Source organism: Polaromonas sp. P1_F6, from assembly GCF_056405695.1.
Genome location: NZ_JBFUBQ010000010.1, coordinates 1 through 56462, shown reverse-complemented (window position 1 = coordinate 56462; position 56462 = coordinate 1). Strand labels below are relative to the sequence as shown.

The following is a 56462-nucleotide window of genomic DNA, read 5'->3' as shown; positions in this document are numbered from 1 at the left end:
AAATGGCCCATGCGCTGCGCGAGCATGCACGTTCCCGCATCGCCAAGAGCGCGGGAACCGGGCAGCTGCTCTCGCTGGGTGCGCAATTGCTCGGCCTGGGCCAGCTCGGCGACGTGGCTGCCAACATCGGCACCCAGCTGCTGACGCTGCGCTTCAGCCGCGAAGACGAGACGGACGCCGACCTCGTGGGTCTGGAGCTGGCCGCGCGCGGCGGCTATAACCCGCAGGCATCCGTCAGCCTCTGGGAAAAAATGGCGCAGGCTGGTGGCGGTGCCGGCGGTCCGAGCTTTCTTTCTACCCATCCCTCCGGTCCTGAGCGCATCCAGCAACTGCAGGCCAATGTGCCCAAGGTGCAGGGTCTTTATCAACGCGCGCGCGGCTGATCTGGCCCCTGGTGACCGGTTTGACGCAGCGCGCCGCATTCTTCACGCGCGCCTGGTGGCGGGGCTTCCGGCCGGGACGCACCCGCATCAACTCTCGCGAGCGACTGCGCATTGTCGTTGGGTCGCTGCTGGGTATTTTCGTGACGGGGCTGCTGTGCCACCTGGCTGACCGGATGATGCCGGGCCTGCCCTGGCTGGTGGCGCCGCTGGGCGCCAGCGCCGTGCTGGTGTATGCCGTGCCGGCCAGTCCTATGGCGCAGCCCTGGAATGTGGTGGGCGGTAATACCCTGTCGGCGCTTGCCGGCATTGCGGGCGTGCATGGCATGCATCTGCTGGGCTCGCCGGCGCTTGCGGCCGCAGTGGGCGTGGCCACGGCCATCGCGCTCATGCTGGCGTTGCGCTGCCTGCACCCGCCGGGCGGCGCCACTGCCTTGATGGTGGTGCTGGGCGGAGTTTCCGACCCGCTGTTTGCCTTCTATCCCGTGATGCTCAACTCCGTGCTGCTGGTGGCGGTCGGCGTCGCCTACAACAACGCCACGCGCAGGGCCTATCCCCACACCCAATTGGCCCCGCCGGGCCCCGCGCCGTCCGTAGAAGACCAGTTGCTTGATGCGGATCTGGACGCCGTACTGGCGCGCTACAACCAGGTGCTGGACGTCAGCCGCGACGACCTCAAGACCTTGCTGGCCGAAACCCGGCTGCGCGCGTACGACCGCAAACTGGCGGAAGTCCGCTGCGCCGACGTCATGTCGCGCGATCTCGTCACGGTGGAATTCGGCACTCCGCTGGAAGAGGCCTGGGCCCTGCTGAGGGAGCGCCGCATCAAGGCCTTGCCGGTGGTGGACCGCAGCTTCCGCATCGCGGGCATCATCACGCAGGCCGACTTCATGCGGGCGGCTGAACTCGATTTGTACGAAGGCTTTGACGCCAAGTTGAGGCAGCTGGTGCGCACCACGCGCAGCGTTTACTCCGACAAACCCGAAGTCGTGGGCCAGATCATGACCCGCAACGTGCGCGTAGCGGGCATGCACCGGCGGCTGGTGGAGCTGGTGCCGCTGTTCGGCAGCACCGGTCACCACCACATTCCCATCATCGGGGAGGGAGAGCGGCTGGTGGGAATTATTACCCAGTCTGATGTGATCGCTGCGCTGGGGCGGGCTGCCGATCCATCGGCTTGATGCGCGCGGCGGCCCCAATGATTGAATGCTAATGTATTTAGTTTCCGCGTAGATTCAGGGGTTTTTGCGATAAAGCAGGCTATAAGAATTAATTATTCATCGGTACAGATGATTCGCTTCTGACATCCCGCCGCAAGCGGTGCACCCCAAGGCGAAACCTCGTACTTGTCCTACGCTGCGTTTTGGCACCTGCGCCGTAAGATAAGCCGCATGTGCTTTCTTCTTCATCAAGTGCAACATGCGTGCCCGCGCGGCTTGCATGCCAAGGCGACTTCGGGGCTGGTCACCAGCTTCTCCCGCGGCACCGCATCAAATAGCGCATGGCTGGCGCCAGCTTTCCGGATGCCATGACGCAACCCAACCCGGCCCTGCTCGCATTTCTGGAGGAGCAGCGCGCCGATTACACCCGCTCGTTGCCGCGTCGTCTTGAGCAGGTGGAGGCCTTATGGCAACAAATTCTCAACGGCGACGATCTGGCGCAGGCTCTGCCAACCCTGGAACGCCATGCGCACAGCCTGGCCGGATCTGCGGCAACCTTCGGATGGGCCGACCTCGGTCTTGCGGCCCAGGCGCTGGAACTGGCCATAGAACCTCATGTCGGTGCCGGCCGGCCGCTTTCGCCGCAGGTGCAGGCCGAAGTCGGACGGGCAGTTAAGGCACTGCAGCAGCGCTTTCCCGGTACTGCGTGAACGCCTACGATCAGATCGCACAAAATGTCCATGTTTTCCTCCAACGCTTTTCTGGTCAAGATCAAAATCGCATTGGCTGCAGGCCTTGTGCTGATGATGGTTGTGGGTGCGGCCTCGTACATCGGCATCGACCGCCTGATTGAAACGGCGCAATCCCGGGTGCGCACGGAAGACACGCTGGTGATGCTCGAGCGTGCGGACTCCGGCCTCCGCACGGCCGAGTCCACATTGCGACAGTATCTTCTGAGCGGCAGCCCCCAGGAGCTGGAGGAGTTCCAGCGGGCTCGGGTCGAGTTGCGCGCGATCAGGGCACGCATGCGCAGCGCCAACGTGCTGCAGGAGGCCGTAGAGTTTGACGAACTGATCAACCAGCGCGCCCAGATCGCGAACCAGTCCATCGCGGCGCGCAAGGCGTCCGGCCCCGAAGCCGCTGCGACCGTTCTCGGCAGTGATGCCAGCCGGCAATTGAGGCTGCGCACCGACGGGTTGCTGGAAAACGCGCGTAATCGCGAGGTCCATAAGTGGCGTGACGCGCAGGCCGCGGCGGAGCATAGCGCCCAGTGGGCTCAGGGCTTCATCATCGCGGGAAACCTGCTGTTTGCCTGCATGCTGGCCTGGATGGTCTATGTGGTCAAGCACTATGAGCACGTGCGAAAACGCGGCGAGGAGCAATTGCGAGACACAGAAGTGATGAGCCGCAGCATTACCGAGGGTATGGTCGAAACGGTGATCACCACCACGTCCGACGATATCGTTCTGGAGGCCAACGCGGCGGCTTTGCAACTCTTTGGGTACGAGAAAAGCGATCTGATCGGCCGTGACGTGTCGGAATTGGTGCCGCCGCGGTTTCGCCAGCAATACAAGGATTTCACTTCCATGATGCGGGAGCAGCCGGAAACGTTCCGGATATCCGGGCAGGAAGTGCGCGCCATGCGCAAAGATGGCAGCGAGTTCATGGTCAGTGTGTCTTTTAGTGATGTGCAGGTCGGCGGCCGCCGCCTTTTCACCGCGTTGATGCATGACATTACCGAGAGCAAGCGCATCAGCAAGGCCTTGCGGGCGAGCGAGTCCCAGCTGCGCCAGGTCACCGATACGGTGCCGGCCCTGATTGCTTACCTCGATACGGAGCAGCGCTTTCGCTTTCACAACCGCGCTTACGAAGCTGCTTTCGGCCTGAGCTTCGAGCAGATCGACGGGCACCCCCTGGCTGAAGTGCTGGGTCCGCAGATTTACGAAACCGTCCGGGAGAAAGTGGAAGAAGTGCTGAGCGGCAAGCCGGTCCGCTACGAACGCACCCAGGTGACGCCGCAAGGCGAGCGCAGGCACTTCGCGATGCAGTATTTCCCCCGCTACGGCGAAGGCGCCGCCAAAGACAAGGTCATCGGGTTCTTCTCAATGGGCACGGACATCACCGAGCTCAGGCGTATCGACCGCATGAAGACCGAATTCGTATCCACCGTCAGCCACGAGCTGCGCACGCCGCTGACGTCCATACGCGGCTCTCTGGGGCTGATTTCCGGCGGCGTGGCCGGTGAGCTGCCTGCGGCGGTGAAGAACCTGGTGGGCATTGCCCAAAGCAACTGCGAGCGCCTGATCCGGCTGATCAACGACATCCTGGACAGTGAAAAAATCGAGTCCGGCAAATTGCGCCTGGACCTGCAGGTGGTGGACCTTCGGCAACTGGTGCAGCAGGCGCTGGTCGCCAACGAGGGCTTTGCYGGCCAGCACCGGGTGGACCTCGTGTTGCGGGCGCCTGACGTCGCCCTGCAGGTGCGGATCGACGCCGATCGCATGACCCAGGTTTTGACCAATCTTCTGTCCAACGCGGTCAAGTTTTCGCCGCCGGGCAGCCCGGTGGAGGTCAGGCTGTCAAGGTCGGCGCAGCGCGTTCGCGTCGAGGTGGTTGATGTCGGCCCCGGCATTCCCGAGGAGTTCCACGGTCGCATTTTCCAGAAATTCTCGCAGGCAGACTCTTCCGACACCCGGCAAAAAGGCGGAACCGGCCTCGGCCTGAATATTTCTCGCGCGCTGGTGGAAAAGATGGACGGCACGATCGGCTTCAGCAGCGCGGAAGGCGTGGGAACCACCTTCTTTTTTGAGGTGCCGGAATGGACCAACCCGGTGCCACTGCTGCAACCCGTGCGGATACAGCCGGCTGTTTCAACCCGGCCTCGCATCCTGATCTGCGAAGGCGATCCCGACGTGGCCAGGCTGATCAGCATGATGCTAAGCAAGGCCGGGTTCGACTCCGATATGACACACAGCGCGGAGCAGGCGCTGGCTTGCCTGGCAGCCAACAGCTACGACGCGGTGACGGTAGACCTGAAACTGCCGGGGCAGAACGGCGTGGCCTTTATCGGCCAGCTGCGGGAGGATGAAAGAACCCGCCACCTGCCTGTTGTGGTGATCTCGGCCATGGCCGAGCAGGGGCAGTTGCAGTTCAACCGCAAGCCGCACACGGTGTCGGACTGGCTCAAGAAACCCATTGACGAGCGGTTGCTTATTCACAGCTTGCGACGGGCCGTTGTCAGCGTGGATGAAGGCAAACCGCGCGTTCTGCATGTCGAAGACGACCAGGATATCCAGCAAATCACGGCCGCCATTGCACAGGATTTTGCGACCTTCGAATTTGCCACAACGCTGGACGAGGCTCGCGCCCTACTGCGCCAGCATTCATTCGACCTGATCCTGCTGGACCTGTCGCTCGGCAGCCATTCGGGCTGGGACCTGTTCGAGGATATCGACGCCCTGGATCCGCGTCCGCCGGTGATCGTGTTCTCGGCCGGCGACGTAAACCCGGCAGATGGCAAGCAGGCCGATGCGGTGCTGGTCAAGGCCCATACTTCCAATACCGAACTGCTCAATACAATCCAGCGTGTGCTCCAGATTCCCGCCGACTACCGCCCCACCCAATCCCAACCCCTGATCTGATCATGACCAAACCACTGACCCGTATCCTGTATGTCGAAGACGAACCCGACATTCGTATGGTTGCGCAGATGGCGCTGGAAGCCGTAGGCGGCTTCACCGTTATCGCCTGCGCTTCGGGCCAGGAGGCGCTGGATGCCGCACCGGGCGCCGGCGCCGACCTGCTGCTGCTGGACGTGATGATGCCCGGCATGGACGGGCCCAGCACGCTCAAAGGTCTTCGGGCATTGCCGGCCACGGCCGACACGCCGGTGATTTTCATGACCGCGAAGGTGCAGGCTGCAGAGGTCGCGGTGTACAAGGGCCTGGGCGCCATGGAGGTGATCCCCAAGCCGTTTGACCCGATGGAGCTGTCTAGCCAGATCCAGCGCATCTGGGCAGCACAGTAGAGCCCCCACGGTGGAGTAGAGCCCCCACAGTCGTTCACTGCGTGTAACTCCTTGCCCCCCCGAGGGGGCCGCCCGCCTGCGGTCTGGCAAAGCCGAGAAATTGGCACACCCCTATCGGGCTCACTGCGTGTAGCCCTTTTCCCCTTGCAGGGGACTGCGCCTGCGGCCCGGCAAAGCCGGATCCGCGGCCCCGGCTGGGTTGAAAATTCAGGGACTAACCAGCGGGGTATTCACCAGCAGGGGCCGCGGGACTGGCTTTGCCAGACCGCAGGCGCCGCCCCCTGGAAGGGGGGACAGGCTACACGCAGTGAGCCTGGGCGGGGGTCAAAGTCCAAACTCATAGTCCACGCTCATGGGCGCGTGGTCGGAAAACCGCTGTTCCTTGTAGATATGTTCGCTGCGGGCCAGCGCGGCAAATGACGGCGTGGCCAGGTGGTAGTCCAGCCGCCATCCCACATTCTTGGCATAGGCCTGGCCGCGGTTGCTCCACCAGGTGTAGGCCGCGTCCGTGGCTGTGGGTTGCAGCTTTCGGTAGACATCGACCATACCGCCGCCCTTGACCGAGGGGCCTGTGCGCTCTGTCAGCTCCTGTGCGGCTTCGTTGGCCAGCTCGGCATCGCGCAGCAGCTCGGTCATCCAGGCGCGCTCTTCGGGCAGGAAGCCGCTGTTCTTTTTGTTGCCCTTGAAGTTTTTCAGGTCGATTTCCTGGTGCGCGATATTGATGTCGCCGCACAGCACGAAGTCGCGCGTTTCCTTCAGGGCCAGCAGGCGCGGATAAAACTCGGCCAGGAAGCGGAACTTGGCGGCCTGGCGTTCCTCGCCCGAAGAGCCGCTCGGGAAATAGCAGCTGATGATGGACAGCTTGGGGCTTTGTTTGCGCCCGGGTCTGTCAAAGCGCAGTTCCACATAACGCCCTTCGGCGTCGAATTCGGTGGAGCCGTAGCCCACGATGACATCGCTGGGTTCGTGCCGCGTGTACACGCCGACGCCGGAGTAGCCCTTTTTCTCGGCGAAGTGAAAATGGCCTTTCATGCCGGCGATTTCCTCGAACCGGCCGCTCATGTCGGCGGCCTGGGCCTTGAGCTCCTGCACACAAATACAATCCGGCATGGATTGTGCAACCCAGTCCAGCAACCCCTTGCTGGCTGCGGAGCGGATACCGTTGAGGTTGAGGCTGGTTAATTTAAACATGGGACTTTCAAATGAGCACGGCAGGGAAACGGGACAACAAGGGCAAAGCGCATTCTGCGGACGATGCGCTGGCACTGGAATTCGTGCAGTTTGCCGTCGAATCAGGCGTACTGCGCTTCGGGCAATTCAAGACCAAGGCCGGGCGCATGAGCCCCTATTTTTTCAATGCCGGCCTGTTTGACGACGGAGCCAAGCTGGGCCGGCTGGCGCAATTCTATGCGCGCCACCTGCTGGCCGAAGAAGAGCGCAGCGGTCTTGAATTCGACATGATTTTCGGGCCCGCCTACAAGGGCATTCCGCTGGCTGCCGCGGTGGCCGTCGAGCTGGCGCGGCTGGGGCGCAATTTTCCGTTTGCCTACAACCGCAAGGAGGCCAAGGATCACGGCGAAGGCGGCACGCTGGTCGGCGCCCCGGTCAAGGGCCGCGTACTGATCATTGACGACGTCATGTCCGCCGGCACCGCTGCCCGCGAATCCATTGCCATCATCCGGGCAGCCGGGGCCATTCCCCACGCCGTGGCGCTGGCGCTGGACCGGCAGGAGAAGGCCACCGAAAACGGTGTGGATGTGAACCACAGTGCTGTGCAATATGTTACGAATCAGTTGGGGTTGCAGGTTTGTGCGATTGCGCGCCTGACCGACTTGCTGCAGTATCTCTCCAGGCAGGGCGGCACGTCGGCTACAAGCGCTCCTGAAACGTTATCTTTGCAAGCGCACTACCAGTCGGTGCTGGCCTATCGCGAACGATACGGCGTCAATTAAGGATTCGAATTGCTCCTGCGAACCCCGCTCACGGTCACCTGTATTTCACTCATGTGCCTGGCCGGCCCTGTTGCAGCGCAGAACATCTACACCTGTGTAGACGGCAAAGGCCGCAAGATCACGGCAGACCGCCCGATCATTGAATGCATAGACCGCACACAGCAGGAGCTGAGCCCGTCCGGCGCGGTCAAGCGCCAGGTGGGCCCGTCGCTGACCGTGCAGGAGCGCGCCGCCCTTGAGGAAAAAGAGAAGGTCGCCGCCGAAGTGCGCGCACGCGAAGCCGAGGAAAAACGGCGTGACCGCGCCCTGTTGCTGCGCTATCCGCGCCGGGAAGTGCACGACCAGGAACGCGTCACCGCGCTAGCCCAGATCGACGAGGTCATCAAGGCTGCGAGCAAAAGAACGGTGGAACTGGCCGCGCAGCGCAAGAGCATCAACAGCGAGCTCGAGTTCTACGCGAAAGACCCCGCCAAGGCGCCCCTCGCGCTGAAACGCAAGATCGAGGAAAACGACAGCAGCGCCCTGGTACAGAAGAAGTTCATCCAGGACCAGGAGCAGGAAAAAAAACGCGTCAACCAGCGGTTTGACGAAGAGCTGGCCAAGCTCAAGCAGCTGTGGACCATTGCCGGCGTGCCTGCCATTGCGGCCAGTGGTGTTGCTGGCGCCGCAAAAAATTAGCGGCTCGCCCCTGGGCCGCTGCTAACGCCGTCAGAACGGTCAGCCCAGTTTCTTTTTGAGCAACTCGTTCACCTGGGCCGGATTGGCCTTGCCTTTGGTGGCTTTCATGGCCTGGCCGACCAGTGCGTTGAAGGCTTTGGTATTGCCGGATCGAACTTCCTCGACGTTTTTGGCGTTGGCGGCAAGAACATCGTCGATGATTTTCTCGAGCTCGCCGGTGTCGCTCATCTGTTTGAGGCCCTTGGCCTCAATGATGACATCTACGTCCTGACCCTCGCCGGTCCACAACGCATCAAACACCTGCCTGGCGGCATTGTTGGAAATCGTGCCATCCGCAATCCGGCCAATCAGGGCGGCAAGTTGCGCTGCGCTGACGGTGGAAGTTTCAATCGATTTCTCTTCACTGTTCAGCCGCCGCGACAACTCGCCCATGACCCAGTTGCTGGCCAGCTTGGGCTGTTTGCTGAGTGTCGCCACCGCTTCGAAATAAGCTGCTGTTGCCTTGCTTTGCGTGAGCTGGCCGGCGTCGTATTCGGGCAGGGCGTAATCAGCCACAAAACGCGCGGCCATCACACGCGGCAGCTCTGACATGTCGGCGCGGGTCTTTTCCACCCAGTCTCGGCCGATCACCAGCGGCGGCAAATCCGGGTCGGGAAAGTAGCGGTAGTCCGCGGCATCTTCCTTGGTCCGCATCGAACGCGTCTCGCCCGTGTCCGGATCAAACAGCACCGTGGCCTGCTGGATCGCATGGCCGTCTTCGATCTGCTCGATTTGCCATCGCACTTCGAAGTCGATGGCCTGCTGCATGAACTTGAAGCTGTTCAGGTTCTTGATCTCACGGCGGGTGCCCAACTCGGTACCGGGCTTGCGCACCGACACGTTGGCATCGCAGCGGAAGCTGCCTTCCTGCATGTTGCCGTCACAAATGCCGATCCAGGTGACGATCTTGTGCAGCTCTTTGGCGTACGCCACCGCTTCGGCGGACGAACGCATGTCGGGCTCGGTCACGATTTCGAGAAGCGGCGTGCCAGCGCGGTTCAAATCGATGCCGCTCATGCCAATGAAATCTTCGTGCAGCGACTTGCCGGCGTCTTCTTCGAGGTGGGCGCGCACCAGGCGCACCGAGCGTTTCTCGCCGTCCAGGAAAAACTCGACGCTGCCGCCTTGCACCACCGGAATCTCGAACTGGCTGATCTGGTAGCCCTTGGGCAGGTCGGGGTAGAAGTAATTCTTGCGCGCGAACACGCTCTGCTCGGCGATATGCGCGTTCACGGCCAGGCCGAACTCGATGGCGCGTTGCACGGCGCCCTTGTTCATCACCGGCAACGCGCCGGGCAGCGCGAAGTCCACGGCGGAGGCCTGCGTGTTCGGCTCTGCGCCGAACGCGGTGGAAGCGCGGCTGAAGATTTTCGATTGCGTCGTGAGCTGCGTGTGGGTTTCAAAGCCGATGATGACTTCGTAGCCTTGCACCAGCGGCCCGGTGGGGCGACCGGCCTGCATTTCGGCGAAGGGGTTGACGGTGGGTTGGGTCTGGCTCATGTCAAATCACTTGGAGGCTTGGGGGCTGGCGCAGGTGCCAGTCGGTGGCCAGCTGGAACTGGTGCGCGGCGCCCAGCAGCTGCGCTTCCTTGAAATAGTTGCCGATCAGCTGCAGGCCGACGGGCATGCCGCCCGCGCCAAAGCCCGCCGGCACACTCATGCCGGGCAGGCCGGCGAGGCTCGATGAGAGCGTGTAGATATCGGCCAGGTAGCTGGCCACCGGGTCGTCCGACTTTTCACCGATCTTCCAGGCCACGGTGGGTGAAACGGGGCCCGCAATGATGTCGCACTGCGTGAAGGCGGTCTGGAAATCCTGCGCGATCAGGCGGCGGATTTTCTGCGCCTTGAGGTAGTAGGCGTCGTAGTAGCCGTGCGACAGCACGTAGGTGCCGATCATGATGCGGCGCGTGGCCTCGTCGCCAAAACCTTCCGAACGCGACTTCTTGTACATGTCGTTGAGGTCGGTGTAGTTGGCGGCGCGATGGCCGTAGCGCACGCCGTCAAAGCGGCTCAGGTTGCTGCTGGCTTCGGCCGGCGCGATCACGTAGTACACGGGGATGGAGAGCTCGGTCAGCGGCAGGCTCACGTCCACCAATGTGGCGCCCAGCTTTTCGTATTCGGCCAGCGCGGCGCGCACGGCGGCCAGCACGTCAGGTGCGCAACCCGCACCGAAGAATTGCGTGGGCAGCCCGATTCTCAAGCCATTTAACGGCTTTGCACCCGCAGATTGTGCGTCGGCAGCTATCAAATCAGTAGCATAGTCAGTGACAGGCAAGTCCAGCGACGTGGAGTCGCGGTCGGGGTCGGGCCCGGCCATGGCTGACAGCAGCAGGGCGCAGTCGAGCGCACTGCGCGCCATCGGGCCGGCCTGATCCAGGCTGGAGGCAAAGGCCACCATGCCGTAGCGTGAGCAGCGGCCGTAGGTGGGCTTGATGCCGGTGATGCCGGTGAGCGACGCAGGCTGGCGGATCGAGCCGCCGGTGTCGGTGCCTGTCGCGGCGGGCACCAGACGGGCCGCCACGGCGGCCGCCGAGCCGCCCGAGGAGCCGCCCGGAATGCGTTGCAGGTCCCAGGGGTTCTTCACCGGCTTGTAGGCGCTGTTGTCGTTGCCCGAGCCCATGGCGAACTCGTCGCAGTTGAGCTTGCCCAGTGTGACCATGCCGGCTGCGCCGAGCTTGCCCACCACGGTCGCATCAAAGGGGCTGCGGTAGTTTTCCAGGATTTTTGAGCCGGCTGTCGTGGGGAAGTCGCGCGTGACGAAAACGTCCTTGTGCGCCAGCGGTACGCCCAGCAGGGGTGTGCGTTCACCGGCGGCCCGTCGCGCGTCGGCGGCTTTGGCTTGCGCCAGCGACACGTCGGCATTGGTGGACAGGAAGGCGCCCAGCTTTTCCTGCTGGATCCGGGCCAGGAAATGTTGCGTGACCTCAACACTGGAGACTTCGCGGGCGGCCAATCTGGCGGCCAGCTGGGCAACACCCAGGTCGTGGAGGTCAGAAGAAGCGGAAGAAGATTTCATGGCGCCGCTCATTCGATCACCTTGGGCACGAGGAACAGGCCGCGTTCTACGGCGGGCGCACTCACCTGGCTGGCCTCGCGCTGGTTGGGCTCGCTGGCGACGTCTTCGCGCAGGCGCAGGGCCACTTCACCGATCACCGCGGCCGGATGGGCCAAAGGTTCCACCCCGTCGGTATTGACGGCTTCCATCTGCTCGACCAGGGCAAAAAAGCCGTTGAGCTGGGCCAGGGTGTGCTCGGTTTCGTCGGGGCGCAATTCCAGCCGCGCCAGATTGGCGACGCGGGCGATGTCTTGGGGTGTCAATGCCATGGGGTAGGGATGAAGGAAATACGGGAAAAATAAACCAGAAAACAGGGGCTGAAACGAGGTGTAAAGCTGAAAAAACAGGCAGGCTAAAGCTATTGATCTATAGGGGATGCGTTATTATCCCGCCTTTGGTGTGAAATCAGGGTTGGATGCGGGCTTTAGGCGTTTTTTAGGTGCCAGAAGCAGATTTCAGAGCGCCTCTGGCTCAACTTCCCCATAATTGCTTGATCAATAAAAAGGCGATGGAGCAACGAAGTTTGCTCATGCTCAACCGGACTCCTGCATATGTTTGAATCATTCCGTCGGTACTTCTCCACCGACCTGGCCATTGACCTTGGCACCGCCAACACCCTGATTTTTGTACGCGACCGCGGTATTGTGCTGGATGAGCCCTCTGTGGTTGCCATCCGCCACGAAGGCGGCCCCCAGGGCAAAAAAACCATCCAGGCCGTCGGCCACGAAGCCAAGGCCATGCTGGGCAAGGTCCCCGGCAACATTGAGGCCATCCGCCCGATGAAAGACGGCGTGATCGCCGACTTCACCGTGACCGAGCAGATGCTCAAGCAGTTCATCAAGATGGTGCACCCGCGCAGCCTGTTCAAGCCCAGCCCGCGCATCATCATCTGTGTGCCTTGCGGCTCCACCCAGGTTGAGCGCCGCGCCATCCGCGAAAGCGCGCTCGGCGCCGGTGCCAGCGATGTGTACCTGATTGAAGAACCGATGGCTGCCGCGATTGGCGCGGGCCTGCCCGTGTCGGAAGCCAGCGGCTCCATGGTGGTCGACATCGGCGGCGGCACGACCGAAGTCGGCGTGATTTCGCTGGGCGGCATGGTCTACAAGGGCAGCGTGCGTGTCGGCGGCGACCGCTTCGACGAAGCCATCATCAATTACATCCGCCGCAACTACGGCATGCTGATCGGCGAGCCCACCGCCGAGGCCATCAAGAAGAGCATCGGCTCGGCCTTCCCGGGCTCCGAAGTCAAGGAAATGGAAGTCAAGGGCCGCAACCTGTCCGAAGGCGTGCCGCGCAGCTTTACGATCTCCAGCAACGAAATCCTCGAAGCCCTGACCGACCCGCTCAACAACATCGTCAGCGCCGTGAAGAACGCGCTGGAGCAAACGCCGCCCGAGCTGGGCGCCGACATCGCCGAGCGCGGCATGATGCTGACCGGCGGTGGCGCCTTGCTGCGCGACCTGGACCGCCTGCTGGCCGAAGAAACCGGCCTGCCGGTGCTGGTGGCCGAAGACCCGCTGACCTGCGTGGTGCGCGGCTGTGGCATTGCGCTGGAGCGCATGGACCGCCTGGGTTCCATCTTCACCTCGGAATAAGCGTCTTCACTTCATGCTGCACGCCGGGCATGAAGCGGGGCCAGCCTGACAGCGAACCATGCCTTTAGGAACCCTCGACAGATCCCCGCCGCCCTTTTTCAAACAGGGGCCTTCGGCGCTGTCCAAGCTGGTGTTTTTCAGCGCGCTGTCGCTGTTCCTGATGGTGGCCGACACGCGTTTTCGCATTACCCAACCGGTGCGCGCCGCGCTGGCTACGGCCTTGTATCCGGTGCAATGGCTGGCGCTGCAACCGGTGCGCGCTGTCAAAAGCAGCGGTGAATATTTCACCACCCTCAATCAGGCCAAAACCAGCAGCGAAGAAGCCGGCCGCAAGCTCGCGCTCCAGTCGCTGCGCGCCGGCCAGGTCGAGCAGCTCACGCAGGAGAACAACCGCCTGCGCAAGCTCATGGGCCTGCGTGAACAGCTCGGCACGCCGGTGATGGCTGCCGAGGTGCTGTATGACGCAGCGGACCCTTACACCCGCAAGGTGATCATCGACAAAGGCATGGCGCAGGGCGTTGACCTGGGCTCGCCGGTGCTGGACGAGTCTGGCGTGCTGGGTCAAGTCACCCGCGTGCATCCGCTGGTCAGCGAAGTGACCTTGCTGGTCGACCGCGACCTGGCGATTCCGGTGCTCAATGTGCGCACCGGCGCGCGCAGCGTGGCCTATGGCGACCCGACCGTTTCGGGCAGCGGCCTGGAGCTGCGCTTCATGGGCAGCAACTCCGATGTGCAGCAAGGCGACCTGCTGACCACCAGCGGCGTCGACGGCGTCTACCCGGCCGGCCTGCCGGTGGCCAAAATCAGCCGCATCGAGCGGCGCGCGGAATCGGCGTTCGCAAAAATTTTCTGCACACCGCAGGCGCTCGTGACGGGTGCGCGGCACGTTATCGTGGTCAAGCCCGGCACCGGCCAGATCCCGCCACGGCCCGACGACACGCCCGAACCTGCACCCAAAAAGAAGGGGGCTTCGAAATGATCATGCGATCGGGCCAGCAGCTGCTGCTGCCGGCCAATCCCGTCTTCATCTGGTGCAGCCTGATCGCGGCGCTGCTGCTGGACATGCTGCCCCTGGGCCGCGTGCCGTGGATGCCCGATTTCCTGGCCCTGGTGCTGGTGTTCTGGAACGTGCACCAGCCGCTGCGTGTCGGCATCGGCGTGGCTTTCATGTTCGGTCTGGGCATGGACGTGCACCAGTCCTCACTGCTGGGCCAGCATGCGCTGTCCTATACGGCGCTGAGCTTTTTTGCCACGATGATCCATCGCCGCCTGCTCTGGTTCACGGTACCGTCGCAGGCCTTGCAGGTACTGCCGCTGTTTGCGGTGGCGCATGGTGTGGAGCTGGTGATCCGCATGATCGGCGGCGGCATTTTCCCGGGCTGGATCATGCTGCTGGCGCCGCTGATTGAGGCCGTTTTGTGGCCGGTGGTAAGCGTGCTGCTGCTGGTGCCGCAGCGCCGTGCACCCGATCCCGACCAGAACCGGCCACTCTAGATATGGCCCCCACGCTAGATATGGCCCCCACGGTCGCTCACTTCGTGTGTTCCCGAGGCCTTGCAGGCCGCGGCTCGCGAGACGCTTCGCCTCTATCGCCCGTCCAAGCCTGCGCAGGCAGGCTTGGAGCCGCGGGCTCCAGCCCCTCGGGGGCCGCCCCGCCTGCGGCCTGGCAAAGCCAGTTCCGCGGCTCGGATTGGCCTTTTTCGGCTCGCTTCGCATCGCCTCTTTGTTGTGGGCACTTTCTGGCGGTTGCAGGGTCAGAGTGTCATGACTGAACTTCGCAACGTTGAAGCGGATTTGTCGCGCTTTCGTGCGCGGGTGCTGGTGGCCAGCTTTGCGGTGCTGTGTGCTTTTTCTCTGCTGGCGGCGCGGCTGGTGTATTTGCAGGTGTACCGCCATGCCGACCTGAACGAGCAGGCCGAAAGCAACCGGACGGCCATCGTGCCCATCGTGCCCAACCGGGGGTTGATCCTGGACCGCAATGGCGTTGTGCTGGCCACCAACTATTCGGCCTACACGCTGGAGATCACGCCTTCCAAGGTCGACAACCTGGAAGAAACCATTGCCGCGCTGGAAAAGGTGGTCGACATCCAGGTGCGCGACAAGCGGCGTTTCAAGCGGTTGCGCGAAGAATCCAAAAGTTTTGAATCGCTGCCCATACGCACGCGCCTGACCGACGAGGAAGTCGCCCGGTTTGCGGCGCAGCGTTTCCGTTTTCCGGGTGTTGACATCAAGGCCAGGCTGTTTCGCAGCTACCCCTATGGCGAGCTGGGCAGCCACGTGGTGGGCTACATCGGCCGCATCAACCAGGCGGAAAAAGAAATCATTGAAGGCAGCGAAGACGAAGGCAACTACCGCGGCACCGACTACATCGGCAAGCTCGGCGTCGAGCAGAGTTTTGAGCAGCAGCTGCACGGCACCACCGGCGTCGAGCAGGTCGAGACCTCGGCGGGCGGCCGCGCCATGCGCAAACTCGCCAGCAACCCGGCCACGCCCGGCAACACCGTCATGCTGTCGCTGGACATCCGCCTGCAGAAGCTGGTGGAAGACATGTTCGGCGACCGGCGCGGCGCGCTGGTGGCCATGGACCCGAAGACCGGCGACGTGCTGGCGTTTGTCAGCAAGCCGACGTTCGATCCCAACCTGTTCGTGGACGGCATCGACACGGAGAGCTGGCAATACCTGCGGGATTCGCTGGACAAGCCCCTGCTCAACCGCGCGCTGCGCGGCACCTACCCGCCGGGCTCCACCTACAAGCCCTTCATGGCCATGGCGGCGCTGGAAACCGGAAAGCGCTCCGCCAGCTTCATCGTCAACGACAACGCCTCCTGGAGTTTCGGCGGCCACGTCTTCCGCAGCCACGGCGACATTGCGCTGGGGGCGGTGGACATGTACCGCGCCATCGTGAAGTCGAGCAACGTGTACTTCTATTCGCTGGCCAACGAACTCGGCGTGGACGCCATGCACGACTTCATGCAGCCGCTGGGCTTTGGGCAGATCACCGGCATCGATATCAGCGGTGAAGTCACGGGCGTGCTGCCCAGCCAGGCCTGGAAACGCAAAGCCTATAAAAGGCCGGAGCACCAGAAGTGGTACCCCGGCGAAACCATCTCACTGGGTATCGGGCAGGGCTACAACACCTTCACCATGCTGCAGCTGGCGCAGGCCACGGCCGTGCTGGCCAACAACGGCGTCAAGCACCGGCCGCGGCTGGTGATCGGCACGCAGGACCCGGTGACGCGCGTGATGCACCCGCTGCCGGCCGATGCGCCGGAAAACCTGGGCTACAAGGCTGAAAACATCGCGATCGTGCGCAAGGCCCTGGTTGGCGTCACCCAGGAAGGCACCTCGGCACGCGTGTTTGCCGGCGCGGGTTATCTGAGCGGCGGCAAAACCGGCACGGCGCAGGCGGTCACCATCGGCCAGAAAGACAAGTACAACAGCAGCAAGATGGAAGAGTACCAGCGCGACCACGCTGTTTACATGGCGTTTGCGCCGGCGGAAGACCCCAAGATCGCGCTGGCAGTGATCGTGGAAAACGCCGGCTGGGGCGCCGGGGTGGCGGCGCCGATTGCACGGCGTGTTTTTGACTATGTGCTGCTGGGCCAGTACCCGAGCGAGGAAGACATGGTGGCGGTGCAGAAGGGGCTGGCGGCAGCGCCCATCGGCAAGCCGCGCCAGGCCGCCGACGTGGCCGGCCAGCTGTCGGCCGGCGCAGCAGGCGCTTCCCCCGGCCCCACGAACGCCGCGGCTGCCGCTGCCGCCAAAGCCAGGACGGCGGCGATTGCGGAGGCGCTCAGCAAGCTGCCGCCGCCCATGGCGGCAGCGGGCATCAACCCCGATTAAGCCGGCCGTCGCTATCGATTTGATAGCTGCTTGCGCATGCCCCTATTGGGCCGGGCGCCAATTTGGTCATTAAACGGTGATGGCCGGATTTCAAGCCAAATTTGCCGGAAACCCATACAGCACATGCGCAAGCAGCTATTAAATCAATAGCAAACGGCCTGCGCACAGTCAGCGCGCAAATGCGTCAAAACCGGTTTTCAGGATCAGCGAGCTGACCACGGCGATAAACACCCCGCGCACAAACCCGGCCCCATGTTTGAGGGCCAGGCGGGTGCCCAGCAGGCTGCCCGCCACGTTGGCCACGGCCATCGTGAGGGCGAAATGCCACCAGACATGGCCCTTCCAGGCAAAGAGCGCCAGCGCTGCGAGGTTGGTGGCGGTGTTGAGCAGCTTGGCCGAAGCCGACGCGTTCAAAAAGTCATAACCCAGCCAGCGCACAAATAAAAATACAAAAAAGCTGCCGGTGCCCGGACCGAAGAAGCCGTCGTAAAACCCCAGCACCAGCCCGATGCAGCAGGCCGCCGCGGTTTCGGCATGCCCGGTAAAGCGGGGCGTATGGTGGCGGCCCAGCTCCTTCCTGGCCAGCGTATAGAGCAACACCGCCAGCAGCACAAAGGGCAGGGTCTTGCGCAAAAAGCCCGGCGAGATGACGGTGACCAGCCAGGCGCCCGCCAGCGAGCCGGTGAACCCGGCGGCCGCCGCCGGCAACAGTGCCGCCCAGCGAAGCTCCACCCGACGGGCATATTGGGCCGTGGCAACCGCGGTGCCCCAGACCGAGGCCCCCTTGTTCACCCCAAACAGGGTGGCAGGATGGGTGGTGGGGAAAACCGCAAACAGGGCCGGCACCAGGATCAGCCCGCCGCCCCCGACGATAGAGTCCACAAAACCGGCGAGCAGGGAGGCCAACGAGACGATGAATAATTCCATGGCCCGGATTGTCCCATCGCATTGAACAGACTCATTGCTATCAAATAGATAGCTGCTTGCGCCCGACAGTCAATGGCTGCGAGGGTTTTTGAGGGTTGGGCCCCGTCAGGGCGGAGGCATAAAAAAAGCGCTGGGGTTGCCAGCGCTTTTTGCAAATCTGCATCTCTTGTGGAATGCCGCTTTGCTTGTGTACTTCTTAATGACTCTCTCGTGTCTCCTCGGCTCCTCGCGTTGCGAGCAGCAAGGCTCGTCAGCAAGTCATCCAATATAGCGGGCGCACTGTCCCAGTGCATTGGGGGTTTCCCGGCCCCGGGCTTTGGGCGGCCGCTGGTTCTGTGGATGTTTTTGGGGCACCACGCCAATCGTTTGCGCACTTTTGCAGTACATATTTTCCGTTGCAGTCCCATCACACGAGCTACTGCGGTATTGGCACGACTTATGCCTGTTGTTACCAATTGTTGGTTGATTGAACAGGCGGGCACCGTATGCATATGAACAGATTTCTGGCCTTGGGTATGTCTTTATGCTTGGGCCTGGCATGCCAGCAAGCCCTGGCACAGACCACGGCTCCCCCGGCGGTGGCGCCGCCAGCAGTCACTGCCAGCGCTCCGGAAGTCGCACCGTCCCCCGCACCGGCCGCTGTTCCTGCTCCTCCCGCCGCACCGGTGGCTGCGGCCTCTGCGCCGCCTGCAGCGGCCGCCCCGGCGCCGCTGACCCAACCGGGACTGGTCGGCGTGGAGACCCTCAATGGTGCCGACACCGCCTGGATGATGACCTCCACCGCACTGGTATTGCTCATGACCCTGCCCGGCATCGCCCTTTTCTACGGCGGCATGGTGCGCAGGAAAAGCGTGCTCAATGTCATGGCCTGCGTTGTCGCCATCTGTGCCGTTGTCAGCCTGCTCTGGTTTGCGGTGGGCTACTCCATCGCCTTCACGCCCGGCAAAGGTGCGCTTGGGCACTATCTGGGTGGTCCCGAGCGGCTCTGGTTCACCGGGCTGGACTACGTGAAGGACGCGCAGAAGGTGGCCGTGAGCCATATTGCGCCCAACATTCCCGAGTCGGTCTACGCCATGTTCCAGCTGACCTTCGCCATCATCACGGCCGCGCTGGTGGTCGGCTCGTTTGTGGAACGCATGCGGTTCTCCGCGATGCTGGTGTTCATGTCGCTGTGGACCGTCGTCGTCTACGCACCCATTGCCCACTGGGTCTGGGAGCCCAATGGCTGGCTGGCGCGCATGGGCGCGCTGGACTTTGCCGGCGGCTCGGTCGTGCACATCAATGCCGGCATTGCCGGGCTGGTCTGTGCCTACGCGCTCGGGCCGCGCCACGGCTATGGCCGTGAACCGTTTACGCCTTTCAACCTGGGTCTGACCATGGCCGGTGCCGGCATGCTGTGGGTCGGCTGGTTTGGCTTTAACGCCGGCTCCGCCGTGGCCTCCGACGGCCGGGCCGGCCTCGCGATGGCCGTCACGCACATCGCGGCGGCCGCGGGCGCTCTCTCGTGGATGGCGGCCGAATGGATTGTTCGCGGGCGTCCTTCCCTGCTGGGACTGTGCTCGGGCCTGGTCGCCGGGCTGGTCGCCATCACGCCGGCGGCGGGCTTTGTCTCGCCGCGCGCGGCCCTGGTGTTTGGCCTGGTGGCCGGCGTGGCCTGCTACTGGGGCGCCACGGGCCTCAAGCGCCTGCTCAACGCCGACGATTCGCTGGACGTGTTCGGCGTGCACGGCGTGGGCGGCATTGTGGGTTCGCTGCTGACCGGCATTTTTGCCAGCAAGGCCATCTCCGGTGTCGAGGGCAGCCTGATGACCCAGGCGATAGGCGCAGGCGCCGTCATGCTCTACAGCCTGTTCATGACGGCGCTGGCCTTGTGGGTCACCTCGCTGATCGTCAGCCTGCGCGTCAGCGAAGCCGCCGAGAGCGACGGCCTGGACATCACCCAGCACGCCGAGCGGTTGGGCACGTAACTGACAAACAACGGACTCCACTTTCAAGGATTGCGCACCATGCCCTCCAGTGAAAAAATTGCCGTTGCGGCCCACCTGCATGTGCTGTTGCGCCGCAAAACCGGCCGCGTGACCGACACCGAGTGGATGGCCGGTAACCAGGAATACGCCGCCGAAATAGCGCGTTTTGCGCGGGAAAAAGCCGCCGAGGATGGCCACGTGGACCTGGCGGTGTGGGCCGACCGGCTGGAAGAAATCATGGCCACCCCCGAGCCCAAGGCACGCGTGCCGCTGGTGCAGTTGGTGTCCGAGGTGGTGAAGGAGCGCAGCCAGCCGGTGCTTGCCCCGGCGCCAGTGCCCGACCGCCAGAGCGCCCGGTCCATCGATACCGAGGAAGAGGTCTATCCTGAATCAGGTTTTATCGAGTCGACATTCGGTGCCATCTTCGGCGAGGGCGAGTCGCCGCGGGAGCGCCGCCAGCGCGACCCGAACGCGCCGCGCTATGTGAAGGGCCTGCGATAACTTGTAGACCCCTGTCTCGGCTCACTGCGTGTAGCCGGAACCCCCCTTCAGGGTGGCAACACCTGCAGCCCGGCAAAGCCGGTTCTGCGGTGTTCTTGCCCCGAACGCGCCGCGCTTCGTGAAGAGCTTGCGATAGGCCGGCGCAGGGCCGGCGGCCGGTTTATTTCGCCGGTTGTGGTTGCGCTTCCCGCGCACGGTTCAGGCTGTGCGCCAGCATGTTGCGGGTGCGAATGCGGATGTTGGCGCTGGCATCTTCAGCAAACGCGGCCACATACGGGTGGCCTGCGTTGTCCGCCAGGATGCTGCGCCGCACCTGATCCAGGCCGGCATCGCAGGCCGCCAGTGCGGCATCGGCGAGCACAAACACGGATTGCTCCGGGTTGTCTTTCAGCGGCTGCAAGGCGCTTTGGGCGCAACGCTGGTAGTCGTTGATGGCCGCGGCCACCGGAGCGCGGGCAATCGACAGCGGGTCCTGGCTGGCGCGCGGCGCCGGGCTACAGGCAGACAGCACGCCCAGCAGGAGGGCGATCGAAAGGGTGGTCAGGTGTTTCATGATGTCAATGCGACACCGGCTGTTTCCGGCGTGGTCCGCATTGTGTCATCGGTGTGCGAACGCAGGATGCTCCCCCGGGGCATAAAGACTGCCGGAAAACGGACCGGGGGTAAATTGCGCTAGCCAGCGCAGGACGCACGCAGTAGCATGCGTGAGCTTTATATATAAGGAGGGACTTATGCGGTGGAATTGCATGTCAGGGGCCTTGGTGTTGGGGTTCGGCGCGTTTTGTATGGGCACTGCCAATGCCCAGGCGCAGGCGCAGGCCCAGCAACTAATACTGGGCATCAGCGAAGGAAGCTCGGGCGGGCTGGACCACGCCCAGGTGATTGCCAAATACCAGGGGCTGGCCGAGGTGATCGGCAAGGCCATGAAGGCCAAGGTCAGCGTGGTGTTTGCGCGCGAGTTCAAGCAGCTGGAAGAAGGCATGCAGACCGGCCGCTTCGACCTGGTGATGGCGCGCCCGAGCGACTACCCGGCGCGCGGCATGCGCGACTACGGCTACAGCTATATCGCCAGCACCAAGCCCGACGGGCAGTGCTTCATCATTGCGCCCAAGGGCTCGGCCCTCAAGACCATCGACGACGTCAAGGGCAAGCGGATTGCCTTGCCCGAGCAGATTGCCTATATGTCCCGCTTCTGTGCCGCAGAGCTCAGGGACAAAGGCATCCTGGTGGACAAGGAAAACGTGCAGTTCGTGCGCGAACAGGCGGCTGTCGGCTTTTACCTCGACAACAAATTCGCCGATGTGGGTGGTGTCGCCTCTTACTCAGGCATTGCCAAGAAATGGGAAAAAGAGGGCGGCCGTATTTTGCACAAGAGCGTGGCGCAGCCCTACTTCCCGCTGGTAGCCCATAAACGCGTCAAGCCCGAACAGCTCAAGGCGATCCAGGAGGAATTGCTGGCGCTGCCCGCCAGCGATGCCGGCAAGGACGTGCTCAAGCGTATCGGCATCGAGCAGTTCGACATCACGTCGGAAGCCCGCATGCGCGAGCTGCTGAAGTGGCTCAATATTTGAACCAGGCCTTTGCCGGCTGTTGCCGGCCCCAGGCTGTGCCGCAGCGTAACTGACTGACCACAAGCGCACCAGCGTCAGCAGTGGCACACCCCCGGTGTGCCGAATCGCCGTCTGCCGGGCGACCCATTTTTCTCCATCTCCTGCGGGGAAGGTCATCCTTCACCCAGTGTTTCCTCCTGCGGATTGCCTTGCGGGCCGGTGGGTCCGCCGCGCAAACATGCCTTGGCACGCCCTAGGGTTTTCACTAGAAAAAAAAGGCTTAATCACGTTGTAATAGTTATTATTCATAACCATAATTGGCTTCCGGAAACACACTTCACATGACCCCAAAATACCTTCATCTCGAAATGCACGGCAATGTCGCCGTGGTCCGCCTGGCGCGTCCTGCCAAACGCAACGCCCTGGGTGATGCCCTGATCCTGGCACTGCGGAACCTGTTCGAAAGCCTTCCTCCCGAAACAAAAGCCGCCGTGCTTTGCGGCGAGGGTGACCACTTCTGCGCGGGCCTTGACCTGAGCGAACTCAAGGAGCGTGACGCCAGCCAGGGCCTGCACCATTCGCGCATGTGGCACGCAGCGCTGGAGCGGGTGCAGTACGGCCCGGTGCCCGTGATCGCGGCCCTGCACGGTGCCGTGGTCGGTGGTGGCCTGGAGCTGGCAAGTGCCTGCCATATCCGGGTTGCCGACGAAAGCGCCTTCTACGCGCTGCCCGAAGGCTCGCGCGGCATCTTTGTCGGTGGTGGCGGTGCGGTGCGCATCCCGCGGCTGATCGGCGCCGCACGGATGACCGACATGATGCTGACCGGCCGTGTCTACAACGCGGTGGACGGTGAGCGCATAGGCATCGCGCAATACCTGGTTCCCGAGGGCCAGGCTTTCACCAAAGCCCTTGAACTGGCCACTCGCGTGGCAGAAAACGCACCGCTGACCAACTACGCCCTCATGCATGCGTTGCCGCGCATTGCCGAGCAACCGGCAGACCAGGGGTTCTTCACCGAGGCCCTGATGGCCGCAGTGGCGCAAAGCGCACCCGAAGCCAAGAGCCGCGTGAAAGACTTCCTGGACGGCAAGGCCCGCAAGGTCCAGAAGGGCTGACCAGGCCGGGCGGGCAGGCAAGAGAGACATCCAGAAAAGAGACAGCAGACAGAAGACAGAACAGAAGAGACAACCATGAGCGCCCCGAAATTTCGTCCCATGGCCTTTGGCGTGACCCGTGTGGTCCTGCGCGACGGCGTACCCGGCGTGCGCTATCTGCGCGCAGACCAGGACCTGCAAGCCTTCCCGACCCGTATCACCGACCGCCTGCAGCATTGGGCGCTGACGGTCCCAGGCCGCAGCTTCATGGCGCGGCGCGAAAAACTGGAAGGCGGTAAAACCGGCGACTGGCGGCACATAACTTATGCCGAAGCTTGGGTCTCGGCCCGCAACATCGCGCAGGGGCTGATTGACCGGGGCCTGAGTGCCGAACGCCCGGTGGTCATCCTGTCGGAAAACGATCTGGAGCATGCGCTGCTGGCGCTGGGTTGCATGCTGGCCGGCGTGCCTTTTGTGCCGACGTCTCCGCCCTACAGTCTGGTCAGCCAGGACTACGACAAGCTGCGCCACGTGCTCAAGACTGTGACGCCGGGCCTGGTGTTTGCCGCCGACGGCGCGCGCTACGCCAGGGCCATCAACGCAGCCATCGGCGACGACGTCGAGGTGGTGTTGGCCACCGGGCAGGTCGAAGGGCGCGCCACCACGGCGTTTGCCGAACTGGCTGCAACGCCGGCCACGGATGCCGTAGGCCGCGCCATGCAGGCCACGGGGCCGGACACGATCGTGAAATTCCTGTTCACCAGCGGCTCCACCAAGATGCCCAAGGCGGTGATCAATACCCAGCGCATGTGGTGTGCCAACCAGCAGCAAATGGCGCAATCCATGCCGGTGCTGCAGGACGAGCCACCGGTGCTGGTCGACTGGCTCCCCTGGAACCACACCTTCGGCGGCAACCACAACTTCGGCATGGTGGTGTTCCATGGCGGAACGCTCTACATCGACGACGGCAAGCCGACCCCGGCGCTGATGCACGAAACCCTGCGCAACCTGCGCGAGATTGCCCCCACGGTGTACTTCAACGTGCCCACCGGCTTTGAGGCCATCGCCAGCGCCATGAAAACGGACGCAGAGCTGCGGCGCAACCTGCTGTCGCGCGTGAAGATGTTTTTTTATGCCGGCGCTGCGCTGGCCCAACCCGTGTGGGACAGCCTGTACGAGTCCGAAGAAAAAGAAGTGGGCGAGCGCATTGTCATGGCGACCGGCCTGGGCATGACCGAGTCCGCGCCGTTTGCCATCTTCGTGACCAACCCCAACGTGAAAGCCGGCGACCTCGGCGTACCCGCGCCCGGCATCGAGCTCAAGCTGGTGGACACCGACGGCAAAACCGAGGTGCGCTACAAGGGCCCCAACATCACGCCCGGCTACTGGCGCGCACCGCAGGAGACGGCAGCAGCCTTTGACGAAGAAGGCTTCTTTTGTACCGGCGACGCCGTCAAATGGATTGATGAGGGCAACATTCACCTCGGGCTCAAGTTCGACGGGCGCATCGCCGAGGACTTCAAACTGGCCACGGGCACCTTTGTCAGCGTGGGCCCGCTGCGTGCAAAGATCGTCGCTGCGGGAGCGCCTTACGTGCAGGACGTGGTACTCACGGGCATCAACCTCAAGGAAGTGGGCGCGCTGGTGTTTCCGACACCCGCCGTGCGCGCACTGGCCGGACTACCGCCCGATGCGCCGCTGCGCCAGGCCGTCGAAAGCCCGCAGGTAGTGGCGCACTTTCAGGAGATGATGAACAAGCTCGCAGAGGGCGCGACCGGCAGCGCCAGCTGCATCCGGCGCCTGCACCTGATGCATGAGCCGCCCTCATTCGACAAGGGTGAAGTCACCGACAAAGGCTCCATCAACCAGCGCGCCGTGCTGACGCACCGTGAAGCTTTGGTGGTGGCCCTGCACGATGACACGGCGCACCCCATTGTCAAACCCGCACCATAAAACCCGACGCACAAACACCATGCAACCCAAAGGATTTTTCTCCGCTTTCCAAGACGTCTGGATGCTCGACGGCATCCGCACGCCCATGGTCGACTACTGCGGCGCCATTGGCCATATATCGCCCACCGACCTCGGCATCAAGGCGGCACGCGCCGTGCTCCAGCGCTCGGGTGTCAGTGGCGGCGATGTCGATTCGGTGCTTGCCGGCAACATGGCTCCCGGTGATTTTGAGCAGTTCATGCTGCCACGTCATATCGGCCTTTACGCCGGCGTTCCCGTGGAGGTGCCGGCCATCATGGTGCAGCGCATCTGCGGTACCGGCTTTGAATTGTTCCGCCAGGCCGGCGAGCAGATCCAGAGCGGTGCCGCCAGCGTGGCGCTGGTCGTCGGCGCCGAGAGCATGACGCGCAACCCGATCGCCGCCTTCGAACACCGCACCGGTTTCAAGCTGGGCGCGCCCGTCGGCTTCAAGGACTTCATGTGGGAGGCCCTGAAGGACTCCGCCGCCGGCATCGACATGATCCAGACCGCGGAAAACCTCGCGAAGAAATACGGCATCACGCGGGAAGCCGTCGATGAATTTGCCTCCAGCTCGTTTGCCAAAGCCGTGGCGGCCCGCGAGGCAGGTTTTCACGCCGGTGAAATTGTGCCGGTGGTCACGGAAGAATTTGAACTCGCCGGCTACGCCAAGCGCGGCATACGCCTGCAGGGCAAAGTCACGGAAGTCGCACAGGACACCCACGCACGCTTGTCTCCTGTCGAGGTGCTGGCCAAACTCCGGGTGGTTCACGCCGGCGGGGTGCAGACCGGCGGCAACAGTGCAGCGCTGGTGGATGCGGCAGCTGCTGCCGTGGTGGCTTCGGGCGAGTACGTGAAGGCGCATGGAAAAAAACCGCTGGCACGTGTCGTGGCTGCCGCGGTGGTGGGGGTGCCACCCGAAATCATGGGCATAGGCCCCGCGCCGGCGATTCGCCTGCTGCTGGAGCGCTGCGGCCTGAAGCTGGACCAGATCGGCCGCTTCGAGATCAACGAAGCCCAGGGCGCGCAAACGCTGGCAGTGGCGCGTGAACTGAACCTCGATCTGCGCAAGCTCAATGTCAATGGCGGCGCCATCGCGATGGGTCACCCGCTGGCGGTCACCGGTGTCCGCCTGACGGTCACCGTCGCGCGTGAAATGCAGCGCGCGGGCCTGCGTTACGGCATTGCATCCGCATGCGTGGGCGGCGGGCAGGGCATTGCCCTGTTGCTTGAAAACCCCGAAGGGGCCGAAATTTCTTGAGCAAATAGTCGCTGCAGCGCACAACGGACGAGCGCAAGCAGCTATAAAAACAATAGCAACCGATCTGGAGAGAAGGCATGAAGATTGAAGGACTTGCGGCACTGGTGACGGGAGGCGGCTCCGGGCTGGGCGAAGCCACTGCCCGTGAGCTGGCACGCCTGGGCGCCAAGGTTGCCGTGCTGGACGTGAATCTCGCCGGTGCGGAAAAAGTCGCGGCCGACATTTGCGCTATGCACGGAAGCGGTGCCGCAGTGGCGTGCCAGTGCGACATCACCGACAGCGCCAGCCTGGCGGCCGCGCTGGAAAAAGCCGCAGCTGCGCATGGCCCGGCCCGCATCCTGATGAACGTTGCCGGCATCGGCTCGGCCAAACGCGTGGTGGCCAAAGACGGCAGCCCTGCGCCGCTCGAAGAGTTTGCCAAAGTCGTCACCATCAACCTGGTGGGCACCTACAACGCCAGCCGCCTGTTTGCGGCCGCCTGTGCCAAACTGCCCGCGCTGGAAGACGGCCAGCGCGGCGTCATGATGTTCACGGCCTCGGTGGCAGCCTTTGACGGCCAGGTGGGCCAGCAGGCTTACAGCGCCTCCAAGGGCGGCCTGGTCGGCATGACACTGCCGATGGCGCGCGACCTGGCGCAGCACGGTATCCGCGTCTGCACAGTGGCGCCGGGCCTGTTCGCGACGCCGCTGATGCAGCAATTGCCCGAAGCGGTGCAGGCTTCGCTGGCCGCCAGTATTCCTTTTCCGCAGCGCCTGGGCAAGCCCGAGGAGTTTGCCCAGCTGGCCGCGCACATCGTGGCCAACGACCATCTCAACGGCGAAGTCATCCGGCTGGATGGCGCATTGCGCATGGCGCCAAGGTGAACAGCATGAGCAAGACCGTTGTTTACGAAGTTTCCGTTGCGTTTGGCGACTGCGATCCAGCGGGGATCGTGTTTTTCCCCAATTTCTCGCGGTGGATGGACGCCTCGTCGCTGAACTTTTTTGTCAAGTGCGGCGTGCCAACATGGCGTGAGCTTGTGAAGACCACCGGCATCATCGGCACGCCGCTGCTCGAGATCAATACCCGGTTCAGCCAGCCTGCCGTCTATGGTGAGACGCTGCAGATTCACACCAGCATTGAGGAATGGCGCGACAAGGTCTTCATCCAGAAGCATGTGATCAAACGCGGTGACGACCTGATCTGCGAAGGCCGTGAAACCCGGGCCTTCTGCATCCGCCGTCCGGAGAATCCTGAGCGCATCAAGGCCATTGCCGTGCCGCAAGACATTCGGGCCCTGTGCAGCTGACGCTTCGCGTTCCGCTTTTGTTTCCGTCTTTCAGTTTTTGATTTCGGTTTTGTTTTTCGACCCGTTGGACATCATTAAAAAAGGAGACATTTCATGCAAACACGCCGTCATTTTGTGCAGGCCGCCGCAACGCTCACCGCAGCCGCCGGCTTCGCCCCGTTCTCTGCCCATGCGAGTCCGCTGGAGCAGGTCAAGATCATTTACGGATTCCCCGCCGGCAGTGCGGGCGACATCTGCGCGCGCCGCGTCGGCGACAAGATGGGCGGCACCGCCTATTCCAAAAACAACGCCATCGTGGACACCAAGGCCGGCGCCGGTGGCCGCATCGCGCTGGAGACGCTGAAGATGGCACCCACGGACGGCTCCGTCATTGCCATGACGCCGTTTTCCTGCATGTCGCTGTATCCGCACATCTACAAAAAACTGGCCTATGACCCGTTCGCCGATTTTGTATCCGTGGGCACCGCGTCCATGATTCACCATGGGCTGGCTGTGGGGCCGCTGGTGCCCGCTTCCGTGAAGACCGTTCAGGACTTCCTGCTATGGGCCAGGGCCAATCCGAAGGATGCGAGTTATGGCTCGCCCGCTGCGGGATCAACACCCCACTTTCTGGGCGCCTTGCTGGGCCTGAACAACCAGGTGGAACTCAAACATGTGCCTTACCGCGGTTCCGTGCCCGGCGTGACCGATGTGGTGGGCGGCCAGCTGGCCGCCATGTTCACGCCGCACGGCGACTTCATCCCCAATCACAAGGCCGGCAAGCTGCGCATCCTGGCAACGTCCGGAAAGCAGCGCTCGCCCTTTGTGCCGGAAGTACCGACCTTCGCCGAGCAGGGCTTTGCCGACCTGACCGTGGAGGAGTGGTTCGGCTTTTGTGCCCCCGCCAAAACGCCGGCCAGTGTGGTCGCCGCCGCCAACGCCGCCATCAACGCCGCCATCAAGGACAAATCCGTCATCGACTCGCTGACGGTGGTGGGCCTGATTCCCTACGGCGGCACGGCAGAGGACATGGCGACCAGCCAGAAGCGCGAACTCGACCGCTGGGGGCCGCTGATCAAGAAAATCGGCTTTACCGCCGAGTCCTGATCAGAACGCGGTGCCGACGACTGATGCCGGGCGCCCTGAGGCCCCGTCATGGATCGGCACCGCTTGGCATAATCGGGGCTGGACTGGCCGCATGCCGTGCGGCGGTCCGTATTGCCCGATGACGAAAGCTTCCTGACCACCTATGCCAGCGTCCCTCAAACCAGCGCCCGCTGTCGAAGAAGTCGATACCTCCTACCTTGAAACCCTGATTGGCTACAACGCCACGCGTGCGTCGCTCAAGGTCATTGAACTGTTCATGAAACGCATGGCGGTGTATGACCTGCGTCACGTGGACTTTTCCATCCTGTCGCTGATCACGCACAACCCGGGCATCACCTCGCGCCAGCTGTGCAGTGCGCTGAGCATCTTGCCGCCCAACCTGGTCGGGAAAATCGGCACGCTGGAAAAGCGAGAGCTCGTTCACCGCAAGCCGCACCCGCAGGACGGCCGCGCTGTGGGCCTGTACCTCACCGAGGCAGGCGAGGCGCTGATGCGGGAGGCCGAGCGCACCGCCACCAGCCTCGAATCAGATGCCACCGAACGGCTGAGCGCGGCGGAAAAAAAGACGCTGGTGCGTCTTCTGCAAAAAATCTATCTTTGATCTGTTTCGAAGGGGCGGTGCTGCCTGAGGCTTGCGGGCAGCTTCGACACGGCGCTGCCTTCAAATGCCGGCCTGAATCCACCCGGCGGCCTTTTCCGCAATCATGAGCGTGGGCGAATTGGTGTTGCCGCTGGTGATCAGTGGCATCACGCCGGCGTCCACCACGCGCAGGCCGCGAATGCCGCGGACCCGAAGGTGCGAATCCACCACCGCCATGGGGTCGTCTTCCTTGCCCATTTTGGTCGTGCCCACCGGGTGGAAGATGGTGGTGGCAATGTCGCCCGCCAGCCGTGTGAGTTCTTCGTCCGTCTGGAACTGCACGCCGGGCTTGAATTCCTCGGGCTTGTATTTGGCCAGCGCGCCCTGGCTGACGATCTTTCGGGTCACGCGCAGGGAGTCGGCTGCTACCTGCCGGTCTTCGGCCGTGCTCAGATAGTTGGGCGAAATCGCCGGTGCATCCTCAAAGCGGTTGCTCTTGATGTGCACGGTGCCGCGGCTGGTCGGGTTGAGGTTGCATACGCTGGCGGTGAAAGCGTTGAAGCTGTGCAGCGGCTCGCCGAAAGCGTCCAGCGACAGCGGCTGCACGTGGTATTCGATGTTGGGGTAGGGCTGGTCGGGTGATGAGCGCGTGAAGGCGCCCAGCTGCGACGGTGCCATGCTCATCGGGCCGGTCTGCCGCAATGCGTACTCCAGGCCGATGCGGGCCTTGCCCCACAGCGTGTTGGCCATGGTGTTGAGCGACAGCCCCCAGCGCTGGTCACCGTGCACCTTGTAGACCGAACGGATCTGCAAATGGTCCTGCAGGTTGGCGCCCACGCCGGGCAGGTCTTGCAGCACAGGGATGCCGTGCTGTTGCAGCAGGGTGGCCGGGCCAATGCCTGAAAGCTGCAGGATTTGCGGCGAGCCGATGCTGCCTGCACACAGAATGACTTCGCCCATGTGCCCCGAGTCGCGTGTCGAGTGCGCCGTCACCCGCTCGTCGCCGGCCCACACTTCCACGCCGGTGCAGCGCTGGCTGCCGTCGGCCTGCGGCTCAATCACCAGCTTGCACACCTGGGCGTTGTTCCACAATTCGAAATTGGGCCGGGCATAGCAGGCCGGCCGCAAAAAGGCCTTGGCGGTATTCCAGCGCCAGCCTTTTTTCTGGTTGACCTCGAAGTAACCCACGCCTTCGTTGTCGCCGCGGTTGAAGTCGGAAGTTGCCGGGATGCCGGCTTGCTGCGCAGCTTCGGCGAACGCATCGAGGATGTCCCAGCGCAGGCGCTGTTTCTCGACACGCCATTCGCCGCCTGAATTGTGGTGGCGCAGCAGCTTCTGGTAGGGCTGGCTCTTGTCCTGCATCAGCTCGGGTGCCACGCCGCGCGCGCCGTGCATCGCGTCAGCGCCCTTGTGGTGGTCTTCGTGCAGTTTGAAATGCGGCAGCGCGTTGTCCCATCGCCAGGCCATGTCGCCCGTCAGCTGGGCCCACTGGTCGTAGTCGCGTGCCTGGCCGCGCATGTAGATCATGCCGTTGATGCTGGAGCAGCCGCCCAGCGTCTTGCCGCGTGGATAGCGCAGCGCCCGTCCGTTGAGGCCGGCGTCCGGCTCGGTGTTGTAGAGCCAGTCGGTGCGCGGGTTGCCGATGCAGTGCAGGTAGCCTACCGGGATGTGGATCCAGTGGTAGTCGTCCTTGCGGCCGGCCTCAATGAGCAGCACGCGTTTGGATGCGTCGGCGCTCAGGCGGTTGGCCATCAGGCAACCTGCCGTGCCTGCGCCGACGATGATGTAGTCAAAAACCTGGCTGTCGTCTTGCATGGATGTTTTGTCTCTTGGCTTTCAGCCGTGTGTTTTGATGGGACGGGTGGCCGTGTTGTTTTGGCCGTGCTCCTGCGCCGCAGGTTCACATCCTGCCATTCCAGCCTAACGCGAGGCTGACCGCGCGGCAGTGGCTCGATTGTGGCAAAAATGGCGCTATCCCTGCGGCGGGGATTACCCGCTGGCCTTTCCTTCCGGCACAGGGTCCCGGCGGGTTGTAGGACCAAGGCGATAGCGCGTTTTTGGGCTGTGTATTTGTGTTTCCTGCAGTTACCATGACTGTTTTGCAAATCGGGCGCCGCCCGTCATTGCAGACTGCCGGCAAGCGCCGGGCACCACCGGACGCCTTTACCGAATGCACATGGAAGAATCCACGCCCCGCATCGAACAGCAGGACACGCCGCAAGGCCGGCTGTTTGTCGTTCGCGGTGCCTGGACGGCGGCCGGCCTCACGGCCCAGGAGGTCTGGCAAGGTTTGACTGCGCAACTGCAAGCCCTGCAGGGCGGCGCAGTCCAATCCGCCGGCTGGAATCTGGAGCCGCTCGAAAAACTCGACCACCTGGGTGCGCAGGTGCTGTGGAACCATTGGGGGCGCGACTGGCCTGCGCAACTGCAAGTGCATGCGAGCCAGCGCGCGGTGCTGGAAACCGTCGCCAAGTTCAGTGCGGATCCGCCCAAACCCCGCAAGTCTGACTGGACCGGGCCCTTCATCCTGCTCGGCACAAGGGTGCTGCGCCTGGTCGACCACCTCAAAGGCCTGGTGCGCCTGATCGGCCAGCTGCTGCTCGACATCATCCGGCTTTTCAGGCACCCGCAGGAAGGCCCGTGGCGCGACCTGTCGGGCCACCTGTTTCATATTGGCGCCACCGCCTTGCCCATCACGGCGCTGGTGGGATTTTTGATTGGGGTGGTGCTGGCCTACCTGATTTCGCAGCAGCTGCGCCAGTTCGGCGCCGACGCCTTCATCGTGAACATCCTGGGCATCTCGCTGATCCGCGAACTCGGGCCGGTGCTGGCCGCCATCCTGATCGCCGGGCGCAGCGGTTCGGCCATCACTGCGCAGATCGGTGTCATGCGGGTCACCGAAGAGCTCGACGCCATGCGCGTCATGGGCATCGCGCGGGGCTTTCGCCTGGTCATGCCGCGCGCGCTGGCGCTCGCCGTGGTGATGCCGCTCATCAGCGTCTGGACCACCATCGCGGCGTTACTGGGTGGCATGCTGGCCGCCGACATTTCCATGGACGTCACGCCGTCCTATTTCATCAACTCGCTGCCGGCCGCGGTCGACGTGGCCAACCTCACGCTGGCCACGGCCAAATCCGTCGTGTTCGGGGTATTGATCGCGCTGGTCGGCTGTCACTACGGCCTGCGTGTCAAACCCAACACCGAAAGCCTGGGGCAGGGCACGACCGCTTCAGTGGTCACGTCCATCACGGTAGTTATTCTGGTGGATGCATTGTTTGCCGTTCTGTTTAAAAGCGTTGGAATATGACCCCCACGCTTGTCACTTCGTGTACTGCGCTGCCCCCCGAGGGGGCCGCTGCTCCTGCGGCCCGGCAAAGCCGGTTCCGCGGCCCCTGCTGGAAAGAGAGTGTGCCTGCGCGGTCGCTTGTTGCGTCGTTCTTCCGGAAGAGGAAAGAAGCGGGAAATCAGCCATGACCGAAGCCATCGTCGACATCAAAAAACTCTGGACCGTATTCCAGAACGGCGACAAGAAGGCCGTGGTGCACAAGGACCTGGACCTGACGGTGGAGCGGGGCGAGGTGTTGTCGCTGGTGGGCGGCTCGGGTACCGGTAAAACGGTGCTGCTGCGCCAGATACTGGGGCTGGAAAAACCCACCCAGGGCGAGATCACCGTGCTCGGCCGGCCGGCAGCCGAACTGGGCAAACGGGGCGCGGCCAGCCGCGTCGGCATGCTGTTCCAGCAGGGTGCGCTGTTTTCGGCCTTCACCGTGCTCGAGAACATCGCCTTCCCGTTGCGTGAGCTCAAGACCTTGCCGCGCGCACTGGTCTATGAGGCGGCCATGGTCAAGCTGCAAATGGTGGGCCTGAGTCCCGACGCAGCCGACAAGATGCCGAGCGACCTCTCGGGCGGCATGGTCAAGCGTGTGGCATTGGCGCGCGCCCTCATCATGGACCCGCCGCTGCTGCTGCTTGACGAGCCCACGGCGGGCCTGGACCCGGAAAGCTCCGACAGTTTCGTCTCGCTGCTGCGCTCGCTGCACCGCGACATGGAGCTCACGGTGGTGATGGTGACGCACGACCTGGACACGCTCTTTGAGCTCAGCACGCGCATCGCCGTGCTGGCCGAACAAAAAGTCATCGTTAACGATGTGCCCAAGGAAGTGGTGGCGTTTCCGCACCCCTTCATTCACGAATTTTTCCTTGGCGAAAGGGGTCAGCGCGCGATGGAATTGCTGCGCGAATACCCCTTTACTGTTTAGAAAGGCTTCGATATGGAAAACAAAGCCCATGCCATGGCCGCCGGCGCATTTGTACTGGTGGTGACCGCCCTGCTGGCCCTGCTGGCGATCTGGCTGACGCGCGACAACACCCAGCGCGACCTTTACGACATGAGCACCAGCGAAACTGTTTCGGGCCTGCAGCCGCAGGCCACGGTGCGGTTTCGCGGCGTGCCGGTCGGCAAGGTCGAGGTCATCGGATTTGACACCAAGGTCAAGGGCAATGTGCTGATCCGTGTCTCGATCGACCGCACCGCGCCGGTCACCAAATCCACTTTTGCCACAGTGGCATCGCAAGGTGTCACGGGGCTGGGTTTCATCCAGCTCGACGATGACGGAAAGTCCGCCGAGCGGCTGGTGGTGAACGACGACGACCCGCCGCGCATTCCGCTCAAACCAGGTGGGCTGGACAAGCTGCTCAAGCAAAGCGAGGTGATCTTCAACCAGGTCGAAGAAGCCAGCACGCGTTTGAACAAACTGCTGTCCGACGAGAACCAGGCGGCAGTGACTTCCGCCATCACGCAACTCGGCGAAGCGGCCAGCGGCATCAACCGTGTGGCCAAAGGCCTTGAGCCTACGGTGGCGAGCCTGCCGGGCCTGTCGCGCGATGCCACGGCTACGCTGAAATCCGTCAGGACGGCTGCCGACGACGTCAGCGCTACCGCCACGCGCCTGAGTGAAAAGGGCGGGCCGCTCGACAAACTGTCCGAGGGCGGCGCCGCGCTGGCCTCGGGGGTGGAGACCTTCAGCGCCGGCACCTTGCCCAAGCTGGGCGAAGTGGCTGACGAAACCGCCCGCGCGATGCGCCAGTTGCGCCGCACCGTCAGCGCGGTGGATGACAACCCGCAGTCACTGATTTTCGGCAACGGTCCACCGGTGCCCGGTCCGGGCGAGCCCGGTTTTTCTGCCAACGGAGAGAAAAAATGACATTCGATTTTCTCGCAATCTGCCCATCCGCTATGAATTTAATAGCTGCTCGCGCTTATCTGGAAAGGGCTGTCGGCATTTTTTCATTGATATTCATGGCGCTGGCGGTCGGCGGCTGCTCGGGCCTGCCCGACAAGCCCACGCGCGCCACCATGTATGACTTCGGCCCCGGCCTCCTGGCTGTTCAGCCCAGCACGCGGCAGGCGCCGTTGCCGCCGCTGGCGCTTGACGACATCTCCACCTCTGGCGGCGCGCTCGACAATATGGCGGTGCTGTACCGCCTGGCGTATACCGACGCGCAGCAGCTGCGGCCGTACTCGCAGGCGCGCTGGAGCATGCCGCCTGCGCAGCTGGTGCGCCAGCGCCTGCGCGAACAGCTTGGCCAGCGCCGCGCCGTGTTCAGCGCCGGTTCCAGTGTGGCCCTCAACCGCAGCCAGAACGCGGTATTGCCGCTGCTGCTGCGCCTGGACCTGGAAGAATTCAGCCACTTCTTCAGCGCGCCCAACACGAGCGTCGGCCTGATCCGCCTGCGCGCCACGCTGGTCGAGGTGACGCCCGCGGGCGAAAAGCTGGTCGGCCAGCGCAATGTCATCGTGCAGCGTCCTGCGCCCAGCAACGACGCTCCCGGCGGCGTCCGTGCCCTCACGGCAGCCACCGACGCCGCCATCGAGGAACTGGACCAATGGCTGCAGCAAACCCCCGCGCGCTGAAACGCCTTGTGCCATGAAAACGCTGGAAGAACAACTGGATGCCGCCGGGCTGCATGTGTTCGGCTGCTGCGAGCAGCTGAGCGCTTACGGCCCCGACCTGCTGCAGAATTCGCAACTGCTACAGGACTTCACGCCTGCTGAAGCCGACATCCTGGGAGCGTCCATGTTGCTGGTTCGCGCCGACCCGGGGCAGGTGATGATCCGCGAAGGCGAAGCCGGCGACTGGATGATGCTGATCCTCAAGGGTACGGTCGATGTCACCAAACGACTGGAATCAGCCGCCGAAGCGGCGCAGGCCGAATCCGGCGCGGAACCGATCGTCTCGCGCGTGGCCGTGGTGCGCAGCGGCGCGGCAATAGGCGACATGTCCATGCTCGACAGCGAGCCGCGCTATGCCACCTGCACCGCCATCGAACCCGTCGAGGCCGGCGTCTGGGGGCGCCATGAAATTGCCTTGCTGATTCGCGACCACCCCGGCGTGGGCGCCAAGCTGCTGGTCAAGATCACGCAGATGATGGCGCAGCGCCTGCGCAACACCAGCAACCAGCTAGTAAAGTTGCTTCGCAAGAAGTAGACCCCCCGTCCAGGCTCACTGCGTGTAGCCTGTTCCCCCCCGAGGGGCGGCGCCTGGGGCCGGCGAAGCCGGAAAATCGGCACACCCCTATCGAGCTCACTCCGTGTAACCCTTTTCCCCTTGCAGGGGACGGCGCCTGCGGCCCGGCAAAGCCGGTTCCGCGGCTGCCCGCTGGTAAATACCCCGTTGGTTACGCCACTGAATTCTTCGAGCCAGCATGAGCCCCGGAACCGGCTTTGCCGGGCCGTAGGGCGGGCGGCCCCCTCGGGGGGCAGCGCATTACACGAAGTGAAAAGCGTGGGGGCTTCACATTGACTTCACACACGCGGCCCGCAGCTCATCCTGCCCTCACACAGGATTTGCACACTTCCCTTCGTTGTTCAAACGAAAGGAAGTCATGAAACAAAAATTCTTCGCGCTGGCCCTGGTGGTGGTTTTGCTGGTCCTCGCGCTGTTCCAGATCAGCGGCGTGGTGCACGACCGCCAGACCTACCGGCAGATTGCCATCCAGAGCGTGGCGCAGAGCCTGGCCGGCCCGCAGACGCTGACCGGCCCGCTGATCCACCGGGCCTGCACCGAGGAGTGGGACGTCAAGTATGAGGACAAGAAAGTGCAAACCGAGCGGCGCGAGTTCACCCTGGTGGCCGCGCCGGCTTCGTTGATCGTCAAGGGCGGCAGCAAACTCGAGGCGCGCGCCCGCGGCCTGCATGCGACGCAGGCCTTTAATCTCAAGGCCGACATCGTGGCCGAATGGACCGACACCGCAGCGCTGAAGCCCTTGGCCGAACATGCCGGCTCACGCATGAACTGCGGCCAGCCGCTCTTGATGATGGCGGTGTCCGATTCGCGCGGCATACGCCATGCCAGCGTCAAGATCGGCGAGCAGGTGCTGGCGCTCAAGCCCGGCACCTTCTACGGCAGCTACCCGCGCGGCGTGCATGCGCCGCTGTCCATGGCCATGATGGGCATGGCGCCGCTGCAGGCGCAGCTGGCACTGGAACTGGTCGGCACCGAAAGCATTTCAGTCGTGCCGCTGGGCGGCGACACCCGGGTACAGCTCACGTCCAACTGGCCGCACCCGAGTTTTGGCGGGCAGTTTCTCCCGGTGGACCGCAAAGTGACGGACCAGGGTTTTGAAGCCAGCTGGCGTGTCAGCTCGCTGGCCAGCACGGCGCAGCAGGAGGTGACGCAACAGGACCCCGGCAAGCGCAGGGGCGTCTGCCCGAACTATGCCGATGGATCGGCCAACGCCTCTTGCGTCGAAGCCTTCAGCGTGACCTTTGTCGACCCCTCCAACACCTATGCGCTCAGCGACCGGGCTACCAAATACGGTCTGCTGTTCATCGGCCTGACTTTTTTGGCCGTGGGGCTGTTTGAGTTCATGAAGTCACTGCGCGTGCACCCGATCCAGTACCTGCTGGTGGGTGCGGCCATGAGCATGTTTTTCCTGTTGCTTGTGAGCCTTTCGGAGCACATGCCCTTTGAAACTGCTTATGCGATTGCCGCTGCCGCCTGTGTGCTGCTGCTGACCTATTACGCCAGCCATATGCTGGGACGCTGGTCGCGCGGCCTGCCTTTTGGCCTGGGCATCGCCACGCTGTACGGCATGCTGTTTGTGCTGCTGCGGATGGAGCAAACAGCCTTGCTGCTGGGTGCAGTGGCCTTGTTCGCCGTGCTCGCGGCCATCATGATGCTGACGCGGCAGGTGGATTGGTACGCACGGTTCAAACAGGCTGAACCGGTCAAACCTGAACCGGCAAAGGTGGCCGCGTGATGCGCGCGCCGCGGTTAGAAATGCAGCTCGACCCGCAGCCCGGGCTGCGTGTTGCGCACCACCATGCGCCCGCCGTGCAGCAGCATGATCTGCCGCACGATGGCCAGCCCCAGGCCCGAGCCTTTGGTGTGTCCGTCGGGCCGCACGGTCGAGAAAAAGCGCTCGCCCAGGCGGGGCAGGGCGTAGTCCGCCACGCCGGGTCCGGTGTCTTGCACGACGATGAAGTCTGGCCCCGCTTCCAGGGTGATCGCAGAGCCCTCGGGTGCGAACGAGCGCGCGTTTTCCAGCAGGTTGCTCAGCGCCAGGCCCAGGAGGCCGGGCTCCGCATGCACGCCGGCATGTTCCGGACGGATTACGACTTTGATCGCATGCTGGGTCCGGCCGGCGCCGGTCTCCAGCTCAAAAGACTGGAGGAAGCCGGCCCACGCAAGGCGCTCGCGCTCTACCTGTGCATGGCGCTGCTCCAGCTTCGTCAGCTCGAGCATGCGGTCCACCAGCGCCTGCATGCGGCCGGACTGGGCCAGTACCTGCCCCGAAAACTCGCGGCGCGCGTGTTCGGGAAGCTCGTCCTGCAAGAGCTCGCCTGCGCTGCGGATCGCGGCGAGCGGGCTCTTGAGCTCATGGGTCAGGGCGCGCACGTAATCTTCTATGTACTCGTGGCCCTCCAGCTTCAGGCGCATGGCATCGACTGCCATGGCCAGATCGCCAAGCTCGCCCGGTATCTGCGGAACCGCGGGTTTCTCGCCCTGGCCGACGGCGTTGGCATAGCGGCGCAGCTTGCGAATGCTCCACACCACCCACAGCGTCACGGCCACACCGATGGCCAGCGACAACACCAGCAACAGCAGGCCGCTTAGGAAAATCTTCCGTTCAGCCCGGTCGATGAAGGCCTGGATGGTGGACATCGGTTTGGCGACGGTCAGTACGCCGATGATTTTGCCGTCCTGCTGCACCGGCGCGGCAACGTACATCACGGAGCTTCGATCGTCCTGCTGCACTTCACGGGTGGCGCGCGCACCGTACTCGCCGCGCAGCGTGCGGGCCACATCGCGCCAGCGCGAATAGTCCTGGCCGGTTGCCGCGTTCTCCGAGTCAAACACCACCTTGCCGGCGGCGTCGGTCACGTACACCCGGAAGTCCAGCGACTGCTTGGACAGGCCCCAGATCTGCGCGTCAATCGGCCGCTGCGCATAGTTGCGCACGTGGCCGGCGAAGCGTCCGTTGGCGATGGCGCCGGCCGAGAGGTCGTCGCTGGCCAGTTCGGCCAGGATGTTGGCTGTGTCCACCATCATGTCTTCCATAACCTCGCGCACGCTGGGCTTGACTTCGGCCATGAAGACGCGCAGCACAAAAAAAGCCGCAAGGCCCGTGACCAGAAAAAAACCGAACAGCAGCCGTATGCCCAGGCGCATGTCAGCTGCCTTTGGTGCGGTTGATATCCAGGGAGTAACCCATGCCGCGGTGTGTGACGATGTAGTCATGCTCCGGCGCTGCTTCCTGCAGCTTGGCGCGCAGGGTTTTGATGTGAGTGTCTACGGTGCGGTCTGTGCTGTCCGAATCCGTGCCCCAAACCGCAGTGAGCAACTCATCACGCGAACGGATGCGTTCGCGATGACGCAGCAGCTCGGCCAACAGGCCGAATTCGCGGCGCGTCAGGTTGAGTGGGAGGCCGTGCAGGTTTGCGCGTTGGCCCGCGGTGTCAATCACGAAAGGACTGGCGCCAGCCGGCGCCGCTGCGGGGGCAGGCATGCGCGCGCGCCTGAGCAGGCTGCGCACGCGCGCCAGCAACTCGCGCGGACTGAAGGGTTTGCTCACATAGTCGTCGGCGCCCAGTTCCAACCCGAGCACACGGTCGATCTCCTCGCCCTGCGCGCTCAGCATCAGCACCGGCAGGCTGCCAGCAGCGCGCAGTTCGCGGCACAGATCGAAACCGCTGCCGTCGGGCAAGCCGACATCCAGGATCACGGCGTCGGGCAGTTGGAGCGCAAGCTGGCGGCGCGCATCGCCCAGCAGCAGGCTGTGTGTCACGCTGAGGCCGTCGCGCTCCAGCGTGTAGATGATGGACCGGGCAATCGCCGGGTCGTCTTCCACCAGCAGGATGCGCGCACTGGTCATTGGCCCCACCGGGCTTTGCTGTACGTTTCAGCAGGGGCCGCGGAACCGGCTTTGCCGGGCCGCAGGCGCAGCGCCCCCTCGGGGGGCAGAGAGCTACACGCAGTGAGCGAACGTGGGGGCTCCATTAGCTTCGCAGAATGGGGAACAACTTGCCGAGGCCGCCGGCCATCACCTCAACGGCCAATGCAGCGAGGATCAGACCCATCAGCCGCGTCATCACGTTGATACCGGTCTTGCCCAGCACGCGGGCAATCGGCTCGGCCAGCGAAAAGCTGATGGCAGTCACCAGCGCAATCACCACACCGTAGCCGACCAGCGCGGCAACCTGCAGGGCCGTCTGTGCCTTTTCGGCGTAAATCACTACCGTCGACATGGTGGCCGGGCCGGTCAACAGCGGAATGGTGAGCGGCACCACCGCGATGCTGGCGCCGCGCGCGGCCTTCTCTGCACCGTCTTCCATTTCATTGGTCAGGGGTTTGGCTTCGGCCGGTTGCGCATTCAGCATGTTCATCGAGCTGATCAGCAGCAGCATGCCGCCGCCGACCTGGAAGCTCGCCAGCGAGATACTGAAGAAGTCGAGGATCTGCAGGCCCAACAGCGCGCTGATGGCGATAACGACAAAAGCCGAAAAGGCTGCCACCAGGATGGTGCGGCGGCGCTGCTCGTCGGAGAAGCCCTGCGTGTAGTGGATAAAAAACGGCACGATGGCCAGCGGGTTGACGATGGCCAGCAGCGTGACAAGCGGTTTGAAATCCATCGTTTTTCCTTAGAGGCAATTCAAGTGGCAAGCCCAAAAGCGGTCTGCCCAACAAATTCCAGCAGGAGCTGCGGAACCGGCTTCACCGGGCCGCAGGCGCAGCGCCCCCTCGGGGGGCAGAGAGCTACACGCAGTGAGCGAACGTGGGGGCACTACCTCCCTCCGGCGACATCAAGCAGTGCACCTGTTGTATAGCTCGCATTGTCGCCGAGCAGCCAGACGATCGACTCCGCCACTTCGCCGGCGGTACCCGGCCGCTGCATCGGCACCAGCGGCGCCAGTTCACGGGCCCGGTCGGGCAAGCCGCCCGAAGCGTGAATGTCGGTGTCGATGATGCCCGGGCGCACGCCGTTCACACGAATGCCTTCGGTGGCCACTTCCTTGGCCAGCCCGACCGTGAAGGTGTCGATGGCGCCCTTGGCGGCTGCGTAGTCCACGTACTGGCCAGGCCCGCCCAGCCGCGCTGCGGCGCTCGAGACGTTGACGATGGCGCCGCCCGTACCGCCGTAGCGCGTGCTCATGCGTTTGACGGCTTCGCGTGCGCAGAGGAACGAGCCGAACACATTGATCTCGAACATGCGCCGCACCCTGTCCAGCGTCATGGCGTCAACGCGGCTGGTGCGGTCGACCACGCCGGCATTGTTGACGAGGCCGTCCAGCCGGCCGAGCTTGGCATCCACTTTTTCAAACATGGCAAGCACCTGCGCCTCGTCGGCCACGTCGGCCTGAACCGTGATGGCCTGGCCGCCGCCCTGGCGGATTTGCCGCACCACTTCGTCGGCTGCCAGCGAGTTGCTGGTGTAGTTGACGGCCACCACCCAACCCTGGCGCGCCGCGAGCAGGGCGCTTGCGGCGCCTATGCCGCGCGAGCCGCCTGTGATCAAAACAACTTTTGACAAACCGGACCTCCTGCAGAAAATGGCAATCCCGGGTAAAAACGGGGATTGCATCGGGTCAATGTACTTGAACAGGCCCCAAAAACCGGAGACGATCATGAGCACCGTTGTGGATTATTACTTTACGCCGCAAAGCCCATGGACTTATCTGGGCCACGAACGCTTTGCGCAGATCGCCCGTGCGGCGGGCGCTACCGTGAATGTGTTGCCTATCGATCTGGGCGGCAAGGTGTTTCCCATCTCGGGCGGGCTGCCGCTGGCCCAGCGCGCGCCACAGCGCCAGGCTTACCGCCTGCTGGAATTGCAGCGCTATTCAGACTACCTGCATGCGCCGCTGAACCTCAAGCCCAAGTATTTCCCGGTGTCCGGCGATGAGGCCTCGCGCCTCATCATCGCGGTGAACCTGCACGACGGCACCGAAGCCGCGATGAAAATCGGCGGCGCCATCTTCAGCGCCGTGTGGGTGCGCGAGCGCCATATTGCCGACGAAAAAGTGTTGGCCGAGCTGCTGGCCGAATGTGGGCTGGACGCGGCGCGGCTGGAACAATCCTTCAGCCAGGCCGTGCAGGAGCGCTATGAAGCCAATACCCAGCAGGCGATCGACGCCGGCGTGTTCGGCGCGCCCAGTTATGTCATCGACGGCGAACTGTTCTGGGGCCAGGACCGGCTCGATTTCGTGGAGCGCAAGCTTAAGGCCGGGGCATAAACCGCTGGCCGTTTCCCCTCCAGTTCGCCCTTCATTCATACCGATCAACCAATTCAAAGGAGCATCCATCTCATGGGCCAATTCACCAATCTCACCGCCGCCGACGGCTTCGTCGTGCCGGCTTATGTGGCGCAACCGGAAGGCAAGCCGCGCGGCGGCATCGTCGTCGTCCAGGAAATTTTCGGCGTCAACTCGCACATCCGCGGTGTGGCGGACCGCTTTGCGGCGGAAGGCTACCTGGCAGTGGCACCCGCCACGTTCGAGCGCGTCAAGCCCGGCGTCGACATGGGTTACAGCGAGGCGGACATGAAGATCGGCTTCGAGCTGAAAACCGCTGTCAGCGCGCTGCCGGGCGCCGGTGTGCTGCAAGACATCCAGGCGGCGATTGACCACGCGGCCAAGGCCGGTGGCGGCAAGGTCGGCATCATCGGGTTTTGCTGGGGCGGCCTCTTGACCTGGCGTGCGGCCAGCCTGCTCAAGGGCTTATCGGCGGCCGTTCCCTACTACGGCGGCGGCATCACGGCCGAGGAAGAAATCGAGCGCCAGCCCCAGTGCCCGGTCATGGCCCATTTCGGCGACCAGGACCACTGGATTCCGATGGAAGGCGTTGAAGCCTTCCGCAAGGCGCACCCGGAAGTCGAGGTGCATGTGTACCAGGCCAACCACGGTTTCAACTGCGACCAGCGCGGCTCCTACAACGAAGCGGCGGCGAAGCTGGCACGCGAACGTTCGCTGGCGTTCCTTGCCGCCAAACTGGCCTGACCGTGCGCCCTGCCCCCGGATTCAAGCCTTTTTGGGTTGTAGCCCTTTGCGGATGTGCGCAAGCAGCTATCGTTTTGATAGCGTTTTCGACGGTTGCCCGAGCGGCCGACTACGCCGGCCCGTTGTTTGACACGCACCTGCATTACAACGAAGAGGCTTGGAACGGAAACAGCGGTCCACACGCGCCAGCTGATGTTCTTGCGCGCATGAAGCGCAATGGCGTCAAAGCCATCGTCGCCAACTCCCGGCCCAACGACGGCACGAAGTCGCTGGCTGCCATGCCGGAAACGCGCAAGGCCGGCGTTACCGTGGTCCCGTTTATCCGCCTGTACCGTAACCGCGCCGACTATGACAACTGGTTTCGCGACGAGTCCATTTACGAAATGGTGCAGGCCGAGTTTGCCCGCGGCGTCACGGGTGACCAGGCCGGCCCGTACAAGGGCATCGGCGAATTTCATTTGTACGACAGCGCCAATGCCAACGGCCCGGTGGCCAAAAAGCTCATGCAGTTCGCTGCGAAGAACAAGCTGGCAGTGCTCTCACACGTAGACGACACGGCGATCGACTTGTTGATGGCCCACGCACCAGATGCGCGGCTCATCTGGGCGCACACCGGCATAGGCGGCGCACCTGTGGCACGCGTTGATGCGCTGCTGGGCAAATACCCGCAGTTGATGGGTGAGCTGTCCTATCGCCCCGGCCTGACCTGCGAAGGCGGAAAGCTGTGTGCGGAGTGGCGCAAGCTGCTGCTCAAGTACCCAGGCCGCTTCATGATCGGTYCCGACACCTGGGTCAACCAGCGCTGGCTGTATTACGACGAGCTCATGAAGGGTTACCGCAGCTGGTTGGGTGATTTGCCAGCCGACGTGGCCCGCAAGATCGCTTGGGGCAATGCGGCCGGTATCTACGGTCTGTAGAAAAACCACCCCCGTCCAGGCTCACTGCGTGTAGCCTGTTCCCCCCTCGAGGGGGCGGCGCCTGCGGTCTGGCAAAGCCAGTCCCGCGGCACCTCGCTTGCAGATCGGGGAGGAGCGTGCGGCAAAATACGCCAGATGTACCAGCTTCATTTCTCTCCCAGCTCTGCCGCCATGGCGCCTCACATCCTGCTCCAGGAACTGGGCGTGCCGTTTGAAAAAGTCCTCGTCGACACCAGCACCGGCGCGCACCGGTCGGAGGCTTACCGCAAGCTCAACCCCAACGGCCTGATCCCGACGCTGGTCGACGGTGACCTGGTGTTGTATGAAACCGCCGCGATCTGCCTGCACCTGTGCGATGCGCATCCCGAGGCCGGTCTGGCCCCATCCGTCGGCACCACCGAACGCGCGCATTTCTACAAATGGTTGATCTGGCTGACCAACACCATGCAGTCGGCGCTGATCATTTATTTCTACACCGACCGCTGGATGAACCCCGGCAACGACGCCGGCGTAGCCGAGTTGAAGTCGCATGCCGAAGCCAAAGTCGGCCTGATGCTGGACCAGCTGGACGCGGAGCTGGCAAGGCTGGAGAAAATCCATGACCAACCCTGGCTGTTGGGTGCGACGTATTCGGCGGTAGATATTTATGCGCTGACGCTGTGCCGCTGGACTCGCAACTTTGCGTCGTCGCCGGCACGCAACCGGCCCCACCTCGGCCCTTACCTGCAGCGTGCGCTGGCGCGGCCTGCCGTGATCAAGGCCTTCCACGCCGAAGGGCTCGCCCAGCCTTGGGTCTGAGTCTCTAACCTTTCGCCGCAGGCGGGTTGTCGCGCTGCGCCTGCTCGATCTGGGCGACCAGCTTTTCGGGGTCGGTGTTTTCCTTGAGGATGGGAATGTCCGGGTCGCCCTCGATGTTGGCGCCTACCTTTTTGGCGATGCGCTCCAGGATCTGGATCATCTTGGTGTTTTCCTGCTCGGTCAGCAGGTTGATCTGAAGGTCCAGCTGGTTGCGCCTGTCGCTGATGCGCAATTCATAGTTCTGGCTGATCAGGATGAAGGAGGACAGGAAGATGGCTTCCAGTGACACCATCAAGGTCAGGAAGGTAAAGGGGTAGGGGTCGAAATGCGCCAGCCCCGGCCATGAATTGAAGCTGATCCATAACGCAAACGCAGCCACGTGCATCCAGACAAAAGGCATGGAGCCGCAAAAACCGGCGACAAAGGCGGCGATGCGGTCGGCCCGGCTCCGGTTGGCCAGTGCCGTTTCTTCCACGCGCCGCATGGCTTCGACATTTTCGCGCGTCAGGTCATCGGCGCAGGTTGTATTGCCGTTCAGCGCCTTCTTGCCTGCTTGATTGCTCATGGGACATCCTTTTCGGGGGTGCCGGATCAGCGCCGTGCCAACTCCCGGCTGAGACGCAGCGCATCAGGCACTGCGGCGCCATTGGCCGTATTGTCAAAGATGCACCAGACAGAAGCGTCAGACGCCGCCGCAAGCTTGAGCCGGACGGCAAGCGCACCCGGGCGCCGTGTCAGCGGCGCGTCCTGGCCAGGTACTGCTTGCGCCAGAACACCGTGGCGACCACCACGACGATCAGGACCATGAACCCGAAGGTCCACCAGAAACCGGTGGACGCGTGAAGAAAGGGCATGAACTCGAAGTTCATGCCGAAGAACCCGGTGATCAGGTTCAGCGGCAGGAAGATGGCGGTGAGCGCCGTCAGCGTGCGCATGATGTCGTTGGTGCGGTTGCTTTGCGCCGAGAAATGCATCTGTACCGCGGTTTCGGCGCTTTGCTCCATGCGGCGCACATGGTGCACCACACGCTCGATGTGCTCGAGCACGTCGCGTGAGCGGATCTTGAGCAGCTCGCGCTCGCGCACTGCGGCGGGTGTTCCGCCTTCGGGCCAGGTTTCAATCGAATCAATCCAGTCCTGCAGCGCAGCCCGCTGGTCTTCGCAAATCTCATCGAGGTGGTGCATGGCCAGCCGCGCATCGAGCACCGAGCTCCAGTTGGTAAAGCGCGTGCCGGGCCGCAGCAGTTCGGACTGCCAGTGGTCGAGCTGGCGCGTGAGCTCGCGCCGCAGCTCGAGGTAGCCGTCCACCATCTGGTTGACGATGCGCAGCATCAGGTCGGCGGGGCTGGCGGGCAGCTTGACGCCGCTGGAGCGCGACTCGGCCGTGGTCGCATTGAGCAGGCGGGTCGCATAGGCATCGCGCACCGCGCAGTCGGCGGGGTGCACCGTCAGCACCACCTTGTCAAACACGGCAAAGCCGACCGGGCTGGTATCGATGCGCTTGAGGACCGGCGGGCCGCTGCGTTTCATGCGCTCATGCAGCGGTTCGCCGGGCTGGCTGAGGTCGGTTTCGCTTTGCCCGGCCGCCAGGCGGCGGAACACCAGGATGTCGTACTGCGAGGTGTAGTCGTAGTGCGAGGGGAGCTGGTTGTTCAGCAGGTCGGCCACATGCAGGTCGACCAGCTGGGTGCCGCACAGCGTTTGCAGCGCAGCCTGGATCTGCGCCTGCATCACCTCGAACTCGCGGCGGGCACAGGCAATCCAGACAAATCCCTGCGCCGGCAACTGGGCCGGCAGGGTGTCCGTCTCGGTGATGCCCTGGGTGCCGGAAGCGATGGTGAAAACGCGCATGAAAGCCCTGTTTAGCCTTGTTTTGAGGTGTTAAATCGGCATTTCGAGCAAGCAGGACGGGCGCAAGCAGCTATGATTTTGATAGCAGTTAGTGCGCAACACCTGCCGCCCGGTTCAGCCTTGCCGCAGCTTGCGGGCAGCGTCGATGGCGAAATACGTCAGCACGCCATCTGCGCCCGCACGCTTGAAGGCCAGCAGGCTTTCCATCATCACGGCGTCGTGGTCCAGCCAGCCGTTTTGCGCGGCTGCTTTGATCATCGCGTATTCGCCGCTGACCTGGTAGGCGAAGGTGGGCACGCCGAATTCGTCTTTCACGCGGCGCACCACGTCCAGGTAGGGCATGCCGGGTTTGACCATCACCATGTCGGCGCCTTCGGCGATGTCCATGGCCACTTCGCGCAGCGCTTCGTCGCTGTTGCCCGGGTCCATCTGGTAGGCCTTTTTGTCGGCCTTGCCCAGGTTGTTGGCCGAACCGACCGCATCGCGGAACGGGCCGTAAAACGCGCTCGCGTATTTGGCGCTGTAGGCCATGATGCGGGTGTGGATCAGCTTTTTGGCCTCCAGTGCCTGGCGGATGGCGCCAATGCGGCCATCCATCATGTCGCTGGGCGCGACCATGTCCACGCCGGCTTCGGCCTGGCAAAGCGCCTGCCGCACCAGCATGGCCACCGTCTCTTCGTTGAGGATGTAACCGTTTTCATCCGGCAGCCCGTCCTGCCCATGCGTGGTGAAGGGGTCCAGCGCCACGTCGGTCATTACGCCCAGGTCGGGAAAGTGCTTTTTCAGTGCCCGCACCACCCGCGGGATCAGGCCATCGGGATTGGTGGCCTCGACGCCGTCGTAGGTTTTGAGCGAGGCGTCCACCACGGGGAACAAGGCCATCACCGGGATGCCCAGCTTCACGCACTCTTCCGCCACCGGCAGCAGCAGGTCAAGGCTCAGCCTTTCGACGCCGGGCATGGAGGCCACCGCCTGGCGCTGCTGCTGGCCGTCCACCACAAAGACGGGATAAATGAGGTCGTGCGGGGTAAGTGCGTGTTCACGTACCAGGTTGCGGGTGAAGGCATCACGGCGCAGGCGCCGTGGGCGCCCGGCGGGGAAGGGCGCGAAGTTGGAGGCGTGCTGTGTCATGCGCAAATTGTGCCAAAGGTTGATCAAGGCCTGAAAGTATTTGGCCGGGCGTCATCTGCTATCTATATATATATATGGAGACATGCTTGGTGCCGCGCCATTTCGGAGGTGGCAGGCTTTACATGGAATTACTTAGTTAACTTATGAAATCATTGCCAATGCGCAGCCAGCGTGGTTAGAATTGCTACGTGTGGTTACCAATTTGGCAACTGCATCCCGCTTTTCCTCCCTGAGCGGGGCCTTTGCGTGTGACAGCAAAAAGGCTTACCAGCCCGGTGGCTTATGCCCCGGGCATTTTTTTGCCCGCTAAAGGTGACGCTTGGGGCATTAGCGGATGGATAGGTCTTAGACCAGCCGGGGCCGCGGAACCGGCTTTGCCGGGCCGCAGGCGCAGCGCCCCCTCGGGGGGCAGCGACCCACACGAAGTGGGGGAGCGTGGGGGCTACACTTCCTTATGCTCTGGGTCAAATCACTCCACATCGTTTTCATCGCCAGCTGGTTTGCCGGGCTGTTTTACCTGCCGCGCATTTTTGTGAACCTGGCCATGGTGCCGCCGGAAAGCGTGGCTGAGCGCGAGCGGCTCATATTGATGGCACGCAAACTCATGCGTTTCACCACCATCCTGGCCGTGCCTGCGTTGGGCTTTGGCCTGTGGCTGTACCTGGGTTACGGCATAGGCCGCGGGCCCGGCAACGGCTGGATGCACGCCAAGCTTGCCGTTGTGGTGCTGGTGATCGGCTACCACCACGCCTGCGGCCGCCTGCTGGGCAAGTTCGTCGCCAACCGCAACACTCGCAGCCACAAGTGGTTTCGTTGGTTTAACGAGGTGCCGGTGCTGCTGCTATTGACCGCAGTCATCCTCGTAGTGGTCAAGCCCTTCTAGGATCACCGGGCCCAGCAGTGAACAAGCCCCCCAACCCAGCAGATGCAAGCGGGCCGGCTTTGCCGGACGCTAGGCGTCGTCCCCTGCAAGGGGAAAAGGCACTACACGAAGCGAAGCGTAGTGAGAACGATAGGGGTGTTCACAAGACAACCGCGTGGCCGCTGGCGGTGGCCACCATCTGCCTGATTGTTTACGCCAGCCTCTATCCCTTTGCCGACTGGCGCGACCAGGGCATTTCGCCCTTCAGATTTCTGGCGGCGCCTCTGCCGCAGTACTGGACCGGTTTTGACGTGGGCGCCAACCTGTTGGGCTACGCGCCGCTGGGTTTCCTGCTGGCGCTGTCGGCACTGCGCAGCCGGCGCGTTTCCTGGGCTGTGACGGTGGCGGTGCTGGTCAGCGCGCTGCTGTCGCTGGCAATGGAAACGCTGCAAAGTTACCTGCCTTCGCGCATTCCCTCCAATGTCGATCTGGCGCTCAACACCACCGGCGCATGGCTGGGCGCGTGCTGTGCGTGGGCGCTGGAAAAAACCGGCATCGTCGATCGCTGGAGCCGCTTTCGGGCGCGCTGGTTCGCGCAGGATGCGCGGGGTGCGTTGGTGTTGCTGATGCTCTGGCCGCCCGCGTTGCTGTTTCCTGCCTCCGTGCCCCTGGGGCTGGGGCAGGTGTTCGAGCGTCTGGAGTCGGCGCTTGCCGAGGTGCTGACCGACACGCCTTTCCTCGAATGGATGCCGGTGCGCGACATGGAGCTGCAGCCACTGGTGCCGATTGCCGAATTGCTATGCGTGGCGCTGGGTGCGCTGATTCCCTGCCTGCTCGGCTATTGCGTGATCCGCACACTCTGGCAGCGTGCGGCGTTTTCGGCGGCCATCATCGCGGTCGGCATTGCCGCATCGGCGCTGTCGGCCGCGCTGAGCTACGGCCCGGACCACGCCTGGGCCTGGCTGGACCTGCCGGTGCAAGCGGGTGTCGGGTTTGCCGTTGTGGTGGCGGCGCTCTTGCTGCCTGTGCCGCGCCGGGGCGCAGCGGCGCTGGCACTGTTGGCGCTCACGGTTCACCTGGGGCTGCTCAACCAGGCGCCCGCCGACCCGTATTTCGCACAGACCCTGCAAACCTGGGAGCAGGGCCGCTTTATCCGCTTTCACGGCCTGGTGCAGTGGCTGGGCTGGCTGTGGCCGTACGCAGCCCTGCTGTATGTGCTGGTGCGGCTTTCAGGCCGCGAGCCGCGCGTTGATGCGCGCCAGTGATTCGCGTCTGCTAATATTCGCCTGCGATCTCCCTCAAGAGTTGCCGTAAGCGTTTACGTCAATCAACGCGCCTACTACCGCCGGCCATGCCGGGGTTGTGTTTCCGGCATGCCATTGGCTGCCGGAAAGGCGCCTTGACTGGACGGCTTATGGAACCCTGTATGAACTCTTCGAAATCTTCATCGCGCACCCTTTTCAGTTTCACAAAACTCCCCGCCCGCAGCGCGCGCTGGGTCACACCCTTGCTGCTTTCCGTGTTGATGACCTGCATCGTGTCGATCATCAGCACGCTCAAGGGCGTCGGTATCGCGCCCGGGGTCCTGCGCATCTGGCTGGGCGCATGGGCGCTTTCCTGGGTCGTTGCATTCCCGGTGCTGCTGCTGGTGCTTCCACTGGTGAAAAAAGCCACGGCGCTGGTCGTTGAGGCACCTTGATCCCCGGGGGCAATGYGGGAACCTTCTCCGGTACACATCCACTAAAGTCACACCATGCCTGAACAAAATTCCTATTACGAACGCCATGTCTTCTTTTGCCTGAACCAGCGCGCCAATGGCGAAGACTGCTGCGCTGATCACCGGGCGCAGGAGGGCTTTGACCGCTGCAAATCGCAGGTGAAAGCCGCGGGGCTGGCCGGGCCGGGCAAGGTCAGGGTCAACAAGGCCGGCTGCCTGGACCGCTGCGCAGCCGGCCCTGTGGCCGTGGTCTACCCCGAAGCGGTCTGGTACACCTATGTCGACGCCAGCGACATTGATGAAATTGTCGAGTCGCACCTGAAAAACGGCAAAGTCGTCGAGCGCCTGCTGGTGCCCGCGCACGTCGGGCGGTAGGTCGGGGGCGGCTGCAGCGTCCGGAAGTTTGCATTTTTTGCCTTCCAACCCAATAGGGACGTGCGCGAGTAGCTCCTTATTTGATAGCAACCTGTTTGAATGGATCCGTCACCGTGAATTCGCAGACCCGCAAATCGATCATCCAGGGCCCAGCCGGCGCGCTTGAAATTGCCGTAGACCTTCCCGCTGGCGACCCGCGCGGCGTGGCGGTCATTGCGCACCCGCACCCGCTGTTTGCGGGCACCATGGACAACAAGGTGGTGCAGACGCTGGCCCGGGCCTTTGTGCAATGCGGATGGACGGCCGTCCGGTTCAACTTCCGTGGTGTGGGTGGCAGCGCCGGCAGCCATGACGAAGGCCGGGGCGAGCTCGAAGACCTGCTGGCCGTGGTGGAACATTCGGCGCCGGCCAGCAGCGGCCAGGTGCTGGCATTGGCCGGGTTTTCGTTCGGCGCCTTTGTCACCACCCACGCCTTTGAGCGCCTCAGCGCCGCCCGCACCATTGAAAAGCTGGTGCTGGTCGGCACCAGCGTGAGCCGCGCGCCTGCTGCGCCGATTGACGAAGCCGCCCACCTGAAAACCCTGGTCGTGCATGGTGAGCAGGACGATACGGTGCTGTTGTCTGCCGTGCTGGACTGGGCCCGGCCGCAGGCACTGCCTGTTACCGTTGTGCCGGGGGGAAGCCATTTCTTTCATGGACAATTGCCCCTGCTGAAAAACCTCGTGGTTCGCCACCTGTCTTCGCCCTCCGCCTGATGCTGTTTGCCAGGCGCTCCCTGACCCTTACTCCTTCACCGAATTTCACTGAACCCCTACTGATGCAAGCTTCACTCAAGGCCCTCCGCGCCGCCCCCAGCCTGCGCGCTTTTGCCGCCACCGTGTTCCTGGCTTTCTCCGCGGCGTTGCCCGTGGCGCATGCCCAGGTCCCGCAAGCGCCCGAAATCGCCGCACGCTCCTATTTGCTGCTGGATATCACCGCCAACCAGATCCTGGCCGCCAAGGACATCGATTCCCCGGTGGAGCCGGCATCCCTGACCAAGCTGATGACCGAATACCTGGTGTTCGATGCACTCAAATCCAAAAAAATCGACCTGAAGCAGACCTTCCCCGTCAGCCAGCGGGCCTGGAAGATGCCGGGTTCGCGCATGTTCATCGACCCGAAGATGCAGGTGCCCGTGGAAGACCTGATCAAGGGCATGGTGGTGCAGTCCGGCAATGACGCCACCATGGCGCTCGCCGAAGGCGTGGGCGGCTCGGCCGAAAACTTTGTCCGCCTCATGAACGAGCAGGCCAAGGCGCTGGGCATGAAGTCCACGTCCTATAAAAACCCGGAAGGCCTGACCGAGCCCGGCCACACGACCACCGCCCGTGACCTGAGCATCCTGTCCACCCGGTTGATGCAGGACTTCCCTGATTACATCGGCTATTCGGCGATCAAGAAATACCGCTATCCCGGCACACCGGCGGCCAACGACACCAACCGCAATACCCTGCTGTTCCGCGACCCGACGGTGGACGGCCTGAAAACCGGCCATACCGACGCCGCCGGCTATTGCATGATCGCCACGGCAAAGCGCGACTTTCCCAATTTGGGTGCTGCCGGTGCGCCGGGCGGGCGCCGGTTGCTGGCCATCGTGCTGGGCACCGTCAGCGACAGCGCACGCGCCAATGAATCACAAAAACTGCTGAACTGGGGCTACACGGCCTATGAAGCCGTGAAGCTGTTCGACGCTGGCCAGGCCGTGGTCACTCCGTCGGTCTGGAAAGGGACCTCCTCGACCGTGAAGCTGGGCCGTCCGCAGGCCATCGTGGTGGCCATCGCTGCCGGTAGTGCTGCCAAAGTCAAAACCCAGGTGGCGCGGCCCGACCCGTTGGTGGCGCCGTTTGCCAAGGGCCAGGCTGTTGGCACGCTGAAGGTCACCTTGGGCGACAACCCCGCCCCGGTGGCCGAAGTGCCGCTCGTGGCGCTGGAAGCGGTGGGCGAGGCCGGCATCCTGGGCCGTGCTTGGGACGCCATCCGGCTGTGGATTAAATAAGACGAACACGCGGTGGGTGGCGTGGCTAAGGCCGCGCTCCCCGCCGCTACGGCCGGCCGTCGCTTGCACAGCCCTTGCCGTGACCTTTTTTCTCCCCGCGCTTTGGCCGGGAATGCAGAAGCCTGCCCCCCAAAGCGGCTCTTCGCGAATCAAACGCCTCCTGGGTGCCATCAAATTCGGTGGGAGTGGGTACTAACATCCCCACTTTGGGCGCCGGATTACCTGTTGTCAGCTCCTTCATGCGTCCTGGCCGCGCGTTCTGCTTGAGGGATTCCCCTATCCGGTTTATACTAGAAGGCTTTTCCGCTTTCGTGGCGGGAAATATTTGTGGCCGTATCAACACGGTAAATTAGTTTTCAGACGTTTAGGGACGTTTTCAATGCCAACCATTAATCAGTTAGTCCGTCAGGGGCGCGAGGTCGAAAAGATCAAGTCCAAGAGCCCTGCGATGGAAAATTCTCCGCAGCGCCGCGGTGTGTGCACCCGTGTGTACACCACGACGCCTAAAAAGCCCAATTCCGCTCTGCGTAAGGTTGCCAAAGTGCGCCTGACCAACGGTTTTGAAATCATTTCCTACATCGGCGGCGAAGGCCACAACCTGCAGGAACACAGCGTGGTGCTGGTTCGCGGCGGTCGTGTCAAGGACTTGCCCGGTGTGCGTTACCACATCGTCCGTGGCTCGCTCGACTTGCAAGGCGTGAAAGACCGCAAGCAGTCGCGTTCCAAGTACGGTGCGAAGAAGCCAAAGGCCAAATAAGCCAAGCCGGCTCGGGTTTTTCTCTTCACTGAGAGCTCGCGCCAGAAGAAGTTGTCACAGAAGTCTGTGATAGTTCCTTCAAAACAAGGTGTTTCACTCGCCCTGGCAGGTGTCTGAAACGAAGTGACCCAAGTGCAAATAGTTGCACCGGTCGAGTAAGTGAGGGTTTTGATAACTCTCGCGGTGTTGCCAAAAGCAATGCCAACTGAAGCAAAGAGGTGAAAAAATGCCACGTCGTCGCGAAGTCCCTAAACGTGAAATTCTTCCTGATCCAAAATTTGGCGATGTTGATCTCGCCAAGTTCATGAACGTGATCATGCAAGGCGGCAAGAAGGCCGTCGCAGAGCGCATCATTTATGGCGCGCTCGACTTTATCGAGAAAAAGAACCCCGGCAAAGATCCGCTTGAGGCTTTCCACATGGCCATCGGCAACATCAAGCCCATGGTTGAAGTGAAATCGCGCCGCGTCGGCGGCGCCAACTACCAGGTGCCGGTTGAAGTGCGTCCTGTCCGCCGTATGGCTCTGGCCATGCGCTGGCTCAAAGAGGCCGCCAAGAAGCGTGGCGAGAAGTCCATGTCTTTGCGTCTGGCCAATGAGCTGATGGAAGCGACCGAAGGCCGCGGCGGCGCCATGAAAAAGCGTGACGAAGTTCACCGCATGGCAGAAGCCAACAAGGCGTTCAGCCACTTCCGCTTCTAATTTTCGATTGCAGTAATTGCTGCGCTGAATTGACGGGTTGCTGGTTGGTTTCAAGGTGCTGGGTGCCTTGATTGCCGGCCGTTCAACCCCAATTTCTGCCAGCCGGGTGTGGTGCACAACACCCTTCCCGGCCAGCAGACGCGTAGAAGAAATGAAGGATGCCCGGACTGCGGGCAGTCCTTCAACGAGTCTTTGTTCGTAACCCCGAACTGAAAGTAATTTATGTCCCGCGCTACCCCCATTTCACAATACCGCAACATCGGCATTTCCGCGCACATTGATGCCGGCAAGACCACCACCACCGAGCGGATCCTTTTTTACACCGGCGTGAACCACAAGATTGGTGAAGTTCACGACGGCGCTGCCACCATGGACTGGATGGAGCAAGAGCAGGAGCGCGGCATCACGATTACTTCGGCTGCCACCACCTGCTTCTGGAAGGGCATGGACACGTCCCTGCCTGAGCACCGCATCAACATCATCGACACCCCGGGCCACGTGGACTTCACGATTGAAGTCGAGCGCTCCATGCGCGTGCTTGACGGCGCCTGCATGGTGTACTGCGCCGTGGGTGGCGTTCAGCCCCAGTCTGAAACCGTCTGGCGCCAGGCCAACAAGTACAAAGTTCCCCGCCTTGCGTTCGTCAACAAGATGGACCGCACCGGCGCGAACTTCTTCAAGGTCGTCGAGCAGATGAAGCTGCGCCTGAAGGCCAGTCCTGTGCCCATGGTGATCCCCATCGGCGCTGAAGAAAGCTTCACCGGCGTGGTCGACCTGCTGAAAATGAAGGCCATCATCTGGGATGAGGCCTCGCAAGGCATGAAGTTCACCTACAGCGATATCCCCGCCGAGCTCGTCGAGCTGGCCAAGGAATGGCGCGAGAAGATGGTCGAAGCTGCCGCCGAGTCGTCTGAAGAGCTGATGAACAAATACCTTGAAGAAGGTGACTTGACCGAAGCTGAAATCAAGCTGGGCATCCGCACGCGTACCATCGCCAGCGAAATCCAGCCGATGTACTGCGGCTCTGCCTTCAAGAACAAGGGCGTGCAGCGCATGCTGGACGCCGTGATTGAATTCATGCCGTCGCCGATCGACATTCCGCCCGTCAAGGGCATGGACGAAGATGAAGCGCCTGTCACCCGCAAGGCTGACGACGAAGAGAAATTCTCTGCGCTGGCATTCAAGCTGATGACTGACCCGTTTGTGGGCCAGCTCACCTTCGTGCGCGTTTACTCTGGCGTCCTGAAAAAGGGCGACAGCGTTTACAACCCGATCAAGGGCAAGAAAGAGCGTATCGGCCGTATCGTGCAGATGCACGCGAACAACCGCGAAGAAGTCAGCGAAATCCGCGCCGGCGACATCGCCGCCTGCGTGGGCCTCAAAGACGTGACCACGGGCGAAACCCTGTGCGATCCCGATGCCATCGTCATGCTCGAGCGCATGGTGTTCCCTGAGCCTGTGATTACGCAGGCTGTGGAACCCAAGACCAAGGCCGACCAGGAAAAAATGGGTATCGCGTTGCAACGTCTGGCTCAGGAAGATCCTTCTTTCCGCGTCAAGACCGACGAAGAGTCCGGCCAGACCCTGATCGCCGGTATGGGCGAGCTGCATCTGGAAATTATTGTTGACCGCATGAAGCGCGAATTCGGCGTGGAAGCCAACGTCGGCAAGCCGCAGGTGGCTTACCGCGAAACCATCCGTAAAACGGTGGAAGACGCTGAAGGCAAGTTCGTGCGCCAGTCCGGCGGTAAAGGCCAATACGGTCACGTTGTGCTCAAGATTGAGCCGAACGAAGCCGGCAAGGGCATCGAATTCGTTGACGCCATCAAGGGCGGTGTGGTTCCTCGCGAATACATCCCCGCAGTGGAAAAGGGCATCAACGAAGCCGTCACGTCCGGCGTGCTGGCAGGTTATCCGGTGGTTGACGTCAAAGTCACGCTGCACTTCGGTTCGTACCACGATGTGGACTCGAACGAACTGGCCTTCAAGATGGCTGCCATCTTCGGTTTCAAGGAAGGCTGCCGCAAGGCCAGCCCCGTGATCCTGGAGCCCATGATGGCCGTGGAAGTGGAAACGCCTGAAGACTACGCCGGCAACGTGATGGGCGATCTGTCCTCACGCCGCGGCATGGTGCAGGGCATGGAAGACATGGTTGGTGGCGGCAAGGCCATCAAGGCAGAAGTGCCGCTGTCTGAAATGTTCGGTTATTCGACCACGCTGCGTTCGATGTCGCAGGGCCGTGCAACGTACTCCATGGAGTTCAAGCACTACTCTGAAGCTCCGCGCAATGTGTCGGAAGCCATCATGGCTTCGCGCGCCAAGTAAGTAACGTTCGCTGCCGGCTCCTGTGGAGCCGGCAGCATTTTTCCTTGTCTGCGATTGTGTGCCACTTCGTGCCCGTGCGAAGTGAATCAGCAATACAGTGCAGACGTTAAACCGTACACGGGCAAGTTCTTTATCTGGAGAGAAAAATGGCAAAAGGTAAATTTGAGCGGACCAAGCCGCACGTCAACGTAGGCACGATTGGCCACGTGGACCATGGCAAGACGACGCTGACGGCGGCGATCACGACCGTTCTGGCATCCAAGTTCGGCGGCGAAGCCAAGGGCTACGACCAAATTGACGCGGCGCCCGAAGAAAAAGCGCGCGGCATCACGATCAACACCGCCCACGTCGAGTACGAAACGGCCAACCGCCACTACGCCCACGTCGACTGCCCAGGCCACGCCGACTATGTGAAGAACATGATCACCGGCGCCGCCCAGATGGACGGCGCTATTCTGGTTTGCTCCGCCGCTGACGGCCCCATGCCCCAGACCCGCGAGCACATCCTGCTGGCCCGCCAGGTGGGCGTGCCTTACATCATCG

55 protein-coding genes (1 of these 55 running past the window's edge) are annotated in these 56462 nt (G+C 63.0%); 41 read left to right on the top strand and 14 right to left on the bottom strand.

The window, feature by feature from the left end; all coding sequences use genetic code 11:
• The 5 genes from AC1DY9_RS21045 to AC1DY9_RS21025 all read left to right on the top strand — a co-directional run.
• Nucleotides 1–383 carry the 3' portion of a M48 family metallopeptidase gene (locus AC1DY9_RS21045; protein ID WP_457281716.1) on the top strand. It extends 460 nt beyond the left edge of the window, so only the last 383 of its 843 coding nucleotides appear in the window; its start codon lies off the left edge, out of view; it ends in the stop codon at nucleotides 381–383.
• A 20-nt stretch (nucleotides 384–403) separates the two neighbouring features.
• On the top strand, nucleotides 404–1561 hold the full coding sequence (locus AC1DY9_RS21040) for an HPP family protein (protein WP_457281715.1): 1158 nt from the start codon (nucleotides 404–406) through the stop codon (nucleotides 1559–1561).
• A gap of 320 nt (nucleotides 1562–1881) precedes the next feature.
• Nucleotides 1882–2250 (top strand): Hpt domain-containing protein, encoded by a 369-nt coding sequence (locus AC1DY9_RS21035; protein ID WP_477667555.1) that lies wholly within the window; start codon nucleotides 1882–1884, stop codon nucleotides 2248–2250.
• 30 nt (nucleotides 2251–2280) lie between these two features.
• Entirely contained in the window at nucleotides 2281–5181 is a 2901-nt protein-coding gene (locus AC1DY9_RS21030) for a PAS domain S-box protein (RefSeq protein ID WP_457281713.1), read from the top strand.
• 2 nt (nucleotides 5182–5183) lie between these two features.
• Nucleotides 5184–5567: a response regulator gene (locus tag AC1DY9_RS21025; protein ID WP_457281712.1), complete on the top strand. Its 384-nt coding sequence runs from the start codon at nucleotides 5184–5186 to the stop codon at nucleotides 5565–5567.
• 324 nt (nucleotides 5568–5891) lie between these two features.
• Here the strand turns inward: AC1DY9_RS21025 and AC1DY9_RS21020 are convergent, their stop codons facing one another.
• The gene (locus AC1DY9_RS21020) at nucleotides 5892–6758 is read right to left on the bottom strand and encodes an exodeoxyribonuclease III (protein ID WP_457281711.1); all 867 of its coding nucleotides are present in this window, start codon (nucleotides 6756–6758) and stop codon (nucleotides 5892–5894) included.
• Between the two features lie 11 nt (nucleotides 6759–6769).
• Between AC1DY9_RS21020 and pyrE the strand changes: the two genes are divergently transcribed.
• Nucleotides 6770–7519, top strand: coding sequence for an orotate phosphoribosyltransferase (pyrE, locus tag AC1DY9_RS21015; RefSeq protein ID WP_457281710.1), 750 nt, complete (start codon nucleotides 6770–6772; stop codon nucleotides 7517–7519).
• A 9-nt stretch (nucleotides 7520–7528) separates the two neighbouring features.
• Nucleotides 7529–8197, top strand: coding sequence for a DUF4124 domain-containing protein (locus AC1DY9_RS21010; RefSeq protein ID WP_457281709.1), 669 nt, complete (start codon nucleotides 7529–7531; stop codon nucleotides 8195–8197).
• A 39-nt stretch (nucleotides 8198–8236) separates the two neighbouring features.
• On the opposite strand, the gene gatB is transcribed toward AC1DY9_RS21010, so the two are convergent.
• Genes gatB through gatC form a run of 3 tightly spaced genes read right to left on the bottom strand, consistent with a single transcriptional unit; the run spans nucleotide 8237 to nucleotide 11560 of the window.
• Entirely contained in the window at nucleotides 8237–9697 is a 1461-nt protein-coding gene (gene gatB / locus AC1DY9_RS21005) for an Asp-tRNA(Asn)/Glu-tRNA(Gln) amidotransferase subunit GatB (RefSeq protein WP_457282079.1), read from the bottom strand.
• A 40-nt stretch (nucleotides 9698–9737) separates the two neighbouring features.
• Nucleotides 9738–11252 carry an Asp-tRNA(Asn)/Glu-tRNA(Gln) amidotransferase subunit GatA gene (gatA, locus tag AC1DY9_RS21000; protein ID WP_477667554.1) on the bottom strand — a complete coding sequence of 505 codons (1515 nt, stop codon included), beginning with the start codon at nucleotides 11250–11252 and terminating at the stop codon, nucleotides 9738–9740.
• Between the two features lie 8 nt (nucleotides 11253–11260).
• The gene (gatC, locus tag AC1DY9_RS20995) at nucleotides 11261–11560 is read right to left on the bottom strand and encodes an Asp-tRNA(Asn)/Glu-tRNA(Gln) amidotransferase subunit GatC (RefSeq protein ID WP_457281707.1); all 300 of its coding nucleotides are present in this window, start codon (nucleotides 11558–11560) and stop codon (nucleotides 11261–11263) included.
• Between the two features lie 282 nt (nucleotides 11561–11842).
• Between gatC and AC1DY9_RS20990 the strand changes: the two genes are divergently transcribed.
• The 4 genes from AC1DY9_RS20990 (at nucleotide 11843) to mrdA (ending at nucleotide 16729) form a co-directional block, all read left to right on the top strand.
• Nucleotides 11843–12886 (top strand): rod shape-determining protein, encoded by a 1044-nt coding sequence (locus AC1DY9_RS20990; protein WP_457281706.1) that lies wholly within the window; start codon nucleotides 11843–11845, stop codon nucleotides 12884–12886.
• A gap of 58 nt (nucleotides 12887–12944) precedes the next feature.
• Nucleotides 12945–13865, top strand: coding sequence for a rod shape-determining protein MreC (gene mreC, locus AC1DY9_RS20985; protein WP_457281705.1), 921 nt, complete (start codon nucleotides 12945–12947; stop codon nucleotides 13863–13865).
• The gene (mreD, locus tag AC1DY9_RS20980) at nucleotides 13862–14380 is read left to right on the top strand and encodes a rod shape-determining protein MreD (RefSeq protein WP_457281704.1); all 519 of its coding nucleotides are present in this window, start codon (nucleotides 13862–13864) and stop codon (nucleotides 14378–14380) included. Before mreC ends, mreD begins: the two co-directional genes overlap by 4 nt.
• A 270-nt stretch (nucleotides 14381–14650) precedes the next feature.
• Complete coding sequence (gene mrdA, locus AC1DY9_RS20975) at nucleotides 14651–16729, top strand: penicillin-binding protein 2 (RefSeq protein ID WP_457281703.1); 2079 nt, start codon at nucleotides 14651–14653, stop codon at nucleotides 16727–16729.
• Between the two features lie 168 nt (nucleotides 16730–16897).
• Here mrdA and AC1DY9_RS20970 read toward each other — a convergent pair whose 3' ends face one another.
• On the bottom strand, nucleotides 16898–17656 hold the full coding sequence (locus tag AC1DY9_RS20970; protein ID WP_457281702.1) for a sulfite exporter TauE/SafE family protein: 759 nt from the start codon (nucleotides 17654–17656) through the stop codon (nucleotides 16898–16900).
• A 515-nt stretch (nucleotides 17657–18171) separates the two neighbouring features.
• On the opposite strand from AC1DY9_RS20970, the gene AC1DY9_RS20965 reads away from it, so the two are divergent.
• A complete protein-coding gene (locus AC1DY9_RS20965; RefSeq protein ID WP_457281701.1) occupies nucleotides 18172–19623 on the top strand; it encodes an ammonium transporter in 1452 nt (483 codons plus the stop codon).
• Between the two features lie 39 nt (nucleotides 19624–19662).
• Complete coding sequence (locus AC1DY9_RS20960) at nucleotides 19663–20124, top strand: hypothetical protein (protein WP_457281700.1); 462 nt, start codon at nucleotides 19663–19665, stop codon at nucleotides 20122–20124.
• A gap of 160 nt (nucleotides 20125–20284) precedes the next feature.
• On the opposite strand, the gene AC1DY9_RS20955 is transcribed toward AC1DY9_RS20960, so the two are convergent.
• The gene (locus AC1DY9_RS20955; RefSeq protein WP_477667553.1) at nucleotides 20285–20677 is read right to left on the bottom strand and encodes a hypothetical protein; all 393 of its coding nucleotides are present in this window, start codon (nucleotides 20675–20677) and stop codon (nucleotides 20285–20287) included.
• Between the two features lie 232 nt (nucleotides 20678–20909).
• On the opposite strand from AC1DY9_RS20955, the gene AC1DY9_RS20950 reads away from it, so the two are divergent.
• The 8 genes from AC1DY9_RS20950 (at nucleotide 20910) to AC1DY9_RS20915 (ending at nucleotide 28975) form a co-directional block, all read left to right on the top strand.
• Nucleotides 20910–21695, top strand: a complete 786-nt coding sequence (locus AC1DY9_RS20950) for a phosphate/phosphite/phosphonate ABC transporter substrate-binding protein (protein ID WP_477667552.1) — start codon at nucleotides 20910–20912, stop codon at nucleotides 21693–21695.
• Nucleotides 21696–22015: 320 nt separating this feature from the next.
• A complete protein-coding gene (locus AC1DY9_RS20945; RefSeq protein ID WP_457281697.1) occupies nucleotides 22016–22789 on the top strand; it encodes a crotonase/enoyl-CoA hydratase family protein in 774 nt (257 codons plus the stop codon).
• Nucleotides 22790–22864: 75 nt separating this feature from the next.
• Nucleotides 22865–24721 carry a feruloyl-CoA synthase gene (locus AC1DY9_RS20940; protein WP_457281696.1) on the top strand — a complete coding sequence of 619 codons (1857 nt, stop codon included), beginning with the start codon at nucleotides 22865–22867 and terminating at the stop codon, nucleotides 24719–24721.
• Between the two features lie 19 nt (nucleotides 24722–24740).
• A complete protein-coding gene (locus tag AC1DY9_RS20935) occupies nucleotides 24741–26000 on the top strand; it encodes a thiolase family protein (protein ID WP_457281695.1) in 1260 nt (419 codons plus the stop codon).
• 77 nt (nucleotides 26001–26077) lie between these two features.
• Nucleotides 26078–26863, top strand: coding sequence for an SDR family NAD(P)-dependent oxidoreductase (locus AC1DY9_RS20930; protein WP_457281694.1), 786 nt, complete (start codon nucleotides 26078–26080; stop codon nucleotides 26861–26863).
• Nucleotides 26864–26868: 5 nt separating this feature from the next.
• Entirely contained in the window at nucleotides 26869–27288 is a 420-nt protein-coding gene (locus AC1DY9_RS20925; RefSeq protein WP_457281693.1) for an acyl-CoA thioesterase, read from the top strand.
• A 93-nt stretch (nucleotides 27289–27381) separates the two neighbouring features.
• Nucleotides 27382–28374 carry a Bug family tripartite tricarboxylate transporter substrate binding protein gene (locus AC1DY9_RS20920; RefSeq protein WP_477667551.1) on the top strand — a complete coding sequence of 331 codons (993 nt, stop codon included), beginning with the start codon at nucleotides 27382–27384 and terminating at the stop codon, nucleotides 28372–28374.
• Nucleotides 28375–28516: 142 nt separating this feature from the next.
• Entirely contained in the window at nucleotides 28517–28975 is a 459-nt protein-coding gene (locus AC1DY9_RS20915) for a MarR family winged helix-turn-helix transcriptional regulator (RefSeq protein ID WP_457281691.1), read from the top strand.
• A 60-nt stretch (nucleotides 28976–29035) separates the two neighbouring features.
• On the opposite strand, the gene AC1DY9_RS20910 is transcribed toward AC1DY9_RS20915, so the two are convergent.
• Complete coding sequence (locus tag AC1DY9_RS20910) at nucleotides 29036–30769, bottom strand: GMC family oxidoreductase (protein WP_457281690.1); 1734 nt, start codon at nucleotides 30767–30769, stop codon at nucleotides 29036–29038.
• Between the two features lie 361 nt (nucleotides 30770–31130).
• On the opposite strand from AC1DY9_RS20910, the gene AC1DY9_RS20905 reads away from it, so the two are divergent.
• The 6 genes from AC1DY9_RS20905 to creD all read left to right on the top strand — a co-directional run bounded on the left by AC1DY9_RS20905 (nucleotide 31131) and on the right by creD (nucleotide 37216).
• Nucleotides 31131–32261, top strand: coding sequence for an MlaE family ABC transporter permease (locus AC1DY9_RS20905; RefSeq protein ID WP_457281689.1), 1131 nt, complete (start codon nucleotides 31131–31133; stop codon nucleotides 32259–32261).
• Between the two features lie 163 nt (nucleotides 32262–32424).
• On the top strand, nucleotides 32425–33213 hold the full coding sequence (locus AC1DY9_RS20900) for an ABC transporter ATP-binding protein (RefSeq protein ID WP_457281688.1): 789 nt from the start codon (nucleotides 32425–32427) through the stop codon (nucleotides 33211–33213).
• A gap of 12 nt (nucleotides 33214–33225) precedes the next feature.
• Nucleotides 33226–34158: an MlaD family protein gene (locus tag AC1DY9_RS20895; protein ID WP_457281687.1), complete on the top strand. Its 933-nt coding sequence runs from the start codon at nucleotides 33226–33228 to the stop codon at nucleotides 34156–34158.
• On the top strand, nucleotides 34155–34868 hold the full coding sequence (locus AC1DY9_RS20890) for an ABC-type transport auxiliary lipoprotein family protein (protein WP_457281686.1): 714 nt from the start codon (nucleotides 34155–34157) through the stop codon (nucleotides 34866–34868). The genes AC1DY9_RS20895 and AC1DY9_RS20890 overlap by 4 nt, the downstream gene beginning before the upstream one ends.
• Before the next feature lie 13 nt (nucleotides 34869–34881).
• Nucleotides 34882–35442, top strand: coding sequence for a Crp/Fnr family transcriptional regulator (locus AC1DY9_RS20885; RefSeq protein WP_457281685.1), 561 nt, complete (start codon nucleotides 34882–34884; stop codon nucleotides 35440–35442).
• A 397-nt stretch (nucleotides 35443–35839) separates the two neighbouring features.
• Nucleotides 35840–37216 (top strand): cell envelope integrity protein CreD, encoded by a 1377-nt coding sequence (gene creD / locus AC1DY9_RS20880; RefSeq protein ID WP_477667550.1) that lies wholly within the window; start codon nucleotides 35840–35842, stop codon nucleotides 37214–37216.
• 14 nt (nucleotides 37217–37230) lie between these two features.
• Here creD and creC read toward each other — a convergent pair whose 3' ends face one another.
• From creC to AC1DY9_RS20860, 4 genes are all read right to left on the bottom strand, one after another.
• Complete coding sequence (creC, locus tag AC1DY9_RS20875) at nucleotides 37231–38628, bottom strand: two-component system sensor histidine kinase CreC (protein ID WP_457281683.1); 1398 nt, start codon at nucleotides 38626–38628, stop codon at nucleotides 37231–37233.
• Nucleotide 38629: 1 nt separating this feature from the next.
• Complete coding sequence (gene creB, locus AC1DY9_RS20870; RefSeq protein ID WP_477667549.1) at nucleotides 38630–39331, bottom strand: two-component system response regulator CreB; 702 nt, start codon at nucleotides 39329–39331, stop codon at nucleotides 38630–38632.
• 124 nt (nucleotides 39332–39455) lie between these two features.
• On the bottom strand, nucleotides 39456–40088 hold the full coding sequence (locus tag AC1DY9_RS20865; RefSeq protein WP_457281681.1) for a MarC family protein: 633 nt from the start codon (nucleotides 40086–40088) through the stop codon (nucleotides 39456–39458).
• 152 nt (nucleotides 40089–40240) lie between these two features.
• Nucleotides 40241–40987, bottom strand: a complete 747-nt coding sequence (locus tag AC1DY9_RS20860) for an SDR family oxidoreductase (RefSeq protein ID WP_457281680.1) — start codon at nucleotides 40985–40987, stop codon at nucleotides 40241–40243.
• A 94-nt stretch (nucleotides 40988–41081) separates the two neighbouring features.
• On the opposite strand from AC1DY9_RS20860, the gene AC1DY9_RS20855 reads away from it, so the two are divergent.
• The 4 genes from AC1DY9_RS20855 to AC1DY9_RS20840 all read left to right on the top strand — a co-directional run bounded on the left by AC1DY9_RS20855 (nucleotide 41082) and on the right by AC1DY9_RS20840 (nucleotide 44167).
• A complete protein-coding gene (locus AC1DY9_RS20855; protein ID WP_457281679.1) occupies nucleotides 41082–41690 on the top strand; it encodes a 2-hydroxychromene-2-carboxylate isomerase in 609 nt (202 codons plus the stop codon).
• 72 nt (nucleotides 41691–41762) lie between these two features.
• Nucleotides 41763–42452 carry a dienelactone hydrolase family protein gene (locus AC1DY9_RS20850; protein WP_457281678.1) on the top strand — a complete coding sequence of 230 codons (690 nt, stop codon included), beginning with the start codon at nucleotides 41763–41765 and terminating at the stop codon, nucleotides 42450–42452.
• Nucleotides 42453–42520: 68 nt separating this feature from the next.
• Nucleotides 42521–43369, top strand: a complete 849-nt coding sequence (locus AC1DY9_RS20845; protein ID WP_477667591.1) for an amidohydrolase family protein — start codon at nucleotides 42521–42523, stop codon at nucleotides 43367–43369.
• 135 nt (nucleotides 43370–43504) lie between these two features.
• A complete protein-coding gene (locus AC1DY9_RS20840) occupies nucleotides 43505–44167 on the top strand; it encodes a glutathione S-transferase family protein (RefSeq protein WP_477667548.1) in 663 nt (220 codons plus the stop codon).
• A gap of 4 nt (nucleotides 44168–44171) precedes the next feature.
• Here AC1DY9_RS20840 and AC1DY9_RS20835 read toward each other — a convergent pair whose 3' ends face one another.
• From AC1DY9_RS20835 to hemB, 3 genes are all read right to left on the bottom strand, one after another.
• On the bottom strand, nucleotides 44172–44732 hold the full coding sequence (locus AC1DY9_RS20835) for a DUF1003 domain-containing protein (protein ID WP_457281676.1): 561 nt from the start codon (nucleotides 44730–44732) through the stop codon (nucleotides 44172–44174).
• Between the two features lie 169 nt (nucleotides 44733–44901).
• On the bottom strand, nucleotides 44902–46017 hold the full coding sequence (locus AC1DY9_RS20830) for a magnesium transporter CorA family protein (RefSeq protein WP_477667547.1): 1116 nt from the start codon (nucleotides 46015–46017) through the stop codon (nucleotides 44902–44904).
• Between the two features lie 114 nt (nucleotides 46018–46131).
• A complete protein-coding gene (gene hemB, locus AC1DY9_RS20825; RefSeq protein WP_457281674.1) occupies nucleotides 46132–47148 on the bottom strand; it encodes a porphobilinogen synthase in 1017 nt (338 codons plus the stop codon).
• A 454-nt stretch (nucleotides 47149–47602) separates the two neighbouring features.
• On the opposite strand from hemB, the gene AC1DY9_RS20820 reads away from it, so the two are divergent.
• The 10 genes from AC1DY9_RS20820 to AC1DY9_RS20775 all read left to right on the top strand — a co-directional run.
• A complete protein-coding gene (locus tag AC1DY9_RS20820) occupies nucleotides 47603–48031 on the top strand; it encodes a CopD family protein (RefSeq protein ID WP_477667546.1) in 429 nt (142 codons plus the stop codon).
• A 167-nt stretch (nucleotides 48032–48198) separates the two neighbouring features.
• Nucleotides 48199–49275, top strand: a complete 1077-nt coding sequence (locus AC1DY9_RS20815; protein ID WP_477667545.1) for a VanZ family protein — start codon at nucleotides 48199–48201, stop codon at nucleotides 49273–49275.
• A 161-nt stretch (nucleotides 49276–49436) separates the two neighbouring features.
• A complete protein-coding gene (locus AC1DY9_RS20810; protein WP_457281671.1) occupies nucleotides 49437–49709 on the top strand; it encodes a DUF2798 domain-containing protein in 273 nt (90 codons plus the stop codon).
• A gap of 54 nt (nucleotides 49710–49763) precedes the next feature.
• A complete protein-coding gene (locus tag AC1DY9_RS20805) occupies nucleotides 49764–50102 on the top strand; it encodes a (2Fe-2S) ferredoxin domain-containing protein (protein ID WP_457281670.1) in 339 nt (112 codons plus the stop codon).
• Nucleotides 50103–50215: 113 nt separating this feature from the next.
• On the top strand, nucleotides 50216–50857 hold the full coding sequence (locus tag AC1DY9_RS20800; RefSeq protein WP_457281669.1) for an alpha/beta hydrolase: 642 nt from the start codon (nucleotides 50216–50218) through the stop codon (nucleotides 50855–50857).
• 62 nt (nucleotides 50858–50919) lie between these two features.
• On the top strand, nucleotides 50920–52137 hold the full coding sequence (locus AC1DY9_RS20795; protein WP_477667544.1) for a D-alanyl-D-alanine carboxypeptidase family protein: 1218 nt from the start codon (nucleotides 50920–50922) through the stop codon (nucleotides 52135–52137).
• A gap of 379 nt (nucleotides 52138–52516) precedes the next feature.
• Nucleotides 52517–52894, top strand: a complete 378-nt coding sequence (rpsL, locus tag AC1DY9_RS20790; protein ID WP_092130055.1) for a 30S ribosomal protein S12 — start codon at nucleotides 52517–52519, stop codon at nucleotides 52892–52894.
• A 226-nt stretch (nucleotides 52895–53120) separates the two neighbouring features.
• Complete coding sequence (gene rpsG, locus AC1DY9_RS20785) at nucleotides 53121–53594, top strand: 30S ribosomal protein S7 (RefSeq protein WP_011481226.1); 474 nt, start codon at nucleotides 53121–53123, stop codon at nucleotides 53592–53594.
• 222 nt (nucleotides 53595–53816) lie between these two features.
• The gene (fusA, locus tag AC1DY9_RS20780; RefSeq protein ID WP_457281667.1) at nucleotides 53817–55919 is read left to right on the top strand and encodes an elongation factor G; all 2103 of its coding nucleotides are present in this window, start codon (nucleotides 53817–53819) and stop codon (nucleotides 55917–55919) included.
• Between the two features lie 146 nt (nucleotides 55920–56065).
• Nucleotides 56066–56462 (top strand): GTP-binding protein (locus AC1DY9_RS20775; protein WP_477667543.1); only part of this gene is annotated, 397 nt, incomplete at its 3' end.

Coding starts and splice junctions, on each gene's coding strand:
- AC1DY9_RS21035 (WP_477667555.1), top strand. CDS start 1,882: ATGGCTGGCGCCAGCTTTCCGGATGCCATGACGCAACCCAACCCGGCC.
- AC1DY9_RS21025 (WP_457281712.1), top strand. CDS start 5,184: ATGACCAAACCACTGACCCGTATCCTGTATGTCGAAGACGAACCCGAC.
- AC1DY9_RS21020 (WP_457281711.1), bottom strand. CDS start 6,758: ATGTTTAAATTAACCAGCCTCAACCTCAACGGTATCCGCTCCGCAGCC.
- pyrE (WP_457281710.1), top strand. CDS start 6,770: ATGAGCACGGCAGGGAAACGGGACAACAAGGGCAAAGCGCATTCTGCG.
- gatB (WP_457282079.1), bottom strand. CDS start 9,697: ATGCAGGCCGGTCGCCCCACCGGGCCGCTGGTGCAAGGCTACGAAGTC.
- gatA (WP_477667554.1), bottom strand. CDS start 11,252: ATGAAATCTTCTTCCGCTTCTTCTGACCTCCACGACCTGGGTGTTGCC.
- gatC (WP_457281707.1), bottom strand. CDS start 11,560: ATGGCATTGACACCCCAAGACATCGCCCGCGTCGCCAATCTGGCGCGG.
- AC1DY9_RS20990 (WP_457281706.1), top strand. CDS start 11,843: ATGTTTGAATCATTCCGTCGGTACTTCTCCACCGACCTGGCCATTGAC.
- mreC (WP_457281705.1), top strand. CDS start 12,945: ATGCCTTTAGGAACCCTCGACAGATCCCCGCCGCCCTTTTTCAAACAG.
- mreD (WP_457281704.1), top strand. CDS start 13,862: ATGATCATGCGATCGGGCCAGCAGCTGCTGCTGCCGGCCAATCCCGTC.
- mrdA (WP_457281703.1), top strand. CDS start 14,651: ATGACTGAACTTCGCAACGTTGAAGCGGATTTGTCGCGCTTTCGTGCG.
- AC1DY9_RS20970 (WP_457281702.1), bottom strand. CDS start 17,656: ATGGAATTATTCATCGTCTCGTTGGCCTCCCTGCTCGCCGGTTTTGTG.
- AC1DY9_RS20965 (WP_457281701.1), top strand. CDS start 18,172: ATGTCTTTATGCTTGGGCCTGGCATGCCAGCAAGCCCTGGCACAGACC.
- AC1DY9_RS20960 (WP_457281700.1), top strand. CDS start 19,663: ATGCCCTCCAGTGAAAAAATTGCCGTTGCGGCCCACCTGCATGTGCTG.
- AC1DY9_RS20955 (WP_477667553.1), bottom strand. CDS start 20,677: ATGAAACACCTGACCACCCTTTCGATCGCCCTCCTGCTGGGCGTGCTG.
- AC1DY9_RS20950 (WP_477667552.1), top strand. CDS start 20,910: ATGGGCACTGCCAATGCCCAGGCGCAGGCGCAGGCCCAGCAACTAATA.
- AC1DY9_RS20945 (WP_457281697.1), top strand. CDS start 22,016: ATGACCCCAAAATACCTTCATCTCGAAATGCACGGCAATGTCGCCGTG.
- AC1DY9_RS20940 (WP_457281696.1), top strand. CDS start 22,865: ATGAGCGCCCCGAAATTTCGTCCCATGGCCTTTGGCGTGACCCGTGTG.
- AC1DY9_RS20935 (WP_457281695.1), top strand. CDS start 24,741: ATGCAACCCAAAGGATTTTTCTCCGCTTTCCAAGACGTCTGGATGCTC.
- AC1DY9_RS20930 (WP_457281694.1), top strand. CDS start 26,078: ATGAAGATTGAAGGACTTGCGGCACTGGTGACGGGAGGCGGCTCCGGG.
- AC1DY9_RS20925 (WP_457281693.1), top strand. CDS start 26,869: ATGAGCAAGACCGTTGTTTACGAAGTTTCCGTTGCGTTTGGCGACTGC.
- AC1DY9_RS20920 (WP_477667551.1), top strand. CDS start 27,382: ATGCAAACACGCCGTCATTTTGTGCAGGCCGCCGCAACGCTCACCGCA.
- AC1DY9_RS20915 (WP_457281691.1), top strand. CDS start 28,517: ATGCCAGCGTCCCTCAAACCAGCGCCCGCTGTCGAAGAAGTCGATACC.
- AC1DY9_RS20910 (WP_457281690.1), bottom strand. CDS start 30,769: ATGCAAGACGACAGCCAGGTTTTTGACTACATCATCGTCGGCGCAGGC.
- AC1DY9_RS20905 (WP_457281689.1), top strand. CDS start 31,131: ATGGAAGAATCCACGCCCCGCATCGAACAGCAGGACACGCCGCAAGGC.
- AC1DY9_RS20900 (WP_457281688.1), top strand. CDS start 32,425: ATGACCGAAGCCATCGTCGACATCAAAAAACTCTGGACCGTATTCCAG.
- AC1DY9_RS20895 (WP_457281687.1), top strand. CDS start 33,226: ATGGAAAACAAAGCCCATGCCATGGCCGCCGGCGCATTTGTACTGGTG.
- AC1DY9_RS20890 (WP_457281686.1), top strand. CDS start 34,155: ATGACATTCGATTTTCTCGCAATCTGCCCATCCGCTATGAATTTAATA.
- AC1DY9_RS20885 (WP_457281685.1), top strand. CDS start 34,882: ATGAAAACGCTGGAAGAACAACTGGATGCCGCCGGGCTGCATGTGTTC.
- creD (WP_477667550.1), top strand. CDS start 35,840: ATGAAACAAAAATTCTTCGCGCTGGCCCTGGTGGTGGTTTTGCTGGTC.
- creC (WP_457281683.1), bottom strand. CDS start 38,628: ATGCGCCTGGGCATACGGCTGCTGTTCGGTTTTTTTCTGGTCACGGGC.
- creB (WP_477667549.1), bottom strand. CDS start 39,331: ATGACCAGTGCGCGCATCCTGCTGGTGGAAGACGACCCGGCGATTGCC.
- AC1DY9_RS20865 (WP_457281681.1), bottom strand. CDS start 40,088: ATGGATTTCAAACCGCTTGTCACGCTGCTGGCCATCGTCAACCCGCTG.
- AC1DY9_RS20855 (WP_457281679.1), top strand. CDS start 41,082: ATGAGCACCGTTGTGGATTATTACTTTACGCCGCAAAGCCCATGGACT.
- AC1DY9_RS20850 (WP_457281678.1), top strand. CDS start 41,763: ATGGGCCAATTCACCAATCTCACCGCCGCCGACGGCTTCGTCGTGCCG.
- AC1DY9_RS20840 (WP_477667548.1), top strand. CDS start 43,505: ATGTACCAGCTTCATTTCTCTCCCAGCTCTGCCGCCATGGCGCCTCAC.
- AC1DY9_RS20835 (WP_457281676.1), bottom strand. CDS start 44,732: ATGAGCAATCAAGCAGGCAAGAAGGCGCTGAACGGCAATACAACCTGC.
- AC1DY9_RS20830 (WP_477667547.1), bottom strand. CDS start 46,017: ATGCGCGTTTTCACCATCGCTTCCGGCACCCAGGGCATCACCGAGACG.
- hemB (WP_457281674.1), bottom strand. CDS start 47,148: ATGACACAGCACGCCTCCAACTTCGCGCCCTTCCCCGCCGGGCGCCCA.
- AC1DY9_RS20820 (WP_477667546.1), top strand. CDS start 47,603: ATGCTCTGGGTCAAATCACTCCACATCGTTTTCATCGCCAGCTGGTTT.
- AC1DY9_RS20810 (WP_457281671.1), top strand. CDS start 49,437: ATGAACTCTTCGAAATCTTCATCGCGCACCCTTTTCAGTTTCACAAAA.
- AC1DY9_RS20805 (WP_457281670.1), top strand. CDS start 49,764: ATGCCTGAACAAAATTCCTATTACGAACGCCATGTCTTCTTTTGCCTG.
- AC1DY9_RS20795 (WP_477667544.1), top strand. CDS start 50,920: ATGCAAGCTTCACTCAAGGCCCTCCGCGCCGCCCCCAGCCTGCGCGCT.
- rpsL (WP_092130055.1), top strand. CDS start 52,517: ATGCCAACCATTAATCAGTTAGTCCGTCAGGGGCGCGAGGTCGAAAAG.
- rpsG (WP_011481226.1), top strand. CDS start 53,121: ATGCCACGTCGTCGCGAAGTCCCTAAACGTGAAATTCTTCCTGATCCA.
- fusA (WP_457281667.1), top strand. CDS start 53,817: ATGTCCCGCGCTACCCCCATTTCACAATACCGCAACATCGGCATTTCC.